The following is a 54,839-nucleotide window of genomic DNA, read 5'->3' as shown; positions in this document are numbered from 1 at the left end:
ACCTGATCGAAATATCGGGTGGCACCTATGAGGCACCTGCGATGACGGGCGCGCGGTCATCGAGCTCTGCGCGGGAGGCGTATTTTCTGGATTTCGCGCAACAGGCTCGGGCGCGGACCAGTGTGCCATTGGCGGTGACCGGCGGGTTCCGGTCGGTGGCCGCGATGGAGGGGGCACTGGCCTCTGGCGCTTTGGATTTTGTCGGGCTGGCGCGGGCGCTGGTGCTGGATCCGGAATTTCCGCTCAACGCCGCGGCAGATGCCGAGTACATCTGTGATGTGGGCCGGCCCAGCACGGGCATCCGTGCGCTGGACAGGATGTTCATGATCCCGATCACCTATTACGAAAGTCAGATCCGGCGGATGGGGCAAGGGCGCGAGCCGGACCCGAAGCTGTCGGCCTGGCGGACGGTGTGGGAGAATGTCTGCGCCCTCGGAGCGGCGTCCTTTCGCAAACGGCGAGCATAGGCACGGCAGATTGGACCGACACTCGGCATTCGTGCCGGTCGGTTGTTTTGCAATCCTTGGAAAGACATCAGGACGGCGGGCCCGCCAAGGTGGCGATGGCTGCATCCTCGTCCGGGGCTTTAATCCGGGCGGGAACGCGTTGAATGCGCGATGGGTAACCATCTCTCCTGAGCGCACCGGACCGGGGGTGTAAGACCCGGTTGGTGCTGGCAGCTGCTGGAATGAGGTTATGAACGAGACAGGTTGCAGATTGGTTGGGGCACCGTGCGGTGGGCAGCGCAACGCGCGCCGGGCATCGCCGGACCCGAGGGTGGCGATCAAACAGGTGTTCAACTGTCCTTTATGAAAGACCTGTCATCTTTCAGATGGTCGGTTCGCTCACGCTGGCAAATCACCAGCCGGTGGGGGCGGTCTGCCGGTGCCCGGCACATGCGGCCCGATCCCGGACCAGCACGGCGAACAGGCCGTTATTGACAGGCCAGGACCGCATCCACCGATGCGCGCCCCGCGAACGGGCCAATTGGCGTTTGCGACAGTTCCTTGCCCAGCGTCACCGACATGATCCTGGACCAACGCGCGTCCACGACCACCAGTTCGGGCCCCTGCCCGCAATCGCGGAGTCCGCCGGTGATGAAATCCTCGCCGATGCGGTGATTGGTCAGGCCCGGCAGCGTGGCGATTTCTACGAAATCATCGGCCTTGTAGCGCCAGATGCGCAGGGTCTTGGCCAGATGGGGGCGGTCGATATAGGCGATCTCGATATGCCCGTCGCCATCCATGTCCGCCGCCCCCACAGGGGCAAGCCAGCGAAAGCGGGTGCCGATGAAGGGCGTGGCCGCAAGCTGGCGCAACTGGCCGGCCTCAAGCCCCCAGATCACCAGCCGCGCGCCTTGGGTCTCATGACTTTCGACCGTCACGACCTCGGGCGCACCGTCGCCCGTGACATCCCAGAACCGGGGTGCGGTGTCTTCGAAGACAAGATCGGCTTCGTAAAAGGCCGAGAGCTGGCGCCCATCGGAGAGCGTCACATCAAGCTGTGCATATTCGATGTCATCGCCCAGAACCGCATGAGGGTAGCGGTCGGTCGGCGCGCCATAGCTGGCCGCCGTGATCGTCTGGGCGGCAGCGCTGCTGGCAAGGCATATCCATGCCAGCGCCAGCGCCCGCATTAGATCTGCTTTTCGGGCATTTGCACCACGAGGCCGTCCAGCGCATCCGTGACCTTGAGCTGGCAGGTCAGGCGCGAACGCGTGGGGTCGGGCTCATAGGCGAAGTCGAGCATGTCTTCTTCCATGTCTTCGCGTGCAGGCAGCTTTTCGACCCAGTCGGGATGCACATAGACATGGCAGGTGGAACAGGCGCAGGCACCACCGCAATCGGCTTCGATGCCCGGGATGTTGTTGTCGCGCGCACCTTCCATCACGGTCAGCCCGTTGGCCACTTCGACCACATGTTCTTTACCGCCATGCTCGATATAGGTGATTTTTGCCATATCGTTCTGTTCCCTCTGTCTCATGTCCTGCCCCGGTTTCCGGGGGGCTGCCTCATATCCGGCATCTGTCTAGCCAAGCCATGTAGGGCGCGCCAGTCCCTTTTGCCAGACTTGAGGGCATGGCTTGCCAATATCCGTAAATGTTCTATTTTTGTTCCCATGCATCCAGATGACCCTTCAGACGTTCATCCCTTCAATCAGGTTCCCCCGGCACCGGGATGGGCGCGCCCGCCCTCATGCGTGCGGGCCTGCGATATGGAGCCTGTGCCGCTGGGCGCGCGGATCTGTGTGGCCGGTCTGGTGATCCTGCGCCAGCGACCGGGCACTGCCAATGGGGTGATCTTTCTGACGCTCGAGGATGAGACCGGCGTGGTGAACATCATCGTGTGGCGCAAGATCTATGAGCAGTTCCGCCGCGCGGTGATTGCCGCGCGCATGCTGCGCGTCACGGGCCGGCTGCAGCGCGCCCATGGGGTGACCCATATCCTTGCCGAACAGATCGAGGATATCTCGGAGATGCTGGATCTGCTGTTGCTCGAGGGTGGCATTGGCGAAGCGTAAGGACAGCACGCAGTCAAAAGCCATCACATCCATTCAATCTCTTGGCACGCAACCTCCAAGAATCCGAGAGGATACACAACTTCGTTGTTGCGAACTCGATGCAAAGACATACCGATGCCCGGAGCAAAAACCTAGTTTTGCCTGGCTGCCTTCACATAGCTATTTGCAGTCGTGCCTACAGTCGACAAAGCTCATCAACAGCATAAAAATGTTGCCGAGGCCAATCGACCGAAAGATCAAGTCAATCAAATTTTGTTTCCACGGATATCTGCAATGGATCGGTGCTCGAGCCATCGGGCCCAAGTCTGAGCACAGATTGCAAATCCGGCCAGGCGTTGCATCACCCAATCTTCAAAGCCCCCTAGGCCGCACGCCGCTATTGCGTTACACTTGCCGCAGCAACCGCCCGTCAGAGGCCCGGACATGAGCAGATCACCCTTTCGATGCGTGGCGATGGCCGCGACACTGGCCGCGCTGGCGGGCTGTGCAGGTGCGCCCCTGCCGGATGTATCCACCATACGCGAGCCCGACCTGGCCTTTCTGACACAGGTGGCCCCGCCCGGTGCGGCTCTGGGGACCTGCTGGGGCAAGACGACAGAACCGGCGATCATCGAGACCGTGACCGAGCAGGTGATGCTGCAACCCGCTCAGGTGATGACCGATGGCACGGTGATCAGCCCGGCGATCTACAAGACCGAAACGCGCCAGGCGATTGTGCGCGAGCGCAAGGAAACCTGGTTCGAAACGCCCTGCGCGGAAGACATGACCGAGGAGTTCATAAAATCGGTGCAGCGCGCGCTCAGCGTGCGGGGGCTGTATTCGGGGTCGGTGTCAGGAGTGATGGATTCGCGCACGCGCGCCGCCGTGCGCCGGTTTCAAAAGCCGCAGGGGCTGGATTCCGGAATCCTGTCGCTGGCGGCTGCGCGCCAGATGGGCCTGTCGCAAATCACGCTGGAGGAATAGCGGACCGGCCAACCGCAGGGTTTGGCACGAAAAAACGCCCCCGGATATCCGGGGGCGTTTTGTATCATGCCCGGCCTGGTCAAGCTGCCGGTTTACTCCAGCCCCAGCGCCACAAAGCGTGGATCACCACCGCGGCGCACCAGAAGCAGCAGCGATTTTCGGCCCGCCTCTTTGGCCTCGGCGATGCGGTCGTCGAGTTCGGACAGCGACATCACCTTCTGCTGACCCGCTTCGGTGATCACATCGCCTGCGCGCAGGCCTTTTTCGAAGGCTTCCGAGGTTTCATCCACATCGACGACAACCAGACCTTCGGTCGCTTCCGGGAGCACCAGTTCCGAGCGCAGCTCATCCGTGATCACCGAGATCGTCAGGCCAAGGACTTCCTGTTGAATCGGTTCCTCGGACTCTTCGGGGTTGTCCATGACGACAGGCACAGCGCGTTCCGCATCTTCGCGACGCCCCAGCGTGATGCGGAAGGTTTGCGTTCCTTCGCCACGATGCACCAGCACACGCACGGTCTTGCCCACATCGGTATTGCCGACCTGGCGCACGAGGCCGCGTGTGTCTTCGACATCGACCCCGTCAAAGGTCAGGATCACATCGCCGGCTTCCAGACCCGCGTCCTTGGCGGGACCGTCCGGCACATCGGTGACCAGAGCACCAGAGGCGGATTCAAGACCCATGGCTTCGGCAACATCCGGTGTGACATCCTGGATGCGCACACCCAGCCAGCCCCGGCGGGTTTCCCCGAATTCACGCAGTTGATCCACCACGCGGGTGACCACGTTGGAAGCCATGGAAAAGCCGATGCCGATCGAGCCGCCATTGGGGCTGAGGATGGCAGTGTTCACGCCGATGACTTCGCCGTCCATGTTGAACAGCGGCCCGCCCGAGTTGCCCCGGTTGATCGCCGCATCGGTCTGGATATAGTCGTCATACGAGCCCGACAGTGCCCGGTTGCGCGCCGACACGATGCCGGCCGAGACCGAAAAGCCCTGACCCAGCGGGTTGCCCATGGCAATCACCCAGTCTCCGACACGCGCGGTGTCGCTGTCGCCGAAGGGCACGAAGGGCAGCGGACCATCGGCCGAGACCTTGAGCAGCGCGATATCGGTATTGGGGTCGGTGCCGACGACTTCGGCTTCGAGTTCGTCACCGTTGAAGAATTCGATCAGGATCTGATCGGCACCCTCGATGACGTGGTTGTTGGTGACGACATAACCGTCTTCGGAAATCACGAATCCCGAACCCAGAGCCGAAGACCGGCGCGGACGGTTTTCACCGTTGCCCCCGTTGCGGTCCTGAAACTCGCGGAAGAAATCCTCGAACGGAGAACCGTCCGGGACGATGCCCTGAGGGCCCGTGCGCCCTTCGACGACCGTGGATGTGGTGATGTTCACCACCGAGGGGCTGATAGCCTCGGCCAGTGGTGCCAGGCTTTCGGGGCGCGCCTGTGCGATCAGTGTCTGAGCGATCACGAACACTGTGGTCAGAAGCCCAAGCCATAGCATACGCATGGCGAAAAGCTGGTGTTGGGTCTGGATGGATTTGGCCATTGCCATGGACCGAGGTTTCATCCTCATTCTCCTTGAAATCACGACGCGCAGGTGAGGCGCGCCACATGTCTGGTACATGGTGCATGTAGGGCGCGATGGGTTCAACATCAAAGAGGGTAGCCTTGTGACCGGTTCAATCCTGCGTGATGGAGGCTTTGGCGGCCCACTGTGGCAAGCATTTGAAACATATCGGGAAACAGCCTCAAAAGCGGGGGTCAGCACCCGGCGGATCAGTGCGAAAATATTTCAGAAAATCAGGTTGGATCGCGGGGGCGAGTCGGACTCGGTTCACGGATCCGCCCGTTTGCGCCAGCGTCACAGGGTGACACGCAGCGCCGATCACCCGGCCAGCCAGAACGCGATCCAGACCAAAATCAGCCCCAACACGATGGAGAGCGCGCCGATCTGGCGACGGGCGGCTTCGGGCAGAAGGCGCAGCATTTCAAGCAGGCGTTCGACAAGCGAAGGGGCCAGCACATAGGCCAGCCCCTCTACTATCAGTACCAGCCCGAGGGCCAGAAACGGTATTGCGATGGGCGAGATCAATCGCCGCTCTGCTGCGTGGTTTGTGCAGGTTGCGAGGACACGGCGCTGCGCCCTGCCCCTTCGGCGGATTTGAGATAGTTGAAGAACTCGGAATCCGGGCTCATGACCATCGACGAGTTTCCACCCTGCAACGCCCGGTTATAGGCGGTCAGCGACCGGTAGAATTCAAAGAATTCCGGGTCACGGCCAAAGGCTTCGGCAAAGATGTTGTTGCGGCGGGCATCGGCTTCACCGCGAATGATCTCGGCCTGGCGCTGCGCGTCCGAGACCAGCTCGACCACGGTCCGGTCGGCCTGGGCCCGCAGCCTTTGGGCGGCTTCGTTACCGCGGGCACGTTCGTCTGTCGCCTCGCGTTCCCGTTCGGCGCGCATCCGCTCGAATGTCGCCTCGAGGTTTTCAACCGGCAGGTCGGTGCGTTTCAGGCGCACGTCGATCAGATCGAGACCCAGTTCGATGGCATCCCCAGAGGCACCGTTGCGGATCCGCTCCATCAGGGCGGCCCGGTCCGAGCTGAGGATGTCGTTCGAGGTGACCGAACCCAGGACTTCGCGTGTTTGCGAGCGCAGGATCGAGTCAAGCCGCTGGCCTGCCACGTCGATGGCAAAGTCGCCGGCTGCACCGGTGGCTTCGCGGAAGCGGTTCACATCGACAATGCGATAGCGCGCAAAGGCGTCGACCACGAGGCGGCGGTCATCCAGCGGGGTGATTTCCAGCGGATCGACATCCCGGCTCAGGATACGGTCATCATAGCGCACGACCTCCTGAATGAGCGGGATCTTGAAGCTGAGCCCCGGCTCTTCCTTGATGGCAACGACGCGACCAAACTGCAGCACCAGCGCCTTTTCACGTTCATCCACGATAAAGATCGAGGACAGCAAGCCCACGATGGTCAGGGCAACGATCGGCAAAAGATAACGCATCAGTTTGTCCCTCCCTGCGGGGTGGTGTTGCGGCGCAGCTCATTGAGCGGCAGATAGGGGACGATCCCCTGCGAGCTGCCGTCGCCATTGTCGTCCAGGATGATCTTGTCGATGCGTCCCAGCACTTCTTCCATGGTCTCGAGGTACAGACGCTTGCGCGTAACCTCGGGGGCTTTGACATATTCCGACAGAACGGCCGTAAAGCGCGAGGCTTCACCTTCGGCCTCGTTCACCACGCGGGCGCGGTAGCCTTCGGCCTCTTCCAGCAGCTGCGCGGCTTCACCGCGTGCTTCGGCGAGAACCCGGTTGGCATAGGCATCCGCCACGTTCTGCAGACGGTCACGTTCCTGTTCGGCAGCCTGAACGTCGCGGAAGGCCGAGATCACCGATTCCGGCGGGTCGGCCTTGTCGAAGTTCACACGCAGAATGCTCACGCCCGAGTCATAGCTGTCCAGTGTCGACTGGATCAGGTCCTGCAAACGGCCCGCGATCAATCCGCGGTCGCGGTTGAGGATCGGTGCGAGTTCGGATTGCGCGATGATCTCACGCATGGCCGATTCCGACACCGCCCGGATCGTGGGGCGCGGTTCGCGCAGGTTGAACAGGAATTGCGCCGGGTCGTTGATGTTCCACACCACCTGGAAGTCGATATCCACGATGTTCTCATCCCCGGTCAGCATCAGACCGGCGTCGGATCCGCGTCCGCCAACACCGATATCTTCGGTCTGTTCGCGGGTCACCGGGACGATCTCGGCACGGACGATGGGCCAGGGTGCAAAGTTCAGGCCGGGATTCCCGATGGCCGAGAATTCACCCAGGAAAAGCTCGACGGACTGTTCTTCGGGACGAACCGTGTAAAAGCTGGCCATCCCCCACAGGACAAGCGCGCCGACCACACCCAGACCGATTGTGCCGCGGGTGAATTTCGGCCCGCCGCCACCGGGTTTACCGCCGCCGCCTTCGCCGGATCCACCACGACCTCCCATAAGGACGCGCAGCTGTTCCTGGCCTTTTTTCATCAGCTCTTCGATTTCGGGAATCTGTGGCCCATCACCCTGTGGGCGTCGGCCACCGCCGCCGCTCCCGTTCTGGCCATTCCGACCATTGTCATCCCCTCCGCCGGAGGAACCGCCGCCCCCCCAGGGGCCGCCGTTGTTTCCTGCCATCTTATCCTCTTTCCCGTTACTAATGGCCGCTGAGCGGCGTGCATCCCTAAACTGTGTGTTTTTTACCGGATATCAAGCGGTCCGCGTCGGGGAACGCATGGTAACCATTTCTTCCGACATGGTCGGATGAACAGCCACGGTCCGGTCAAAATCTTCTTTCGTCGCGCCCATCTTGACCGCAATCCCGGCAAGCTGGATCATTTCGGCGGCACCGGGTGCTACAATATGACATCCCAGAACGCGGCGTGTGGCCCTCGAGACCACGAGTTTCATCATCACCCGGTCCGGCTGGCCTGCAAAGGCCGTGCGCATGGGGCGAAACGATGTGCAATAGATCTCGACCGGTTCCTGCGCGCGGGCATCCTCTTCGCTCAGCCCCACCGTGCCCATCTCGGGCTGGGTGAAGACCGCGCTTGGAATCAGGTCATGATCGACAGGCGTGGGGTTGCCCTTGAAGACGGTTTCGACAAAGGCCATGCCCTCGCGGATCGCCACGGGGGTGAGGTTCACACGATTGGTCACATCTCCGATAGCATAGATCGAAGGCACGGCGGTCTGGCTGTATTCATCTACCCGGATTTCTCCGCGCCGGCCCAGCTCGATCCCGATCTCTTCCAGCCCGAGGTTCCTGCTGTTGGGGTCGCGCCCGGTGGCAAAGAGAACCGTCTCGAAGACTTGCTGGGATCCGTTGCTGGCCTTGACCCAGACCGGACCTTCATGATGGTCGCTTGTTGCAAGCAGATCGCCGCTGGCGCGCACGCTGGCCCCCATGGCCGCCCCCGGGACCAGACCGTCGACACTGAGGTGATGATCACCAGCAGCGGGGGCCATTTCCAGAATATTGGTGCCAAGATGCAGATCGATGCCCTTTTCGCGCATGTGATCGGCAATCATTCCGCGCGCTTGGTCGTCAAAACCGCGCAGGATCTGCGCGCCGCGATAGTATTGCGTCACCTCAACACCAAGGCCGTTGAGAATACAGGCGAATTCACAGGCGATATAGCCGCCGCCGATGATCAGCACCGATTTCGGCAGTTTGGGCAGGTGGAAGATATCGTCCGACACGATCCCGAGATGGGCATTGGGGATATCGGGGCGCACCGGGTGCCCCCCGGTGGCGATGAGAATATGTTTGGCCGTAAAGCTTTCTCCGCTGGAAAGCTGCACGGTATGGGCGTCCCGGATCGTGGCGCGCGCGTCAAAGGTATCCACGCCCGAGTTTTTCAGCAGGCTGCGATAGACGCCTTCAAGGCGGTCAAGTTCGGCATTCAGATGGCCCGAGAATCTGGTCCAGTCGAAATCGCCCAGCGACATGTCCCAGCCATAGGCGGCGGCCTCACCGGGCAGGGTCGCGAATTCCGAGGCAAAGACCATGAGCTTCTTTGGCACGCAGCCACGGATCACGCAGGTGCCGCCATAGCGGTCCTCTTCGGCCAGCGCGACCTTGGCACCGGCCTCGCCTGCCGCCACCCGCGCTGCACGTACTCCGCCGGAGCCGCCGCCGATAACGAAAAGGTCGTAATCAAAATTCATGATCGCCCCCTGATCTGGTCCGTGCGTTCTATTTCATAAGGCGACGCGGATTGCCAGACGGGTCGGGCGGATGATGCGGATCAGGCTGCGGGCACAGCTGCGCCGATACCCTCTAGCGGTCTGGCACATCCGGGCCAAGGGACATGGGTGCCGTGGGGTTTCCCGGTGCCACGACGGATTCAGCCACGGGGCGCGGCTCGATCCGCGAGCGCCCGGAGCTTTTGAGTTCACGATACCCGAGGTAGAGCCCGCTGGCGATGATCAGCACCATGCCGACCAGCGTGTTCACACCGGGCACCTCGTCCCAGATCAGATAGGCCATGATCGTGGCCATCGGCAGGTAGGCATAGTCAAACGGGGCCACGAGGCTAGCGCTGGTGATCTGATAGGCCCGCGACAGCAGCGCAAACCCGATCAGCCCGACGCTTCCCAGAAGCGCAAGCCAGAGGCCGTCGCTGAAGGACACCGCCGGCCAATTCCATTGCAGGTGAGAGAATTCGGGACCAAAGGGCACAAGCTGGTTCACGATCCATCCCGCAGGAACGATCAGGATTCCGGCAAGAACCACCGTGTAAAGGGCCGTGGTCAGCGTGGTATCCCGGTCTCCGATCTTGCGTGCCAGGATTTGCGAGACCGCATAGGTGGCCGCACATACCAGCGGCAGCACAGCGACCCATTGGAACGTTTCGCCCCCCGGGTTCATGGCGATGATCACCCCTGCAAAGCCGACCACCAGAGCCGCGATCCTGTGCGGCCCGATCTTTTCTCCCAGCCAGAACGACGCCAGCAAGGCGATCATCAAGGGGGCCGAAAAGAAGATCGTCGAGACCTCGGCCAGCCCCATGAAGGGAAAGGCGGTGTAAAACAGGGTGAAGCCGGATGCGAACAGGGCAGCCCGCGCCAGATGCAGCGGCCAGAGCGGTGACAGCAGACGATGCGGCCGGCCCAGATAGAGAATGGCAGGCATCAGGACCAGCACCGTCACGACACCGCGCACAAAGATCAGCATCCAGATGGGATAGAGAAGCAGGAGGGATTTCATCAACCCGTCCTGAGCCACGAAAAACGCCATCCCCAGGAGCACGCAGCCGATCCCCTCGAGGGCTCGGGACTGCAGTGACAAAAGCTGCGACGATTGGTCCGCCATTCCTGACCCCGAGTTACATTGTTCGGGCACCCATTGCCCGTTCGACCCTGGGCACAGGAAATCGTCGATTGCGACCACTGTCGCGCCGGTTTGCGACCCCGGTCAATCTTGTGTTCAGTGCCGAGTTTTGCCCGTCGCGCGCCAAAGAGACATCCCCCTGAGGATGCGGGGGGTACAAGGTTTTGCGGGATTGCACGGGCCGATGGGGCAGGATGCGTGCCGGAGCCCTATTCGGCGAGGTCGGTGAACAGGTTGTCGTTTTCGACAAAGTCCAGACGGTCGGTTTCGATCGTGCCTTCGTTGATATCGCGGATTTCCACGCGGCCATCGCCATAGCCGATCACCACCGTGTCGCAGATGTCGATGAACAGCCCGTTTTCGACCACGCCAGGCATCTGGTTGATCACCAGTGCCAGCTGGCGCGGATTGCCGATGCGGTTGAGGTGGAGATCAAGAATATGGTTGCCCTCGTCGGTCATGAAGGGCGCATCGCCATTCATGCGCAGGCTCGCCTGACGGCCCATCACATCCATCGAGATCAGGGTTTCTTCGATCAGCGCCTGGGTGGTTTGCCAGCCAAAGGGAATGACCTCGACCGGGAGGGGAAAGGCACCGAGGGTTTCGACCTCTTTGCCGACATCCGCGATCACCACCATGCGGTCCGAAGCGGTCGCCACGATCTTTTCCTGCAACAACGCGCCGCCGCCGCCCTTGATCAGGTTCAGGTCTCCGTCAAATTCATCCGCGCCGTCGATGGTGATATCGAGCCAGCGCGCCTCGTCCAGCGAGATCACCTCGATGCCCACATCCCGCGCCAGTTCGGCGGTGCGGGTCGAGGTGGGAATGCCCTTGAACTTCAGCCCCTCGTCGCGCACCAGCTCGCCCAGACAACGCACCAGCCATGCGGCGGTGGAGCCGGTGCCAAGTCCGACGCGCATGCCGTCTTCGACGAAATCAGCAGCGCGTTTGGCGGCCACGAATTTGGCCTTGTCGATTGGGGAAAGTTCTCCGGTCATGTGGCAGCCTCCAGATGGTCAGGTATGTTATAGGACGGTTGGACTGGGCTGGCGAGGGTCGAAATGGCTTGAATGCCCATGGACCTGTGCGACGCGGCCCTGAACCGGGCAGGGATCGCGCTGCTTTGCCGTGCAAGGCCCCAAGGTCTGATCCGCTTTGTACCGACAAAACCGCAATTGTGCGCGCAAGGTCGCTTTTGACCTCTGCGCGGGGCCGCAAAAGCCGGTAGATCAGCGATATGAGCTATGTTCTGCACTATGCCCCTGACAATGCCTCGCTGATCATCCGGTTGGCGCTGGAAGAGATGGGCGTGCCCTATCGCACCGCCCTGGTGGACCGACGCCGGGACGCGCAGCGCGCGCCGGAATATCTGGCGCTCAACCCGAACGGTCTGATTCCGGTGCTGGAGACCGAGCATGGCGCGATCTTCGAGACCGGCGCGATCCTGCTGTGGCTGGCGGACCGCCATGGACAGATGGCGCCTGCGCCGGATCACCCGGACCGGGGGGCGCTGCTGAAATGGCTGTTCTTTGTGTCCAACACCCTGCATGCGGATCTGCGGATGACCTTCTACCCGCATCTTTACGCAGGCACCGACACCGCCCGTCAGGACGCCATGCGCGGCGTGCTTCGGGGGCGCATTACCGGACATCTGGCCATTCTGGACGAGCTTTTCGCCAGCCAGCCTGCATGGCTTGGCGGGGCGGTGCCTTCGATCCTTGAGGTTTATCTGGCCTGCTGCCTGCGCTGGCTGGCGCTTTATCCGACGGAGACGGACCGCAGCTGGTTTTCGCTGGCCGGAACACCACATCTACAGGCATGTCTGTTGCGTCTGGAGCAGCGTCCTGCGGTGCAGGCTGCAAGAGAGGCGGAAGGATTGGGCGTGACCCCTTTCACTGCTCCGCGCCATCCGCACCCACCCGAAGGGAGTGCCACCTGAGATGTTTCTGTCTGTATTTGAGATGTTCAAAGTGGGCATTGGCCCGTCCTCGTCACATACCATGGGGCCGATGGTGGCGGCGGGACGGTTTCTGGACATGATGCGCGCCTCGCCGTTTCACTTTTCCGGAGTGCGTGCATCGCTGCATGGCTCACTGGCCTTTACCGGGGTCGGCCATGCCACGGATCGCGCCACCATCCTGGGGCTGGCCGGGTTCCTGCCCGACACCTATGACGTCGAGGCGGCCGAGCGCGCCCTAGAGGGGATTCATGCCTCGAAAACGGTGTCGCCCGAGGGTTTGGGCGATCTGGCGTTTGATCCGAAAACCGATCTCATCTTTGACTATGACCACCCCCTGCCCGGTCATGCCAACGGCATGATCCTGATGGCCACGGATGCGCAGGGCGATGTCACGCTGCGCCAGGTGTTTTACTCCATCGGCGGTGGCTTTGTCATGACCGAGGAAGAACTGGCCGCGGGCAAGGATACCGATGAGGGCGCGCCTGTGCCCTATCCGTTCAAATCGGCAGCCGAGATGCTGGAGATGGCGCGCAGTTCGGGCAAATCGGTGGCAGCCATGAAGCGCGCCAACGAGATCGCGCGCGGCGGATCCGAGAACCTTGCCAAAGGCACCGCGCGGCTTTGGGAAGTGATGAACGACTGTATCGACCGGGGGCTGAGCACGGACGGCGTCCTGCCCGGTGGGCTCAAGGTGAAGCGCCGCGCCAAGGGCATCCACGATGCCTTGCAGGCAGAGCGCGGCATGAACCTGACCGCCCCGCATACGATCAATGACTGGATGAGCGTCTATGCCATGGCGGTGAACGAGGAGAACGCCGCAGGTGGGCAGGTGGTCACCGCGCCGACCAATGGCGCGGCGGGCGTGGTGCCTGCGGTGCTGCGCTATTATCTGGATCATGTGCCGGGCGCGTCGCGGGCCCATGTCGAGGATTTCCTGCTGACCGCGGCGGCCATTGGCGGGCTGGTCAAGTACAACGCCTCGATATCGGGGGCCGAGGCGGGGTGCCAGGCCGAAGTCGGCTCGGCGGCGGCGATGGCGGCGGCGGGGCTCTGTGCGGTTCTGGGCGGCACGCCCGAACAGGTCGAGAACGCGGCCGAGATCGCGCTCGAGCATCATCTGGGCATGACCTGCGATCCGGTGGCCGGACTGGTGCAGGTGCCCTGCATCGAGCGCAACGGGCTGGGCGCGATCAAGGCGGTTTCCGCAGCCAGCCTGTCGATGCGCGGTGATGGCACGCATCTTGTGCCGCTGGACGCCTGTATCGAAACCATGCGCCAGACCGGCGTGGACATGAGTGAGAAATACAAGGAAACCTCGCTTGGGGGGTTGGCGGTCAATGTACCGAACTGCTGAAACCGAAACCTGACTCTGGTTGGCGTCAGGCTTTGCACAATCCCGATCAAAACAATTGGAAACCGCATTTGAACGTTGATCACTGCAAGATCGCGTCCTAGCGTTCGCCCCATGACATTGGATCGCCCCTTGCTCGGTATCATGTTGATGCTGGGATTTTGCATCATCGCGCCGATAGGGGACGCGATCGCGAAGGTATTGGGAGATGAGATCCCGATTGCTCAGCTTTTGGTGGTGCGCTTTGGGGTGCAGGCTCTGGTGCTTTTGCCGGTGGTCTGGATCGCCGGTATCCATTGGCGGATGCGCGGGCGGGTGCTGCGGCTGACGATCCTGCGCACGGCGCTGCATATCATCGGGATCGGCGCGATGTTCACAGCCTTGCAATATCTGCCCCTGGCGGATGCCATTGCGATTGCCTTTGTCATGCCGTTCATCATGCTGCTTTTGGGTAAATACGTGCTGGGCGAAGAAGTCGGTGCGCGCCGCCTGATCGCCTGCGCGGTTGGATTTGCAGGCACGCTGATGGTGATCCAGCCCAGCTTTGCAGAAGTCGGCTGGCCTGCGCTGTTGCCGCTGGTGGTGGCGGTGAACTTTGCGCTGTTCATGCTGACCACGCGCCAGATCGCAAAAGAGACGGACCCGATTGGCCTGCAGGCGGTCTCGGGAGTGATGGCGACGGTGATACTGGTACCCGCGATCCTTCTGTTTGGAAACAGTGGGATCCAGGCGATGGGGCTGGTGACGCCGTCTACCCTCGATTGGTGGCTTTTGTTGTCGATCGGATTGCTTGGAACGATCGCCCATCTGATGATGACCTGGTCGCTGCGGTTTGCGCCATCGGCCACGCTGGCCCCGATGCAATATCTTGAGATCCCGTTCGCAACGGTGGTCGGCTACCTCGTGTTTTCCGATCTGCCCAACGGGCTGGCCGCGATCGGCATCACCATCACGGTTGCCTCGGGACTGTATATCATTCTGCGCGAGCGGGCCATTGCGACCCAGCCGCGCTCAGGGCAGGCAGCACCGCATCAAGTGCCGGACCCGGCAGGATAACCAGCATCCCCGGCTGGTCACAGATCAGCCGCACGCGCGCGCTGCTGGCACGGTTGGATGTGCCCACCATCTGCCCCGGTGCCAGCGGCACACCGTCCAGCGGCCATTCCAGCCCTTCAGAGGATGCCGCCACCTGCGACAACGGAAACACCGAGACAAGATCGCCCGGCGTGGCCTCAAAGCTCAGCTCGGGCGGGCACAGAAAGACCAGCTGATGCGCCCCGATCAGGATGCAGCGACGATCCGCACAACGCATCAGGCTGTGAAAGGCCGCAAGCTGGTGATCGGTGCGCGGGCCCATGAAGCCCAGACCCAGCACCAGTGGCGCGCGAATTCGGGTGAGGCATTTTTCGAAATCGGTGCTATCCTGCTCTGCGATGCGATGCAGACGGTCGGTCGGGATCTGCGCGCGCGCGTCGTCGCTTATGGAATCGAGGTCTCCGATCACGGCATCGGGCCGCCAGCCTGCTCTGAGCGCATGATTGGCCCCGCCATCCGCAGCGACCAGCGTTGGCGCAAGGCTTCGGATTGTTTCCAGAAGCGGGCTTGACACTTCACCCCCTCCGACGAGGGTTACGATTTGTTTGCTTTGAACAATTAGGTCTTTCATGGCGCATTGATGCCTGTTTCGGAAACAGATCACAATCTGGCCATGAAATGATACGGTTGATTACACAGATTCGGGCCGATTTTGTCCATGAAGGCTTGGTAAACAGTTTGTCACAAATAAATGAGGACGAGCATCCCATGGTACAAAGCAACAAAATCCTGACCGTGTCCTATGGCACGTTCTCGTGCACGCTGGAGGGCTTTGACGACGCCTTTGGCACCATGAAAGCCATTGCAGAATACTTTCGTGACCTGGCCGCAGAAGATCGTTACTTCGGGGCGGAACCGCCGCAACCCGATGCGGAGATGCTGGCCCATATCGCGCAGAAAGAGATTTCTCGCCGGGTAGAAGCGCATCGCGACGAGACTGGCTATGTGCTGCGTGCCGAGGCCGCCGCGCCGCTGGGTGTTGCTGCCGCTGCTGCCACTCAAGCCGCGCCAGAGGTCGAGGCCGCGCCAGAGGTCGAGGTCGAAGACGTCTCGGACGCCATTGCCCGCGAGATCAGCGCTGCCGCCGACACGATGAGCGACGACACGGTCGCCGAGGGTGCCGCGCAAGCGGAAGATGGAGCGGACGAGGTCGCGTCCCAGGAGGATACGGCTGCGTTCTTTGCCCAGTCCCAGGCTGTTGTCGAGGAAAGTGACGCGCAAGCCCCCGAGGTCGTTGCCGAACCGGTTGCGCCTGTGAAAAACGCCGGGATCACGGCTGCGGCGGACAGCATTGCCGCCAAGCTCCAGCGCATTCGCGCGGTTGTGTCTCGCTCGGAAGCCGAGGACGTGCCTCAGGACTTCTCCGAGGACGAACATGCCGAAGCGATCACCAGCGCGGCCCCTGCGCCCAGCGTTGCCAGCAACATCTCGGATATCCTTGCCCAAACGCAGTTGGATGACGTCGCCGAGGACGAGGTTCTTGAAGATGACGACATGGACGAGCTGAACGCCCGTCTTGACGCGCTGGACCCGGCCGAGGACGAGGCAGAGCAGGAGATGGTCGAGGTGGACGCGGTTCTGCCTGAGCCTGAGCCGGAGCCTGAACCCGAAATCGTGGCCGAGGACGAGGCCGATGTTGCGGACCCGCTGGCGGATTTCCTGAACGCCTCGGATCGTCGGATCGCGGATGAGGAGCAGGACTCGCTCAGCGCATTCCTGGAAGATACGCGCCCGGATGCGCCTTATGCGCCGCTCCTGAAGGATATCGTTGCAGAAGAGAGCGTGCTGGAAGACGACGCGCTGGAAGACGACGCGCTGGACGAGGCCCAGCCTCTCCAAGCGCGGGTGGTCAAGGTCACCAAGGAACAGTTCGACGCCCTTCTGGCCGCTGATCGCGGAGAGCACCTGCCGGTGGTCGATCTGTCCGAAGACGGCGCAGAGTCGACCACGCTGACGGCGGAAGAAGACGCCGACCTGATGCGGGAACTGGCCGCCATCGAAGCCGAGATGGCTGACGATGACGCCGAGATCGATGCATATGACGACGAGGCGGACGCGGACGCTCTGGAAGAGGATGAGATCGGGTCGATTTTCGCGGACACGGACGATGAGGACGAAGACGAGGATGATTTCGTTCCCGAGCGCGCCATTCTGAGCGATGATGCTGACCAGGATCCGGCTGTCGCGCGCCTTCTGGAAGAAGCAGACGACAAGCTGAGCGACTCCGAAACCAGCAATCGCCGGTCCGAGTTTGCCCATCTGCGCGCCGCCATGGCCGCAGGCAAGGCAGAAGAGGCCGCAGGTGGCACCATGTCGGAAGCGGCCAGCGACGGGGTCTACCGCGAGGATCTGGCGCGCGTCGTGCGCCCGCGCCGCCCCGAAGCAAGCGCAACCAGCGAGCGCAGCCGCCGTCCCGACGAGGACAAGCCTGCACCTTTGAAACTGGTTGCGGCCCAGCGGGTGGATGCCGATATCGCCCCTGTGCAGCCACGCCGCGTCATGTCCTCGCCGGCAGATGAGGTGATGGAAGATGGTGCCGAAGGCCAGATGAAGTTCGCCGATTACTGTGACAGCGTCGGGGCGACGGAATTGCCCGATCTGCTGGAAGCGGCAGCGGCCTACCTGTCCTTCGTCGAAGGCCAGGAGCAATTCTCGCGCCCGCAGCTGATGACCAAGGTGCGTATGGTCGAGAAAGAGGAGTTCAGCCGCGAAGATGGTCTGCGCTCTTTCGGGCTGCTGTTGCGGGATGGCAAGATCGAGAAAACCCAGGCCGGACGGTTTACCGTTTCAGACCGGATCGGATTCCGCCCCGAGGATATGCGCGCCGCAGGCTAAAATCTGCAAGACGCATGCCAAGAAGCGCACCCCCGTCCTGCTCGCCTGGGGGTGCGCTTTTTGCATTTTACGACCATCAAATGTGATCATTTACCGATCTATACCGCCATTTTCGCATGTCATGGCCCGTTCTCCGGGCTGCAGATGCCGCGAAATCACCTTGGTGACATGCCATGTCTGACCCGCATGGGCGGGAACATCAGGGCGAACATGCGCAAAATACTGGGCATGTCGGTTGGCTGTTGAAGGCGGGCCTTGATCGGCAACGCGGCGCAGGGATGCTGCGGGCGCACCGCGCCTATTTGGCATCCGGGTCGGCCTGGCCAATCCCGCGAAAGATGAACTTGAAGGGCAAGACCCACAGGATGCCCAGACCGACATAGATCATCAGTTCGACCAGAATGGACGGGCGGTCAAACCAGTTCACCACGCTGACGGCGGCCATGATGTAAAGCGGCAGGCCCACCAGCAGGATCACCAGAGACCAGCGACGACGCGCCTTGTAGCTGAGGGCCTTCTTGGATTCGCTCATCAGGGCACTGCCGCCTTTCTGTCCTAGTCTGCGAATGGGTCGGTTACCAGAATGGTGTCTTCCCGTTCAGGAGAGGTGGAAAGTAGGGCGACCGGACATTCGATCAACTCTTCCACGCGGCGCACATATTTGATCGCGTTGGCGGGCAGATCGGCCCAGCTGCGCGCGCCTTCGGTGGATTCCGCCCAACCGGGCATTTCCTCGTAGATCGGTGTGCAGCGTGCCTGCTGATCGGCGGCGGTGGGCAGATAATCAAGGCGCACACCGTCCAGTTCATAGCCGGTGCAGATTTTCAGCGTCTCGAACCCGTCCAGCACATCCAGTTTCGTTAGCGAGATCCCATTGACCCCGGACGTGGCGCAGGTCTGGCGCACCAGAACCGCATCAAACCACCCGCAGCGCCGTTTGCGCCCGGTCGTGGTGCCGAATTCATGGCCGCGCTCGCCCAGGCGCTCGCCGTCTGCGTCAAACAGTTCGGTCGGGAACGGTCCTTCGCCCACCCGGGTGGTATAGGCCTTGACGATACCCAGGACAAAATCGATCGAGCCGGGGCCGATGCCCGTGCCCGTCGCCGCCTGCCCTGCGATCACATTCGACGAGGTCACGTAAGGATAGGTGCCAAAGTCGATATCCAGCAGCGCGCCTTGTGCCCCCTCAAAGAGGATGCGCTTGCCGGCCTTGCGCTGTTCGTTCAGCACCTTCCAGACCGGACCGGCATATTTGAGAATCTCTGGCGCGATGGCCTGCAGATCGCGCAACAGCGCGTCGCGGTCGATGGGATCAAGCCCGAGACCACGGCGCAGCGCATCGTGATGCACCATCGCGCGATCGATCCGGGTGGCCAGGGTTGCCGCATCGGCCAGGTCGGCGACGCGGATGACCCGGCGGCCCACCTTGTCTTCATAGGCCGGGCCAATGCCCCGCCCGGTGGTGCCGATCTTGGCCACCGAGTTCTGGCTTTCGCGGGCGCGATCCAGCTCTCCGTGGAAGGGCAGGATAAGCGGCGTGTTTTCCGCAATCATCAGGGTTTCAGGCGTGATTTCAACGCCTTGCGCGCGAATGGTGTCTATCTCTTTCAGCAGGTGCCAGGGGTCTAGCACCACACCATTGCCGATGACCGAAAGCTTGCCCCCGCGCACCACGCCAGAGGGCAGCGCGTGCAGCTTGTAGACCGTGCCGTCGATAACCAGCGTATGGCCGGCGTTATGCCCGCCTTGAAAGCGCGCGATGATATCCGCGCGTTCGCTCAGCCAGTCGACAATCTTGCCCTTGCCTTCGTCGCCCCACTGAGCGCCGACAACCACCACATTGGCCATATCCGGTCCTTCTTGAGATGTGTGAGTTCCAAACCCGCGTCCGTATACCGGCGCAGAGGCAACAGGGAAACCTCAATTTGACACCAGTCTTGCCCGGGACTGGACACGGGCCCCCTCTTTGGGCATTTCAATGGGCAAAAAGGTAAAGGGTATGGGCATTTTCCTCAGGTGGTTGTTTGCCTTTTTGTTATTGGCTGCAACCTATAATCCGACGCAGTGGAGCTATGTGCGCTGGTCCATGGCGCATTATGAGACACATTTGTCCCTGGTGGTGTTCCTGGGTTTGGTGCTGGCGATCGGCTATATCATTTATCTGCGCGCGACGCTGCGCTCGATCGGCGGGTTCGGGATGATCCTGATCCTCGCGCTGGTGGGCACGTTGATGTGGGTGCTTTACGATTTTGGCCTGCTGAGCCTGGACAGTCAGCAGTTGAACACCTGGCTGGGGATTTTTGCGTTGTCCGTGGTGCTTGGAATCGGGCTGAGCTGGTCTATTGTCAGACGGGCCCTGTCCGGGCAGGCAGATGTGGATGATATCGACGAATGAAACGCACGCGCGAGCAGGATTTCACCAGGTTCTATTACGAAAAGGTCGCCACCGGCGAAGGCTGCGGCTGTGCCGAGCGGGTGATCGACGTGCATGAGGCCGAGCGTCTTGCAGGCAAACCTGTGCTGCATGTGCCGCTGCGCCTGCCACGCCGGGGGGATTTTCGCCGGTTTCTGGCAAAAGCGGGCCTGACCTCACGACCCAAGTCAAGATAAGCGACTGCAGGTCATCGCCCGCTTGATGCGCTGTGCTCAGTCGTGCAGGTGCACAGGTGCGCCATGGGGCGTAGTGAGATAGGCCTGTTCCCAGGCCGCTTTCATCAGATCGGCCTCGTCGCGACCCGCCTGCCCGGAGTCCGCCAGCATCCCCTCAAGCGTTTCAAGCCAGGCGGTAAAGTAATCGTCGCCACCGTCCAGCTCCTTTTGAACACCATGGGCCTTGAGCGTGGCCGCAAAGCGCGCCGCCCAGTCAGGCCAGCTGAAATGTCCGTCCTCGTTAAGCTTGACGGTCAGCGCAAACAGCTGCGCGTGCCAGGGCTCGCTGAAGACCGGTTCGGGCGCGCCTGCAGGATGGTCATCCATCATGCGGGCTCCAGATAGGATTGCCAGAGATCAAGGACCACTTCATCGCGCGGATGTTCGGGATCGGCCCAGAGTTCGCAGGCAGCAAAGACCACGGCATAGAGCGGCTCGGGGGATTCCCCCAAGCCATGGGCATTGGCATCCGGCAGGATATGCGTGCCGTGCAGGCGCAGGATATGGCCCCGCGCTCCGGCGGCATAGGCGGGAAGACGGGTATGACCGCCCGGCACAAGGGTGTTTGCGGCAGGGCGACGGGTGCGCACGCTTTGGCCGGCCACGAAAAGCGGCGCGACATCCGAGGGGCGATCGGCGGGGCCGCCCTTGGCCAGCGCCGCTGCGACAGCCTGCGGTGTCAGCACGCGGTCAGCCAGAGGGTGGCGAGCGCCCTCGCCCGGCTCATCAAGACCCTGTTCACCGAGATCGCGCTCACTGAGCACGCCGGTTTCAACCAGCAGATCCGCAAGCGCGGAAATCCATTTCTCGTAATAGGAAAACCGCGCGTAATCCGTGGGGCTGAGCCGTTCGCGCGCATGGCGGGAAGTATCGAGGTTCCATTGCCCCAGCGCGCCCGCAGCCAGCGTGACCGCCAGCGCCCGTGCGTGCCAGTCTTCATGAAAGACCGGCGTTTCGGCTTCGGGCATCACCGGCCCGTCGCCAAATCGCCCGCCCATATCATGCACACGGGTCACGGGGCCACGGCCCTGGGCAAACCGGTGCCGATCATGCTGTCGCGCGTGACCAGTCCGGCAAGCGCGTCCGCATCCAGGCCGTCGGTTCCTTCGGGGCGGCGCGGGATCACCAGATAGCGCATCTCGGCGGTGCTGTCCCAGACGCGCACGGCGGTGTCTTCGGGCAGGCAGACGCCGAACTCGGCCAGCACCTTGCGGGGTTCGCGCACGGCCCGCGCACGGTAGGCGTCGGATTTGTACCAGCCCGGCGGAATCCCCAGAAGCGGCCACGGATAACACGAGCACAGCGTACAGACGACCATGTTATGTGTCGTCCCGGTATTGGCCACGGCGGTGATATGTTCACCCTGACGGCCATAAAACCCCATCTCGGCGATCACGGCGGTCGCGTCCTCCATCAGGGCGGCGTGAAAGCCCGGATCGGACCAGGCGCGGGCCACGACCTGGGCTCCGTTCTTGGGGCCGATGCGGTTTTGATAGACGTCGATGATCTCATCCAGAGCGGCCGGATCGATCAGCCCCTTGCGGGTCAGGATCGTCTCGAGAGCCTTGACTCGCAAGGCCGGCTCGGGCGGAAGATGGGAATGCGGGTGATTGTGATCGTGATGGTCATGAGGCATATGCAAGGTTGGCGCGACAGATCGGCCAAGTCCAGAGCCAAAGTCACGCCTTGCCCCTGTCGGCATTTGTGCCTACATAGCGCCCGTCACGAAAGGCACTGCAGGTCCATATGGAAAACGTCGTTCTCATCATCCACCTTCTTCTGGCCCTGGGGCTGATCGCTGTCGTTCTGATGCAGCGCTCTGAAGGGGGTGGCCTTGGCATGGGCGGCGGCGGTGGCGGTGCCACGGCGGGCCGGTCTTCGGCCACGGCCCTTGGCAAGGTGACATGGATCCTGGCCATCGCCTTTATCTGTACCTCGATGACGCTGACCATCTTTGCCGCACAGAACGCGTCCGGCACTTCGGTGATCGATCGTCTGGGCGTGACAGCGCCCGCGCCAAGCGAGAGCGTGCCCAGCCCAACCGTACCCGGCCTGACTGGTGGCTTGTTGCCACCGGCCGAAGGGGACAATGCCCCGTTGGTCCCCAGCGCGGACTGACCCACAAGGTTTTGACGTAGTGTATCGCCGCGCAACAGCATGTTGCGGGCAGGGTTGCAATGGGACCGGAAATCTCTTATTCCGTAAGTCCCGTGATGTTGCGGTTTTTCACCGCCGAATCGCATGGATTATTGGGGTATCTGCCAGCGGCACGTACCCAGGAACACACGGGAGACATCCAAGTCTATGGCACGCTTTGTTTTTATCACCGGCGGCGTGGTGTCTTCGCTCGGCAAAGGTCTGGCTTCGGCTGCATTGGGAGCGTTGCTGCAGGCGCGCGGATTTTCGGTGCGGTTACGCAAGCTTGATCCCTATCTGAACGTCGATCCCGGAACGATGAGCCCCTTCGAGCATGGCGAAGTCTTTGTCACCGACGACGGGGCCGAGACCGATCTGGATCTGGGACATTACGAACGCTTCACCGGGGTGGCGGCGCGAAAGACGGATTCGGTCTCATCGGGGCGGATCTATTCCAACGTGCTGGAAAAGGAACGCCGGGGCGATTACCTGGGCAAGACCATTCAGGTGATCCCGCATGTCACCAATGAAATCAAGGACTTCATCTCGATTGGCGAGGATGAGGTGGATTTCATGCTCTGCGAGATCGGCGGCACGGTAGGCGATATCGAAGGCCTGCCCTTCTTTGAAGCGATCCGCCAGTTCAGCCAGGACAAGCCGCGCGGGCAATGTCTGTTCATGCATCTGACGCTGCTGCCCTTCATTGCGGCCAGTGGCGAGTTGAAGACCAAGCCGACGCAGCATTCGGTCAAGGAATTGCGCTCGATCGGGATCGCGCCGGATATTCTTGTGTGTCGCTCGGAAGGGCCGATCCCTGCCAAGGAACGCGAAAAACTTGCCCTGTTCTGCAACGTGCGCCCCGACAGCGTGATCGCCGCGCAGGATCTGAGCACGATCTATGACGCACCACTGGCCTATCATCGCGAAGGGCTGGACCAGGCGGTTCTGGATGCGTTCCAGATCAGCCCTGCGCCCAAACCGGATCTGAGCAAATGGGAAGACGTGAGCGACCGTATTCACAATGCCGAAGGCGAGGTGAAGGTGGCGATCGTGGGCAAATACACCCAGTTGGAGGATGCCTATAAATCCATCGCCGAGGCGCTGACTCATGGCGGCATGGCCAATCGCGTGCGCGTCAAGGTGGATTGGGTAGATGCGGAAATCTTTGAACGCGAAGACCCTGCCCCGCATCTGGAAGGCTTTCATGCTATCCTGGTTCCCGGTGGCTTTGGCGAGCGCGGAACCGAAGGCAAGATCAAGGCCGCGCAATTCGCGCGCGAGCGCAAGGTGCCCTATCTGGGCATCTGTCTGGGCATGCAGATGGCCGTGATCGAAGCGGCGCGCAACACCGCGAATCTGTCGGATGCGGGGTCGGAAGAGTTCGACCACGAGGCCGGCAAGAAGCGGTTCACCCCGGTGGTCTATCATCTCAAGGAATGGGTGCAGGGCAACTACAAGGTCTCGCGCAAGGTCGATGACGACAAGGGCGGGACCATGCGTCTTGGAGCCTATGACGCGGTGCTGAGCCCGGGCTCGAAAGTGGCCGAAATCTATGGCACGACCGCGATCGACGAGCGTCACCGCCATCGCTATGAGGTCGACATCAAGTATCGCGACAAGCTGGAAGCCGCAGGTCTGCGCTTTTCGGGGATGTCACCGGACGGGCGCTTGCCCGAAATCGTCGAGTGGCCCGATCATCCCTGGTTCATCGGAGTGCAGTTCCATCCCGAACTGAAGTCGAAACCGTTTGAGCCCCATCCGCTTTTTGCGGATTTCATCCGCGCTGCTCGGGATGTCAGCCGGTTGGTGTGACCGCGATCCCTCGCCCTGCAAGATTTGCCGGGACACCGGTGTCGACTCGGCGCGTTTTTGATAAACTCGCCTGAATACTGCCGCAAAAGGGGATGACCGATGAGTTTGCTGGGCCGCATTCTGAGCGGATTCCGTGACACACATGCCGAGCCTCTGCCTGCTCCGGACGCGAAACTGGCTCTTGGGGCGCTGCTGGTGCGGGTGGCAAAGTCAGACAAGGTCTATACGGTCTCGGAAATCAGTCTGATCGACCGTATCTTGGCACAGCATTTCGGACTGAAACCCATCCAGGCCGCCAAGATGCGCGCCACCTGCGAAAAGCTGCAGAAGGCGGCACCTGATTCGGGCAAGTTTGCCGAGTTGATCCGCAACGAGCTGAGCCATGACGAGCGTATGCAGGCGCTGTGCGACCTGTGGCAGGTGGTGCTGGCGGATGGGTCGGAAGATGCCTGCGAGGTGGAGATCGTCGAGGCTCTGCGCGAGGCTTTGGGTCTGGATCCGGACGAAAGCGCCGAGGCGCGTCAACGGGCGCTCGGGGCGCTTTAGGGCGGCCGTTTCTGGGGGCGCTGCCCCCTTGCCCCCCGGGTATTTTCAACCAGAAAGAAGCAGGGCTTGGCGTTGGAGGCCGCGCGGCCTATATGCGAAAACATGTTTGGTGATTTCCTGCGGCGACTGACCGCCCCGTCCTCCGAGCCGCTGCCTGACGCAGACGCGCGTCTTGCCTTGACGGCCTTGCTGGTGCGCATTGCGCGATCCGATGGCGAATATGCCTCGGCGGAGGTCGCGCAGATCCGCACGGTTGTCGCCGGGCGCTATGGGCTTGGCACAGCCGAGGCGGAGGCGCTGTTGCGCGATGCCGAAACGCTGGAGAGCGAGGCCCCCGACACGGTGCGCTTCACCCGCGCGATCAAGGATGTGGTGCCCTATGAAGAGCGCCTTGGCGTGGTCGAGGCCCTGTGGACCGTGGCGCTGGCCGATGGCGCGCGCGATGATGCGGAAGACGCCATATTGCGGTTGTCGGCCAAGCTGCTGGGCGTGAATGACCGCGACAGCGCCCTGGCACGGCAGCGGGCGCAACGCGCATGATCGCATCTCTGGGCATGTATGATCTTGCCCCGCTGCAAGATGCCAACGATCGGTTCTGGGCGTTGATCCGCGACGCCCTGGGGCACGGCCCCGAGAAGCTGACCCGGGACATGGATTTCTGGGAGATCTGGCAAAGTCCGGATCTGGTGTTCTCACAGACATGTGGCATGCCCTATCGCACGGCCCTGCATGGCAAGGTGGCGCTGGTGGGCACACCGGATTACGGGGTGAGCGGCTGTGGCCCTGGGTACTATAACTCGGTGCTGATCGCGCGCCGCGATGATCCGCGCGAGAGCGAGGTCGCCTTTGCGGGTGCGCGCTTTGCCTATAACGAGCCTGTCTCGCAATCGGGATGGGCGGCACCGATGGTGCATCTGCGCGCGCGTGCCGTGCAGATGGGAGATCTGCTGCAGACCGGCGCGCATGTCGCCTCGGCCCATGCGGTGGCCGAAGGGCGGGCCGATCTGGCCGGGATCGACGCGCTGACCTGGGCCTTGATGCTGGAACATGATCCTGTCACGGATGCGTTGCGCGAAATCGCGCGCACCGAGCCAACGCCGGGCCTGCCCTATATCACGGCCGCCGGACGGGACGGGCACGAGATGGCGCTGGCGGTTGAGCAGGCGATCCGAGCGTTGTCGAATCACGATCGCGCGCTGCTGCATCTCAGGGGTCTCGTACGGATCCCGGCCGGGGACTATCTGGCTGTTGCGACACCTCCGCCACCTGCCTCATAAGTGCGCAAATCCGACTTGACCTTTGGTCAAAGCATCATGTTTCAAGCTGTTTTGAGCGAATTCAGCGTTGCAATGGAACTGGTTTTCATTCCTATTACGTCGGATCGATGAACCAACCGCGAGCTTTTCTTGACTGACTCTCCTGCTGCCAGGTCTGCTGTGATCGAAATCAAGAACCTGCACAAAGCCTATGGTGCGTTGGAGGTTCTGAAGGGTGTTTCTGTTACGGCCCATCGCGGAGATGTGGTGTCGCTGATCGGATCGTCAGGCTCCGGGAAATCAACATTGCTGCGCTGCGCCAACCTGCTGGAGGACAGCCAGCAGGGCGACATCCTGTTCAAGGGCGAGCCGGTGCAATGGAAAGGCAGCGGTCTGGGGCGTCATCCGGCAGATAACAAGCAGGTCACGCGCATTCGCACCAACCTGAGCATGGTGTTTCAGCAATTCAACCTGTGGGCCCATATGACGATCCTGCAGAACGTCATGGAAGCGCCCTGCACGGTGCTGGGCCGCGAGCGGGGCGAAGTGGATGCAGCTGCGCGCAGATATCTCGACAAGGTCGGGATCGGAGACAAATGCGATGCCTATCCTGCCCAACTGTCGGGCGGACAGCAGCAGCGTGCGGCGATTGCGCGGGCGCTGTGCATGGAGCCGGAGGCGCTGTTGTTTGACGAGCCGACCAGCGCGCTGGATCCGGAACTGGAACAGGAGGTTGTCCGGGTCATCAAGGATCTGGCAAATGAAGGGCGCACGATGCTGATCGTGACCCATGACATGAAGCTGGCTGCCGATGTGAGTGACCATGTGGTCTTTCTTCATCAGGGGCTGGTGGAAGAGGAAGGGGCTCCCGAACAGCTGTTCGGTGCGCCCAAATCAGAACGATTGCGCGGCTTTCTGTCAGCCACACGCGCAGCGTAACCAAAAATCCAAACCGGGAGTTTCATCATGAAAAAACTGATACTGGGCACAGCTGCCCTTGCACTGACGGCGGGGCTTGCCTTTGCCGATGGCCACGGAAAAACCATCCGTATGGGCACGGAAGGTGCCTATGCGCCATATAACTTCATCAACGACGCCGGCAATCTGGACGGCTTCGAGATCGAGCTGGGCAATGAGCTGTGCGCGCGCGCCGAGCTGACCTGTGAATGGGTCAAGAACGACTGGGATTCCATCATCCCCAACCTTGTTTCGGCCAACTATGACACCATCATGGCCGGCATGTCGATCACGGCTGAGCGCGATGAGGTGATTGATTTCACTCAGGATTACTTCCCACCCACCGCATCTGCATACGTGGGTGCCGCGGATGGCGCGGATTGGGAAACCGGCATTATCGCCGCTCAGACCGCCACCATCCAGGCCGGCCATATCGCCGAGAGCGGTGCCACGCTGGTTGAATTCGCAACCCCCGAAGAAACCGTGGCTGCCGTGCGCAACGGTGAAGCGGATGCGGTCTTTGCCGACCGTGACTATCTTGCGCCGCTGGTCGAGGAATCCGGTGGAGCACTTGTCTTTATCGGCCCCGAAGTGCCTCTGGGTGGCGGTGTCGGCATGGGCCTGCGCGAGAGCGATGGTGAGCTGCGCGACAAGTTCAATGCAGCCATCACCGACATGAAGGCGGACGGCACGCTGAACGCGCTTTTGATCAAGTGGTTCGGTGAAGGCACCGTCACCTACTGATAGAACCGGCGGGGCTCTGCCCCGTCACATCGCGGGGGCCGGGTGACGGCCCCCGCACTGGGGCATAATGTTTTCTTTTTGCACAGACCCATCCGCGCTTGATACGTTGCGCTGGTTTTCGTGTTACCTCACGAATGGGGTGCATATGCAGTTCTACATCTCCTTTGTGAAGGTGTTGTTGCTGCTGGCGATCACCGCGCCCGTCGCGCTGGCCTTCGGGTTTGCAGGTGCCATGGCGGCGCGGTCGCGATTTGCGCCGCTGTCGTGGTTCGGCAAGATCTATATCGCCGTCGTGCGCGGTGTGCCCGATATCGCGTTCTTCCTGTTTTTCGTGATCGCACTGGATCAGATGTTCGAATATGTGCGCCACCGGGTTCTGTGCCCCGATTGGACCGATCCGATCCGGCAGGGCAGCGATTTCCTGGTCTGTCAGCAGGCCAAGCTGCCTTTGGGCTCATCCCCGGAATGGGTGCATGAGAGCTATGGCTTTTTCCTTGCGGTGATTACCTTTGCAATCGTGTTTGGCGCCTTTGCGGCCAATGTTCTCTATGGCGGCATGCAGGCTGTGCCGCGCGCGCAGTTGGAAACGGCAGAGGCCTATGGCATGAACCACCGTCAGACCTTCTGGCGGATTCTGGTGCCGCAGATGTGGGTCTATGCCTTGCCCGGATTGTCGAACCTCTGGCTGGTGCTGATCAAGGCGACGCCGCTGTTGTTCCTGCTGGGGATCGAAGACATTGTCTATTGGGCGCGCGAACTGGGCAGCACCAAGACCGCGCGGTTCTCGGATTATCCCCATGGCGACTGGCGGATGTGGTATTTTCTTGGGTTGCTGGTGTTTTACCTGCTGCTGACCCGTGTCTCGGAGATCTGGCTGGAGCGGTTGATGCAACGTCTGACCCACGGTCAGGCCACCACCGGCGGCGAAGCACAGCGCAGGGCCACCGCATGAGCGGGGCCATGTCCAACCCTGGCAACATGCGCGCCGCGCACCGGCTTGCCGGTACGCCCTGCCATGTGGAAGGGCCAAGCTGATGTCGTGCTGGCAGACGATCCAGGACTATGGGCTGCGCAGCCTGGGCTATGGTGAGCGCCTGTTGCCGCGCACCGATTTCACCCTGTGCGAGCATTTCGTGCTGATCGGTTCGGGCATGATCTGGAACATCTATTTCGGCGTTGTGGCCCTGGGTTTGGGGTTCTTCTTCGCGACCGCCCTGGCCCTGGGCAAGATGTCCGCGAACCGGCTGATCCGCAAACCTGCCGAATGGTTCATCTTTCTGTTTCGCGGCTCGCCGCTGTTCATCCAGTTCTTCTTTGCCTATTTCCTCTTCCTCAGCCTCAAGGGGTCCTACGCGTTCTTTGACCCCTTCACGGCGGCCTGGCTGGGGGCGCTGATCGTGCTGTTTCTCAATACCTCCGCCTATTCGGCCGAGATATTCTATGGCGCGCTGCGCTCGATCCCCAAGGGCGATGTCGAGGCTGCGGATGCCTATGGCATGTCCGGCTGGCCAAGATTTCGGCGCATCGTCTGGCCGACCATGCTGCGTCTGGCCTGGCCTGCATACACCAATGAGGCGATCTTTCTGTTTCACGCCACGGCGCTTGTGTTTTTCTCAAGCTTCCCCGCCTGGCAGCAGCGGGGCGATGCGCTGTATTACGCCAACTATTTCGCAGATAAGACGTTCAACCCGTTTGTGCCCTACCCGATCCTGGCGATGTATTTCATCATCTTCACGCTTGTGATCGTCGCCATTTTCGGAGCGATCAACCGCCGTTTGAACAGTCACCTGCCACAGAACGAAAAAGCAAAGCTGCGCATCCGCCCCAACCTGATCCGGTAAAGACAGACAATGGACAGCGCGATATGCCCCGCGCTATCGCTTGTCCAAACAAGTGTGAGTAACCCCGATGGACCTGTATCAATTCCCGACAATTCGTGTGGGTGCCTGCGATCTGAACGGCCAGATGCGCGGCAAACGCCTGCCCGGCAGCTATGGAGCAAAGCTGGAGAGCGGCTCTGTGCGCATGCCGCTGTCCAGCCTGAACGTCGATCTTTGGGGGGCCGATATCGAAGGCAGCCCGCTGGTCTTTGAAACCGGCGATGCGGATGGGGTGTTGCTACCCACCGATCGGGGTGCGGTGCCCATGCCGTGGCTGGCTTCGGCCAGCGCGCTGGTGCCGATGTGGATGCAGCATGAGAACGGCACACCCTTCGCGGGCGATCCACGCCATGCGCTGGCCGCCGTCAATGCACGCTACGAGGCCAAGGGCTGGCAAGTGATGGCCGGGACCGAGCTTGAATTCACGCTGGTGGATGACCGCGGCACTGCGCTGGCCCATCCGCCTCACCCTCTGAACGGGCGGGCCCTGGCGGGCGAAGCGATCCTGTCGGTGCGCCACATCGATGCGTTCGATGCGTTCTTTACCGATCTTTATGCCGGGGCCGAGGCGATGGGCATTCCCGCACAGGCCGCCATCTCGGAATCCGGGATCGGCCAGTTCGAGATCGACCTCATCCATCAGCCGCTGATGCGAGCCGCCGATGACGCCTGGCTTTTCAAAACGCTTGTCAAGGGCATCGCGCGCAAGCACGGGTTGGCGGCCACATTCATGGCCAAACCCTTCGACGATGATGCGGGCAACGGGTTTCACGTGCATGTCTCGGTTGTGGATGGGGACGGCAACAACGTGTTCAACGATGGCGGGCCGGACGGCACCGACACGCTGCGCCATGCGATCGGAGGCTGCCTTGCGGCGATGCCGGCAAGCACGCTGATCTTTGCGCCCCATCTGAACTCCTTCACCCGTCTGGTGCCGGGTGCCCATGCACCCACCAGTGCCGCATGGGCCTATGAGAACCGCACCGCAGCGATCCGCGTGCCGGGCGGCGCGCCAGTCGCGCGGCGCTTTGAACACCGGACCTCGGGTGGTGACGTCAATCCCTATCTGATGCTCGCCATCATCGCCGGTGCGGCTCTGGAAGGGATCGAAGCGCAGATGACGCCCAGCCCGCCCATCACCGGCAATGCCTATGAGACCGAAGGCCTGCCGCACCTGGCCGCCACCTTGAGCGAGGCGATCAAACTCTTTGAGGCGGATCCGCTGATCGCGCGCATCCTGCCGGCGCAGTTGATCGACAACATGTGTCAGACCAAACGGCAGGAAATGGCCCGATTCGAGAGCATTCCCCCTGAGATCCATTGGCAAACCTATCTGGAAGCCGTCTGACCCTCTTGCCCGAATGGCCTGTTACGCTTATCTGTAATTTGATCAAATTATTGGTGACCTATGAGAATCGGGATACTGCAGACCGGTCACGCGCCCGAAGAGTTGATGGCGCGACTGGGCGATTACTCGGATATCTTCCAGCGCATGCTGGCCGGAAACGGCTTTGACTTTGCCACCTGGAATGTTGTGGACATGGAATTTCCGGACGGGCCCGAGGATGCGGACGGGTGGCTGATCACCGGGTCCAAGCACGGGACCTATGAGGATTTGCCCTGGATCCCGCCTCTGGAAGAGCTGATCCGGGACATTCATGCCAGCAAACGCCCCATGGTGGGCATCTGCTTTGGCCATCAGATCATTGCACAGGCACTTGGCGGCAAGGTGGTGAAATTCCCGCAAGGATGGTCCGTGGGGCGCACCGATTACACTCTGGACGAGCGGTCCGTAACGCTGAACGCCTGGCATCAGGATCAGGTGATCGAACGGCCCCCAGAGGCGCGGGTTCTGGGATCAAACGCGTTTTGCGAGAACGCCTTCCTAGGCTATGGCGATCATATCTGGACAGTTCAGCCTCATCCGGAATTCAACGCCGAATTTGTCGACGGGCTGATCAAGGGGCGCGGCAAGGGTGTGGTGCCAGACCACCAGCTTGAGGCGGCGGCCGCCAATCTGAACGGACCAACCAACAACGCAGAAATGGCCGCCCATGTTGCGGCGTTTTTCAAACAAGCGAGGGCGTAATGGCCGAAGACTGGATCAAGAACCTGCCCGAAGCCGCCCAGGCTTTCCTGGAAGGGCGCCGCCTGGATGAGGTGGAATGCATCATCTCGGACCTGCCCGGCATTGCGCGCGGCAAGGCCGTGCCGGCCAGCAAATTCGCGCGGCAGGACTACTTTCACCTGCCGGATTCGATCTTTTACCAGACGATCACCGGTGACTGGGGTGAAGCAGCCGGAGATGAAGGGTTCATCGAACGTGATATGATCCTGAAGCCCGACATGAGCACCGCCAGTGCGGCCCCCTGGACGGGCGACTGGACACTTCAGGTGATCCATGACGCCTTTGACCGTGGCGGGGATCCCATCGAATTCGCACCGCGCAACGTGCTCAAGCGCGTGGTCTCGCTTTATGAAGCAAAGGGCTGGACGCCCGTCGTGGCACCGGAGATGGAATTCTTTCTTGTCGCGCGCAATCTGGATCCGGCCAAGGAGATCGAACCGATGATGGGCCGCTCGGGACGTCCGGCAGCGGCGCGTCAGGCCTATTCGATGACTGCCGTCGATGAATTCGGACCTGTGATCGACGACATCTATGATTTCGCCGAAGCGCAGGGTTTCGAGATCGACGGCATCACCCAGGAGGGCGGGGCCGGTCAACTTGAGATCAACCTGCTGCACGGGGATCCGGTCAAGCTGGCGGATGAAGTGTTCTACTTCAAACGCCTGATCCGTGAAGCCGCCCTGCGCCATGATTGCTTTGCCACCTTCATGGCCAAACCCATTGCGGATGAGCCGGGTTCGGCCATGCATATCCACCATTCGGTGCTGGACAAGGAAACCGGCAAGAACATCTTTTCCGGTCCCCAGGGCGGCGAGACGGACGCGTTCTTCTACTTTATCGGTGGCTTGCAGAAATACCTGCCCGCGGCCGTGGCCGTGCTGGCGCCCTATGTGAACAGCTATCGCCGTTTCGTGCGCGATCATGCCGCTCCGATCAATCTGGAATGGGGCCGCGACAACCGCACGACAGGCATTCGCGTGCCGCTCTCCAGCCCTGCCTCGCGCCGGGTCGAAAACCGGATCGCGGGTATGGATTGCAACCCCTATCTGGGGATCGCCGCGAGCCTTGCCTGCGGTTACCTGGGTCTGATCCAGGAAGAACGCCCCGACAAGAGCTTCAAGGGCGATGCCTATGAGGACAGCGAAGGCGACCTGCCGCGCGTGATGGGCGATGCGCTTGACCTGTTCGACGAAGCCCCGGATCTGCATGCGGTCCTGGGCGAGGAATTCGCCCGGGTCTATTCCATCGTCAAACGCACCGAGTATGAGGAATTCCTGCAAGTGATCTCTCCGTGGGAACGTGAGCACCTGCTGCTGAATGTCTGACCCTTTGGGTCGCGTTGCATTCGGGTATTTTTGACCAGAAAGAAGCAGGGGGACTGCTTTGAACCTTCTTTATGCCAATGACCAGCGCGGAGAATATCCGGCAAGCTGGTATGCCGCGACCGCAAATCCAACGAGGCCGCGCGCGCCTTTGCGCGGTGAGGTCAAGGCGGATGTCTGCGTGGTCGGTGCGGGCTATACCGGCCTGTCCGCTGCGCTGCATCTGGCCGAGGCCGGGTTGCGCGTGGTTGTTCTGGAGGCCCATCGCGCGGGCTTTGGTGCATCCGGGCGCAACGGCGGTCAGCTTGGGTCGGGCCAGCGGGTTCACCAGGAAGCGCTGGAGGCGCTGGTGGGGCGGGCGGATGCAGGCAAGCTCTGGGATCTGGGAGAAGAGGCCAAGGATCTGGTCAGGGATCTGATCGCGCGCCACGGTATTGACTGCGATCTCAAACCCGGTGTCGCCGCCTGCGGCTTTACTGCTGGCGAGATGCGCGAGTTGCATGACCATGCCGCGCATATGCGGGCCGAATACGGCTATGATCAGATCGAGGTGCTGGACAGGGACGCCTTTGGCGCGCTCTGCCCGTCTCCGGCCTATCACGGCGGCATTCTGGATATGGGGGCTGCGCATCTGCACCCGCTGAACTTTGCACTGGGCCTGGCAGGTGCAGTGGAAGCGGCAGGCGGGCAGATTTTCGAGAATACCGAAGTACTCGACATCCGCGAAGCAAAACCGGTCGTGCTGCGCAGCGATGGCGGCAGCGTCACGGCAGATCACGTGGTCCTGGCCTGCAACGGCTATCTTGGCGGGCTGAACCGCAAGGTCGCCGCGCGGGTGATGCCGATCAACAATTTCATCGCCGCCACGGAACCACTGGGCGATGAGGCTGCGCGGGTCCTGGCGCGCGATGTGGCCGTTGCCGACAGCAAGTTCGTGGTGAACTATTTCCGCCTGAGCCGCGACAAGCGGTTGCTGTTTGGCGGAGGTGAGACCTATGGCTATCGCTTTCCGTCAGATATTGCCGCCCTGGTGCGCAAACCGATGACCCAGATTTTTCCGCATCTGAAGAATGTGCGGATCGATTATGCCTGGGGTGGCACGCTGGCGATTACCATGAAACGCCTGCCATATCTGGCGCGGGTGGCCCCCAACATCCTGACGGCCTCGGGCTATTCCGGGCACGGCGTCGGCACCGCCACCCATGCCGGCATGCTGATGGCGCGCGCCATTCAGGGACAGGCCGAGGGCTTTGACATCATGGCGCGCATCCCGTCCATGCCCTTTCCCGGAGGCGCGCGCCTGCGCTCGCCCCTGCTGGTGCTGGCGATGACCTGGTATGCGATGCGCGACCGTCTGGGCGCATAAGGGCCAAAGCGACAGTTTTGTGAAATTCTGCCCTTGCTGCAACACAAGGCTGGCATGGCGCGCTCAGGTGTTTTATATTTCTGAAAACCTTAATTAAGGAAAATGAAATATGAAGCGCGCACCCGACGTTCACCAAGCCGAACCCATCCCAGTTGCCGCCCGCGACGCCATCGACGCGCTTTTGCAATCGGGAGATCTGTTTCGCTATACCGCGCCCGAGCATGCGCCTGTGTCGCTGCTGGAGGCCGAATTCGCCGAGATGATCGGTGCGAAATACGCGCTGGCGGTCTCGTCCTGTTCGGCTGCGCTGTTTTTGTCGCTCAAGGCCCTGGGTCTGCCGCGCGATGCTCGGGTGCTGATCCCGGGCTTTACCTTTGCGGCGGTTCCCTCCTCGGTCATCCATGCCGATTGTGTTCCGGTGCTGTGTGAAGTGGGTGAGGACTACCGCGTCGACCTCGCCGATTTCGCAGCCAAGCTGGACAGTGTCCAGGCCGTGATCATCAGCCATATGCGCGGCCATACCAGCGATATGGATGCGATCATGCAGCTGTGTGAGGCCCGCGACATACCCGTGATCGAAGATGCGGCGCATTCGCTGGGCACGACATGGGCCGGGCGCAACATCGGCACAATCGGCCGGGTGGGTTGCTTTTCGTTCCAGTCCTACAAGATGATCAATGCCGGTGAGGGCGGGATCCTGATCACCGATGATGCTGATCTTGTGGCGCGTGCCATCATCATGTCCGGTGCCTATGAGCACAACTGGAAGAAACACCCGGTGTTGCAGGATGCCTTCGGGCGCTGGCAGAATCGGCTGCCGCTGTACAATCTGCGGATGTCCAACCTGTCGGCCGTCGTCATTCGCCCGCAACTGCCCGAGCTGGCGCGCCGGGTGCGCGACGGGCGGGCCAATCACGACCATGTGGCGGCACGGCTTGAAACCTCGCCCTTTATCCGCGTGCCTGCCCCGCTGGCTCCCGAACAGCGCGCGCCCGATTCCATTCAGTTCAACCTGGTGGGCCTGGACGAGGCCACAACCCGCGCCTTTGCAGCCACTGCCAAGGAACTTGGTGTCTCGGTGCAGGTCTTTGGCCTGAGCGCGGATAATGCGCGCGCCTTCTGGAACTGGCAGTTTCTTGGCGAGATCCCCGAATTGCCGTTGACGCGGGCGATGCTGATGCGGGCCTGCGATGTGCGTTTGCCCGTGCGACTGACCCGCGAGGAGCTGGATACGGTCGCTGACATCCTGCTGCAGGCCATGGACCAGGTCACCACATCCGAGCGCGCCTACGGCACCTGACATCTTGCGCGCATGGAACCGAGCGCGCAAAACTGGATCATGGATGATCTATCAAACGGAGCGGCCTGGATCGACGGGACCATCCTGCCGATCAGCGAGGCCAGGATCAACGTCACCGACTGGGGCGTGACCCATAGCGATATGGCCTATGACGTGGTGCCCGTCTGGCAAGGCGCGTTCTTTCGTCTGCCCGATTACCTGCAGCGCTTTACCGCCTCGCTCAGCGCCCTTCGCATGGATATCGCGATGGGCCCGGATCAGATCCAAGCCGCGCTGCACCGGATGGTTGGTGCCTCGGGCCTGCACTCGGCCTATGTGGCGATGGTGGCGGCACGCGGGCGAAACCCGGTTCCCGGCAGCCGCGATCCGCGCGATTGTCAGAACCATTTCTATGCCTGGTGCGTGCCATATGTGCATATCGTCAAACCAGAGATCGCAGAGGCCGGCACCTCGGTCTGGATCGCCAAATCCGTGCGCCGCATCCCCCAGGACAGCGTCAACCCACGGGTCAAGAACTATCACTGGGGCGATTTCACATCCGGCCTGTTCGAAGCCAAGGACAAGGGCTTTGAAACCACCCTGCTGCTGGATCATCAGGACAATGTGACCGAGGGGCCGGGCTTTAACGTCTTTGCCCTGTTTGGCGACCGGCTGGTGACTTCGCAACATGGGGTGCTGCACGGTATCACACGCCAGACCGTGTTGGAGATGGCCCGGGAGATGGGTCTGACGGTCGAGACGCGCCCCCTGCCCCTTGAGGAATTCTGGCGCGCGGATGAGGTCTTTCTCTCCTCTTCCGGAGGGGGCGTGATCCCCGTCACCCGCGTGGATGAGCGGCATTTCTCGAACGGTGCGCCCGGCCCTTGCGCACGCCAGCTGCGCAAGACCTACTTCGAATGGCTGATGAAGGACGCGCTGCGCACGCCCCTGCACCAGGTTTAACGCAGCTTGGACAGCTTGTTCTGCAGATCGGCAAGCTGCTTCTTGATCGCTTCCAGATCCTCGCCCTTGTCCGCTTCGGGCTCAGGCTCGGGCTCGGGTGCCGATGCCCCCCACTGGGCATTCAGTCCAAGCGTCATCGCCTTGATAAAGGCTTCCTGCTGGGCCTTGATGGCCTCGAACCCGGGCATTTTCGCAATCGGGTTCATGGCATTCATGTTTTCCACCATCTTGCTCTGGCTTTCGCGCAGCATGTCGAAGGAGCCCTGCAGGAATTGCGGCATGACCCCCCCGCCGGGGATCATGTAGCTGCGCACCAGATCATTGAGCACATTCACCGGCAGCACGTTCTCGCCCCGGCTTTCATGTTCGGCAATAATCTGCAGCAGGTACTGGCGCGTCAGGTCATCTCCGGATTTCAGATCAACGATCTGCACCTCACGGCCTTCCCGGATAAACCCCGCAATATCTTCAAGTGTGACGTAATCGCTGGTCTCGGTATTATAGAGCCGCCGGCTGGCATAGCGTTTGATCAGCAGGGGTTTTTCTTCTTCGGCCATGTCTTACCCTCCCCGGACATGATGCAGTGCAGCAAGCCTAGGGCAGCATTATACAAAAGGAAAGAGTTGCCAGAAAACCAGCGCGGCCTCCATCAGCGCCCGACGGCAGGTCCTGCTTCTTTCTGGTCTGAAATACCCGGGGAGCGCGAGGGGTGAAACCCCTCGCAGATTGCAGCCACGTGCAAGGCCCCGCACGCCATCCGGGCACAAAAAAAGGACAGGTCCAAAGACCTGTCCTTCTCGCATTCACACCCAATTGGGAGGAGAGGGGTGTAAATCTGCGTCCGAATTTACTTCGCAGTGGCTTTCTTGGCCGCTGCAGTCACCTCGGTGGTGGCTTTTTTCATCGCAGATGCGGCGTCTTCGGACATGTCCTTGCCAGCCGCCATCATCAGCTCAACCGTGTCCATTTGGACTTTTTTGGCGATCTCGGCGAAAGCGGCCATGTTCTCGGCTGCAACTTCTGCCGTGGCCGATGCGAAATCGGTCATCGCTTTTGCATAGTCGGCAGGCTCTGCCTTGGCTTTCGCCATATCGCCCAGCTTGGCGATGGTGTCTTTTGTCCACTTGCTCGAGATCTCTGCGGATTTCTCGGCAGCTTCCAGAGCAACGCTCGAAAGTTTCTCGTTCAGGGTTGCCGTGGTCTTGAATGCGTCTTCCATCGCGCCGGTGTCGACGGGGAATGCGCCCATCATGTCTTTCATGACGGTGGTGAAATCTTGCGTCTTGGCCATTGGTCAAATCCTTTGTTCGTGCCCGGCGGGCCAGTCCCGCGCTCTGCAGCTGCAAACAATATGCATTCTGCGACGCAGCATTTCAAGGATTTTCTTGCTGCATCGCAGCATATTGAGTAAAAGCGTTTAAAATCAGCCTCTTGCCTTGATCGCGACATAGGTGCCGGGCGCGTCCGCCAGCACCGGATGCGTCGAATCACCCACATCCCGCGCGCCAATCTTCTTGCCCGAGCGCCGCTTGAGCCATTCGGACCAGCGTGGCCACCACGAGCCCTTGTGGTACTCGGCGCCCTCCATCCACTCATGCGAGGACAGGCCGAGATCGTCGTTGATGTAATGGCCGTACTTGTTCTTGCTGGGCGGGTTCACGATCCCGGCGATATGGCCGGATTCACTGACCACAAAGGTCTTGTTCTTCGACCCCATCTGCTGGACGCCGCGATAACAATCCTTCCAGGCCGCGATGTGATCGGTTTCGCAGGTGATGGCATAGACCGGCACATCCACATCGCTGACATGCAAGGTCTCTCCCATCATCAAGATCCCGCCATCGGCGAACTCGTTGCGCTGACACAGCCCGCGCAGATAATCCATCGCCATCTTGGCCGGCAGGTTCGCCCCGTCCCCGTTCCAGAACAGCAGGTCAAAGGCGGGGGGCGTCTCGCCCATCATATAGCTGCGGATGGCGGGCGTATAAATCAGATCGTTCGAGCGCAGATACGAGAAGGTGCGCGCCATGATGTAGGATTGCAGGAAGCCCTTTTCGGCCACCTCTGCTTCGATACCGTCGATGAAATCATCCTGCAGGAAGGGTGTGAACTCTCCCTGATCGGAAAAATCGGTGAGCGCCGTGAAGAACGTGGCGGATTTCACCGAGGTATCACCACGCTTTTTCATCAAGGCCAGCGTCATCGACAGCGTGGTGCCCGCGATGCAATAGCCCACCGCATTAACCTGTTTGACCCCGGCGATCGCCTTGACCTCGCGGATCGCCGTCAGGAAGCCATCGTTGATGTAATCTTCCATGCCGACATCGGCATAGGTCGCATCCGGGTTGATCCAGCTGACCACGAACAGGGTATAACCCTGCTCGGTCACCCATTTGATCAGGCTGTTCTCGGCCTTGAGGTCCAGAATATAGTATTTGTTGATCCAAGGGGGAAACAGCACGATGGGCGTTTCATAGACCTTTTCGGTGACCGGCTCGTACTGGATCAGTTCCATCATCCGGTTGCGATAAATCACCTTGCCCGGTGTGGTGGCGATGTTTTCACCCAGCACGAAGGCGGATTCATCGGCCAGCCTGACCACAAGTTCCCCGTTGTTGGCCTCGAGGTCCGAAATCAGGTTCTCAAGCCCTTTCACCAGGCTTTCGCCATCCGTGGCAACCGCCCGTTCCAAAGCATCCGGATTCGTTGCCAGGAAGTTGGTCGGCGACATCATGTCCACGATCTGCTTGGTGAAATAGGTCAGCTTGAGCCGGTCCTTTGCGTCCAGTTCTTCCAGCTCGCTGACGGCATCTTCCAGGGCGCGCGCGTTGATCAGGTATTGCTGCTTGATGAAGTTGAAATAGGGGTGCGTGTCCCAAAGCGGGTTGGAAAAGCGGCGATCGCAGGGGCCGGGATCTTCGGGGGCCTGCAGCTTGCCCTTTGCCAGAGCTTGCTGCGCTTCGACGAAATGCAGCACGGATTTTGACCAGAAATCAATCTGGTGCTCGATGATCTTGGCGGGGTTCTGCATCGCCTCGGTCCAATAGGCCGTGGCCGCCTTGGCATAGAGTTCCTGATCGGGGGCATCCAGCGCAGTATTGTGCCCAGTCTTCTTGGACACGGCCTCTATCAATCGTTTCGAGAGCGCCTCGACCTTCTGCAGATTCTCGGTCAGCTGTTCAAAGTGTTCACCTGAAAGCTCACCTGCAGTGTCATCTCTAGTTGTCATCTTAACGAATTCCCCCTACTCTCTCTGCAGTGCAGAATACTGTCGCAGGGCTTGGGAGGCAAAGCGACGAATAGTCCGACCTTTTCATCAGGGTCGTCTTTTTAGGAGTTCCCGATGCGTTACATGGTGACATATGATCTCATGGAAACGGCCCGCAATACTAACCAGTGGCTGGGCGCGACCGCAACAGCCATGGCGTCCTATCCGGTCTTTTCTATGTTTCCCAATCCCGGCCTGCAATGGATGGCCGCCTGGGGTGCCGTGACCGAGCGTACGTTCAAGCGCATGACGGTCAAGCCGGACTGGGGCATTCGCACCTTTACCTGCGAAGATGGTCGCGACCATCTGGTCAATATCGAAACCGTGGTTGAACGCCCGTTCGGCGATCTGATCCATTTCAATGTGACAGGCCGCACCCCCAATCCACGCAAGGTGCTGCTGGTGGCTCCGATGTCGGGTCACTATGCGACGCTTCTGCGCTCGACCGTGAAATCGCTGCTGGTGGATTGCGAAGTCTATATCACCGACTGGCACAACGCGCGCGACATCCCGGTCAGCGCAGGTAAGTTCGATGTCGAGGATTACACGCTCTATCTGGTCGATTTCATGCGCGAACTGGGACCAGACACCCATGTGATCGCGGTCTGCCAGCCTGCCCCTCTGACACTGGCCGCAACCGCCTATCTGGCCGAGCAGGACCCGGACGCGCAACCGCTTACGCTGACCCTGATCGGCGGCCCGATTGACCCGGACGCAACCCCGACCGAAGTCACCGATTTCGGCCGTCGCGTCACCATGGGCCAGCTGGAAGAAACCATGATCCAGCGCGTCGGCTTCAAGTATCCCGGCGTGGGCCGCATGGTCTATCCCGGCCTGCTGCAACTGGCCTCGTTCATGTCGATGAACGGCGAACGTCACACGCAGGCTTTCATGGACCAGATCACCCGGGCCTCCAAAGGCGAGGCCACGGATCATGATGCCCATAACCGCTTTTATGATGAGTATCTGGCGGTCATGGACATGACGGCAGAGTTCTATCTCTCGACGGTCGAACGGGTGTTCAAGAACCGTGAAATCGCCAAGAACGAATTCGTGGTGGATGGCCACAAGGTCGATATCGGCAAGATCACCTCGGTTGCGGTGAAAACCGTCGAAGGGGCGAATGACGATATTTCGGCTCCGGGCCAATGTGTCGCCGCGCTTGATCTGTGTACAGGCCTGCCGGCGTCCAAAAAAGCCAGCCACCTTGAACCGGGTGCGGGCCATTACGGCATCTTCGCAGGCCGCAGCTGGCGCGACAACATCCGCCCCCTGGTTCTGGCCTTCATCGACGCCAATAGCGGTGCGCCGGCCAAATCCACGTCGAAGACCAAGAAACCAGCGAATAAAAATGCCGCCGCATGAGCGTGGCGGGAACCGGGCAAGACACGCGGTTCTCGTGCAATTGCGGCCGGTTTTCCGGTCATGTCGCCGCTTTGTCACCACAGAGCGGCGTTCACCTTCAGTGCTTTTGTGCCGATTGTCGCGCCGCGGACGTCTATCTTGGCCAACCGGACCCCGAAACCTCGGGGCTTCATATAGTGCAGGTCAGCCCCTCGGATATCTCGATAGACACCGGGGCCGAGCATCTGGCGCTGTTGCGCCTCTACCCCACCGGCCTGCTGCGCTGGTATGCGGGATGCTGTCAGACACCGATGTTCAACACGGTCGCCACGCCACGTCTGAGCATGGTCGGCCTGCGCGTCGAACGGCTCGACAGCCCTCGACAGGCAGGTCCGGTGCGTGTCAAAGCCTTTGTCCCCAAACCGGGCGGCAAACGCGGTCATCGGCATGCAATGCGCATGGTCTGGCCGATCGCCGTGCGCTCGCTCTCGGGCCTGATCAGCGGAGACTGGCGCGATACCCCGTTCTTTGATCCACAGACGCGCCTGCCCGTGCGCACACCCAAAGTGCTGAGCCAGAGCGAGCGTCGGGAACTGGGTCTGGGCCCCAGGACAGCCCCGGGCTGACGTCCCGCCTCAGCCAAGAACCAGGGGCAGTGCCAGCCAATCCGCCAGGGTTTCTGTCATGGCTTCGGGGGTCTCGAGAACCGGAAACCGCGCGGCCCCTTCAATCAGGCGCAACGTCGCGCGTGGGATCAGATCGGCCATGAACTGCTGGCGTTTGGCGGGGATCGCACGATCCTCGAGCCCTCCAATCACCATTGTCGGAACCTTGATGCGCCGCAACTCGCCCTGATAGTCGCGCCTGCGCTGCAGGGCACGGGCCTGGCGCAGGAACAGATCCGGGCCCAGCTCGGTCGCCATCCGGCGCAAGCAGCCCTGGATCTCCATGCGCTGCAGGCCCTGCGCCACGGGGTCAGGCCCCCAAAGCTGCAATGCCACCTCCTCCAGACGCCCCGCCCGGGCGCGGGCAATCAAAAGCTCACGCTCGGCGGCCTTGGCCGGGATCTCGGCCTGGGGATCAACGCTGATCAGAGCCAGGCGGCTCACCCGTTCAGGCGCACGTCGAAACACTTCCAGGGCCACCGTCGCCCCAAGGCCCAAGCCCGCCAGGGCAAAGCGGCGCGGCACCCCGTCCAGAATGGCCGAGGCCATCTCTTCGATGCGCTCTCCTGAAACCGGGGCGGCAATCGTCACCGCGCATTCGGAAGACAAGGCATTGATTTGATGTTCGAAAATACGGGCATCGCACATCAGATCAGGGATCAGAACCACCGCTTCTGCCATCTGCCTGCCCTCTCCCGTTCAAGGCCGCTCAGTTTTGCAAGTGATGCTGGAAACGCGCTCTCCGGGCAAGGTGCAAATGCAGCATTCAGCCCGGACCGTGGCTCTGAAAGCGCGGGAAATCGCCATAGCGCGCCTGACGCACAGCCAGAGACTCGCCCGGCTCGGCCCCGGCTTTCAAAAGCGTGCCCCTTGGCGCGATATAGCTGTCGATGCGCCGTTTGGGCCGGGGCCGCCAGACCAGATTGAACGCACAAAGCTTCGGGAAAAACCAGATCTCGGAATAGGCCAGATGATCATGCATCCACCACGCCAGATCACGCCAGTCGCGGCCCTGATCATATTGATCGGCAAACCACGGGATCACGATCGAGGCCCCCGCCACCGCATCCTCTCCCGAGGCCCGGTCCCAGATATGGCATTCCAGCGGATTGTCATTGCGCGCGCAGTTCAGCTTGTGCTGATTGCCAAAGGCATTGAGCCGGCGCGAGCGATAACCCGAACGCAGCGCGACCCGTCCGAACGTGTCTTCCAGCGGATCAAGCAATGTCCGGCACAGCGCGCGACCAGTTTCGATCGCAAGATCGGGGTCATCGGGGATGTTCTGGATCTGGTGGAAATTCCCGATCTCGGAATACAGGAACTCGCGCATGTAGAAATGGCGCGACAGGCGCACCCGGCCCAATGCCTCAAGGCTCCACATCGAGGCGGGGCGGCGCATGCTCATGACCTCACAGGTGGCTCAACTCGGCCACCGCGGCTTCGATCAGCCCCAGACAGGGGCCATCCGAGAACCGGTGATCCGCGTCCTTGACCAGCGTCAGGCGCATATCCGGACAGTCCGCATGTTCCAGCAACCGCAACGCCGTCTCGGTACTGACCGCCGTATCGACTGTTCCTTGCAGACAGCGCACCGGAAACGGCAGCGACAGGTGAGCGCGCAGGACCAGATGTGCGCGGCCATCCTCGATCATGCGTCTGGTGATGATATAGGGCTCCATGTAATCGGACGGCCGTTCCACATGTCCCACGCGCTCCAATGCCTCTTTCTCGGCCTGCGAAAAACTGGCCCAATAGCCATCCTCGGTGAAATCCGGCGCGGCGGCGATGGTGACCATCCCGGCGATCCGATCGGGCCGCGCGCGCGCCAGCAACAGCGCCTGCCAGCCCCCCATCGACGACCCCACGACAATCAGCGGCCCATCGGTCAGCGCGTCGATCATGGCCAGCGTATCGTGATGCCAGTCGCCGATGCAGCCGTCCTCGAACCGGCCCGAACTCTCTCCATGACCCGAATAGTCAAACCGCAGGAAGGCCTGCCCGCGCGCGCGCGCCCAGTCCTGCAGATAGATGGCCTTGGTGCCCTCCATGTCGGATTTCAGCCCGCCCAGAAACACCACGGTCGGCCCCGCGCCATCGCTCTTGTGATAGGCCAGGCTGCGGCCCTGCGAGGTCTGCAGATGCGGCGTCATCTGCGCCCCGCAAAGGGCACGCCGCCTGTGCCCGCTCCGCGCAGATCCTGCACATCGGCCCAGGTCTCGGGATCGGTGATCAGATCGGCCAGCGCCTGAGACCCGATTTCCAAAAGCGCCTCGCCTTTGGCGGGCGTCGATTTCTCGGGCATCCCCAGCACGCCGTTGGGCGTGGCATGGGCCAGGGGCCGCCAACGGTACGCCGCCTTGCCTGCCGCCAGAAAATCCGGACCATTGCCAAAGGGCACGTTATGCGCCGCCAGATCGCTGTCATCCACCGTCTCGGGCGCGCAGACCATCATCATCGAGGTTTCCGCCTCGCAGGCATGCATGATGTTGGGCTGATCCTCCAGCGGTGCACCGAATGCCTCGCCCGCCTCGGTGGCATAGGTGGCAAAGACAACGACGCCGTCCAGCCCGGGCGAAATCTCGTCCAGGATCTGCTTGCAGGGGATGATGTTGCCGCCATGCGAATTCGAGATCAGGATATGCCGGAACCCTGCCCTCCGGATCGCCGCGATCAGGTCGATGATCACCGCCCGGAAGGTGGCGGGCGTCACTGTCAGCGTGCCACCGAAATCCATGTGATGCTCGCTCAGCCCCGCCCACATCACCGGCGTCCAGATCGTGGGCCGCTTGGCCCAGGCCTTTTCCGCCGCCCGCCGCGCCATCTCTTCGCCGATCCGGGTGTCGGTCATCACCGGCAGATGCGGCCCGTGCTGCTCGATCGACGCCACGGGCAGAATCACCACCGCATCCTGTGCCGCCAGATCCCGCAGCTCATGCGCTTTCAGCCGTGCCCAACTGGTTTCCATCACCTTCTCCTCCCGAATTTTTCCCCATTGTGCACAAGGGGTTGAGCGGGGCAACAGTGCCATTACAAGTTACCATATTGTCACGTGACCTTTAAGTAACCTATATTCATCGCCATGGACGATCTTTTCAAAGCCCTCAACGACCCCGCCCGGCGCGCGCTGCTTGACAGTTTGCGCCGCAAGGACGGGCAAAGCCTATCCGATCTGGAGGGGCAACTGGACATGACCCGTTTCGGGGTCATGAAGCACCTCAAGATTCTCGAGGACGCCCATCTCATCGTCACACGCAAACAGGGGCGGTTCAAATATCACTATCTGAACGCCTTTCCCCTGCAGGAGATACTCGACCGTTGGATCGCACCCTTTCTGCGACCCCAGACGCAGGCCCTGAGTGATCTCAAAGCCCAGTTAGAAAGAAGGACCGATATGGCAAAACCCGATTTCATGATGCAAACCTTCATCCGCTGCACGCAGGATGCCCTTTGGGACGCCCTGACCAAAGCCGACCAGATGGCCGCCTATCACTTCATGTGCAACCAGGTGCGCGGCGATGCGCGCCCCGACAACGTGACCGAATTCATCAAACCGGATGGCGAAGCGATGCTGCGCCAGGTCACCACGGAAATGGACCCGAAAACCCGCATCGCCATGACCTTCGAGCCGCTGTTCATGGGGCCCGACGCACCGGCAAGCCACATGGTCTATCTGATCGAACCGCAGGGCGAAACCTGCATGCTGACCATCGAGCATTACGACATGGCTCCCGGCCAGGAAGGCTTTGCAGAAGGCTGGGCCCGTCTGGCGGCCTCCCTCAAATCCTACCTGGAAACCGGCACAGCTCTGAAGGCGGCAATGTAATGCAACAGATCCCCACCGAACTCGGTATTCTCACCTGTCTGATGATCCTCGCCGCCTCCCTCTGGATCCCCTATATCGTCGGCGTCAACTCCGATCCTGCTGATCCGGATAGCTTCCCCCGCCCGGGTGATCTGACCCAGCTCAGACCCTGGGTCCACCGCGCCCACCGCGCGCATCTGAACCTGCTGGAACAGGCCATCCCCTTTGCCATTCTGGTGCTGCTGGTCGACCGGCTGGATGGCTTCACCACCCTCACCTACTGGACGGCCATCGCCTTTTTCTGGCTGCGCGTGATCCACGCGGCAGGCATGATCTCGGGCTACGCCAGAATGCCGATCCGGCCGATCATCTTCTCCCTTGGCTGGCTGTGCTGCCTGCTCATGGCATATGCGGTGTTTGCCGCGCGCTGATGGATCCGACCAGCCCCTCCTTCTTCTTGCCGAAAATACGGCGGGGAGTGTGAGGGGCTGGCCCCTCACCCGCGCCCTGAGTCCTATCGGCAACGTCCGTCGCGCAATGCCATGCTGTCTCTTGACGCCTCAGCCTCCCCCTGCCACACCGCTTCCCACACATATACCCGCAACCGGGCGTTCCGTGGGCGCCAAACTGACGAGGAGGCTGAAATGGCCCAAATCTCACTCACCTTTCCCGATGGCAATGCACGCGATTTCAAGGCGGGGATCACCCCGGCCGAAGTGGCTGCGGACATCTCGACCTCGCTGGCCAAGAAGGCGATCAGCGCGACCGTGAACGGTCAGCACTGGGATCTGGCTTGGCCGATCGCAGGCGACGCCGAAATCGCCATCCACACCATGAAAGACGAAGAGCAGGCCAATGAACTGGTCCGCCACGATCTGGCGCATATCATGGCCCGCGCCGTGCAGGAAATCTGGCCCGCCACCAAGGTCACCATCGGCCCCGTCATCGACAATGGCTGGTATTACGACTTTGACCGCTCCGAGCCGTTTACCCCCGAAGATCTGGGCCTGATCGAAGCCAAGATGAAGGAAATCATCAACAAGCGCGATCCCGTCACCACCGAGATCTGGGAGCGTGAGCGCGCGATCGAATTCTACAAGGCCAATAACGAGCCCTACAAGGTCGAGCTGATCGAAGCGATCCCCGGCGATGAGCCGCTGCGCATGTATTGGCACGGCCATTGGCAGGATCTCTGCCGCGGCCCGCACCTGCAACACACCGGGCAGGTGCCGGGCGATGCATTCAAGCTGATGTCCATCGCGGGTGCCTATTGGCGCGGAGATTCCAAACGCGCGATGCTGCAGCGCATCTATGGCGTTGCCTTCACCGGCAAGGAAAAGCTCAAGGCCCATCTGACGATGCTGGAAGAGGCCGCAAAACGCGATCACCGCAAGCTGGGTCGCGAGATGGATCTCTATCACATGCAGGAAGAAGCCCCGGGGCAGGTCTTCTGGCATCCCAACGGCTGGATGATCTATACCACGCTTCAGGACTACATGCGCCGCAAGCAGCGCGCGGGCGGGTATGTCGAGGTCAACACCCCCCAGGTCGTGGACCGCAAGCTCTGGGAAGCCTCGGGGCATTGGGACAAGTATCAAGAGCATATGTTCATCGTCGAAGTGGACGAGGAGCACGCCCGCGAAAAGGCGGTGAATGCGCTCAAACCGATGAACTGCCCCTGTCACGTACAGGTCTTCAACCAGGGACTGAAATCATACCGTGACCTTCCGTTGCGCATGGCCGAATTCGGCTCCTGCAACAGATACGAACCAAGCGGTGCCTTGCACGGAATCATGCGTGTGCGCGGCTTCACGCAGGACGATGCCCATATCTTCTGTGAAGAGTCCCAGATCGAGCATGAAACAAAACGCTTCATCGAATTCCTCAGCGACATCTACCGCGACCTCGGCTTTGAAAGCTTCAAGGTCAAATTCTCGGACCGCCCCGATCTGCGCTCGGGATCGGACGAGGTCTGGGACAAATCCGAAGCTGCCCTCAAGGCAGCGACGCGTGCCGCAGGTTGCGAGTTCGAGCTGAACCCCGGCGAAGGCGCCTTTTATGGTCCGAAACTGGAATTCGTGCTGACCGATGCCATCGGACGTGATTGGCAATGCGGCACGCTGCAGGTGGATTTCGTTCTGCCCGAACGGCTGGATGCCAGCTATATCGGCTCGGACGGCGGCAAACACCGGCCCGTCATGCTGCACCGCGCGGTTCTGGGCAGCTTCGAACGCTTCATCGGCATCCTGATCGAGGAACATGCCGGCAAGCTGCCCTTCTGGCTGGCCCCGCGCCAGGTTGTGGTCGCCTCAATCGTCTCCGAGGCCGATGACTATGTGAACGAGGTCGTCGCGGCCCTGCAGGCCGTGGGCGTGCGCGCCGAAGCCGACACCCGCAACGAAAAGATCAACTACAAGGTCCGCGAGCATTCCGTGGGCAAAGTCCCGGTAATTCTTGCTATCGGCCACCGCGAGGTCGAAGACCGCACCGTCACCATCCGCCGCCTTGGCGAAAAAGAGACCCGCGTGCAAACCCTTGCGGATGTAACAAAGTCGCTGGCAACCGCCGCAACAGCGCCCGATCAGTTGTAACAATTGCTGACGCGACGCCAAGAACCGGACCCGTCCAGGTGGGTCCGGTTGAAACATTCCAATCACGTTTGTTTCTTTTCAATGCCTTACAGGGAATGTCCGTCTCACACAGCCTGACGCAAGCGTGAGACACAGGCTCGTGAGTTTCCATGTGATGCCTTTAGCCTGTAGGCTGATCCTGTCGATGAAAGACACTGATAAAGAAACCAAGGGGATTATGAAAATGTCCAACGCTTTCAAAACCATCGCCGTCGCAGGTGCTGTCGCAGCCGCACTGGCCTCGCAGGTCGGCACCGCAAACGCGCAAGCCAAGGAAAAATGCTATGGTGTAAGCCTTGCAGGCCAGAACGATTGCGCCGCAGGCCCCGGCACCACCTGCGCAGGTACATCCACAGTGGACTATCAGGGCAACGCATGGACGCTGGTCGATGCCGGCACCTGTACGTCGATGGAACTGCCTGCGATGGCAGATGGCACAGCGCGCGAAGGCTCGCTCGAAGCCCAGGAACGTGACCTGCCAAGCTAAATCCGCACCATCTCGTGCGATCCGATCCCTCGGTCGGATCGCACGGTTTGATACGCCTCTGGCCGGGCAAGATCGGCCTCGGAACCATCCTGCGGACTGAGATCCATGCTCGACGCCACCCCGAAACATGACCGGCTGCCCTCTGCCCCCGGTGTGGGTTACAAGCCCCAGCATTTCACCGAGATCATGGCCGATCCCGGCCCGGTGCAATGGCTAGAGGTTCATGCCGAGAACTATATGGGGGATGGCGGGCGCCCGCTGGCACAGATGCGCGCCCTGTCCGAACGCTTTGCGATATCCGTCCACGGCGTCGGCCTGTCCATCGGTGGTGCAGACCCGCTGGATCGCGACCACCTTGCCCGTCTGAAAAAGCTGATGGGCTGGCTGCAACCGGCCAGCTTTTCCGAGCATCTCGCCTGGTCCACCCATGGCGCAGAGTTTCTCAACGATCTGCTGCCCTTGCCCTATACCAACGACACGCTCAGCCGCATCACCGCGCATATCGATCAGGTGCAGGACGTGCTGGGCCGCCGGATGCTTCTGGAAAACCCCTCAAGCTATCTCGCCTTTGCCGAAAGCACCTGGAGCGAAACCGATTTCCTGGCCGAACTCAGCCGCCGCACCGGCTGCGGATTGCTGTTGGATGTGAACAACGTTTTTGTTTCGGCCACCAACCTGGGATATGCCCCACAGGCCTATATCGACGCCTACCCGCTGGACAAGGTGGGGGAAATCCATCTGGGCGGCCATGACGAAGACCAGGACGATCACGGCGCGCCGCTTCTCATAGACAGCCATGGCGCGGCCATCGTCGACCCAGTCTGGGCGCTGCTTGATTACACGCTTCAACGCTCCGGCCCCCGCCCCACCCTGGTGGAATGGGACACCGACGTGCCCGATTGGCCGGTTCTGGCCGCCGAGGCCAGCCGCGCCGCAACCGCCCTGTCGCGGCGCGTGGCATGAGCGTCTCTCAGGATATCTTTCGCGCCGCATTGCTGGATGCAGCCCAGCCGATACCGGACGGGCTGATTGACGGTCAGGACCGCCCCGCGGGACGGCGCTATAATGTCTATCGCAACAACGTCGCCGTCTCTCTGACCGAGGCACTGCGCCAAGGCTTTCCGGTCATCACCAAGCTTCTGGGCCAGCAAAACATGGACGGGCTTGCGGGGCTTTACCTGCGCGCCCACCCGCCCGGCTCGGCGCTGATGATGCACTATGGCGCAGAGTTTCCGGATTTCGTCGCCAGCCTTCCCCAGCTTGCTCACCTGGGTTATCTGCCCGATGTCGCCCGTCTGGAACTGGCCCTGCGCAGATCCTATCACGCGGCGGACGCAACACCGATTGATCCGGGCGATCTTGGCGCTCGGTCCCCTGAGGCCTTGCTGAACACGCGCCTCATCCTCGCGCCAGCGCTTGAGCTGATCCGCTCGCCCTGGCCGATCCACGCGATCTGGCTGTTCAACACCGAAGACAACGCCCCCAAACCTGCCCCCGTGGCACAGGACGTCGTGATCCTGCGCCCCGAGTTCGATCCGCTGCCCCATGCCCTGCCGCCCGGCGGCGGTGCCTTCATCGCTGCCTTGAACGCGGGACAGACGCTGGGCAGCGCCCATGATGCCGCTCTGGCCGAAGCCCCGGATTTCGACCTTGCTGCCAGTCTGGCGCTGTTGATTTCGGGCGGTGCAATCACCTCCCTCAACTAGAAAGACCGTGTCCCATGTCAGCCCTTGTTTCCCTTCACAACGCCATCTTTTCCCGGCTGGATCGCGCCGGCGACTGGCTGTTGCCCACGCTGGCACGGTATGTCTTTGCCTCGACCCTGCTGTTGTATTTCTGGGCATCCGGCATGACCAAAGTCGGAGACGGTCTGTTCGGCCTCTTGCAACCCTCAGTCGGGGCCTATGTCCAGATTTTCCCCAAAGCCATGGAAGCGGTCAGCTTTGATGTCTCGCAACTGGGTCTCTTCCATTGGGCGGTGGTGACGGCGGGCACGCTTGCCGAATTCATTCTGCCCCTGCTGATCGTCATCGGCCTGTTCACGCGGTTGGCCAGCATCGGCATGATCGGATTTGTCATCGTGCAATCCCTGACCGACCTTTATGGCCATGGCGGGATTGCGCACAGCGAAACACTGGGGGGCCATGTTCGACCGCATCCCTGACGGGGTGCTCCTCGATCAGCGCATGTTCTGGGTTTTCGTGCTGATCGTTCTGGTGATCAAGGGGGCCGGCCCCCTGTCGGTCGACCGAATCTTGTCGCGCGGCACCTGAGCGGCCTGTGCCTGACCCGTGCGACCGATCCATGACAAAGCCGCCCATCAGGGGCGGCTTTTCAGTCAGGCCGAACGGATATCAGAAATGCGCCTTGGGCTCATCCGGCTGCCCCGCCGCGATGGCCATCACACCGCCAACCCCGACAAAGCAAATCGGGAACATGGTAAAGACGTTGAAGCCGAACGCGTAATACATCCCCGCCGCCGACATCAGCATCAAGGCCCCGCCCCACAGCGCCCGAACCTTTGCCATCGCTGCACCTGCAATCGCCAGCATGGGTGCCAGGATCGACATGATGCGCACCAGCTGCACATTGCTCACCTGCTCGGCCAGTCCGTCGATCTCTCCGAACTGATCCACCGCCGCCGTATAGCCAAAGCTGAAAAACCCGACCAGCATTCCGATCAACCCGCCGATGATCCCGAGGGTCAGTGCTGCATTGCGCATGAAGACTATCCTTTATTCTCTGCGTCCTCTGTGACAGGTAAGGCCGCGCTCAGCTCACGCCAAGGGCTGCCCGTACCTGCGCTGTCCATCCCAGATGCATCGCGCCTGCATCCTCGACGATCAAGGGGCGCTTCATCAGGGTCGGATGATCAACCAGCAGCGCCGCCGGAGCGCGCGCGCGCTCGGCCTCTGGCAAGCCGCGCCATGTGGTCGAACGCGTGTTGACCAGCGCCTCGCCAAACTGCGCCAGAGCGGCCTCCAGCACATCCGCAGGCATCCCATCTGCGCGCACATCCACGAACTCGGCCCCATCCAGAAGTTTCAGCGCCTTGCGGCATGTGTCACAGCTCTTCAAACCGTAAAGTTTCATCGTTTATCCCATTTATTCAGCGGAAATCCGTCATTCATACACGATTCCGGGCGTTTTTCTTGATTTTTGGTTCTGCCGTGCAATCTTGAAAAGAGGAAGCTCAAAACTCGGCCCATACCTTGCCCAAACCAAGGTCAGGTCCTTGTTGGTGAGCGTTCCGGATTGGGTTGCGGGATGCAGTCACATGCCACCGCGAAGTGAGTTGAAGTGAGTTAAGGCAGAAGGAGACACGGGACATGCCGACAGGCACCGTGAAATGGTTCAACAGTACTAAAGGTTACGGCTTCATTGCTCCGGACGGTGGGGGGAATGATGTATTTGTGCATATTTCTGCAGTCGAGAGGTCAGGCATGCAAGGCCTTACCGACAACCAGAAAGTGACATACGAACTGCAGGACGGCCGCGATGGCCGACCTATGGCTTCGGACATAAAGGCAATCTGACACCAGATCGGGGCGCGCACCCCGGTCACGGATGCGCGCTCCCTCTTGTGTTCAGTTGCAGCCCTTGGTTCCCGGAGGACAGTCGTACTGCCGGGTTGAAACCCGTTTGGGCGTGGGGTGCGCCATCATCGACTGATAGCTGTGCGACTGATTTGGCGTGCCGCAGCAGATCGCACCCGAAATTGTCACAGGTTGCAGACCGGCCGGGCAGAAATTGTGTTTGGCGTGATACGGATAGACTTTCGCGTCCATCGCAAGCCCCGGCAGGGCGGTCAGCAGTGTCGCGGCCACAGCGGCCGAAAGAACTCTTTGAAAATGCATCCGACTTTCCCTCATTACGATAGGTGCAGCATGCAAATTGCAGGCGGCGCAAGTCCAGCACTTTTTAACTGTAATCCAAGCTGTGCGGCGCGCGGATCACATCACGCCCATGCGCTCTGCCCAGTCAGGCAGGGTCCGGCGGGGTGACGGGCGTCCATTCCTCCCCCATGGCCACGATGCAGGAAGTGCCCGAGGCATAGGTCACCACCATCGTCCAATCGCCCTGCTTGTCGGTCCAGACTTCCATGATCTGCTCGCGCCCGCGTAACCCCGTGGCCGCCCGGGTCTCACCGAACTGACGGGTCAGCTTTTGATGCATTACCTCGGTCGGCTCGCAGATCACATGCGCAATCGGACTTGTCGCCAAGGCAGGCGAGGCCATGCAGGCCAGAATGAGAAACACGCGCGTCATGACGCTTTTGTAACAGATTGATGACGCCCTGGGGAGTGGTTTTGAAGCCTGTCCCGCATCGCCCCCCGGGGGGTAGGGGTGGACCCCCAGCCTACACACCGCCACAAGCTGCGGGTCTAGCCCAGCATGGCCGACCGCATCATCCGCGTGAACGACCCCCGCCATCCCGGCAGCCGCGCCTCACCCCTCGACAATCTCCATGAACTCGCGCCACTCGCGCGCGGACAACCCCGATGTCTCTTGTGTCACGGTTTCACCCTTCAGCATCCGGCGCGTGACATCCACCATCTGCGCGGACAGCGACACCGCCCCCAGGCGGTAATCATCAAATGCCTTGTAGGCGAAGGGCACCCAGTCCGCCACGATCTTGCAGAGCTCTTCGGCATAGATTCGGATCTCGTACTGGGCATGGGCATCCGCGCGCAGGCGCAGGAAATGGAACAGGTTGTGCAGATCCACCTTCCAGTACCATTGCGTATAGATATTGGCCGGCAGGTTCATCCGCGCCAGTTCGCGCGCCAGACCCTCCTGCCCGTCCTGGCTGATCATCGCTTCGTAATTGTCATAGGCGCGCGCGGAATCCGACTTGAGGATCTCCAGAACCCGCGCCGCCTCGGCCCCTTCCAGAACCCCGCCGCGACCCTGGTTGTTGACCACGGATTGCGCGTTCACATGTTCGGGCGCGGGGATATAGAACTCGCGGTCCAGGATCGAATAGCGCGCCGAATACTCGTTCACATTCGCCGTGCGATGGCGGATCCACTGGCGCGCCACGAACACGGGCAGTTTCACATGCAGTTTGATCTCGCACATCTCGAAGGGTGTGGAATGCCAGTGTCGCATCAGATAGCGGATCAGCCCTTCGTCATTCTGCACCGATTTGGTGCCCTTGCCGTAAGACACCCGCGCTGCCTGACAGATCGCCGCATCATCGCCCATATAGTCGATCACCCGGACAAAACCGTGATCCAGAACCGGCTTGGCATGATACAGATGCGCTTCCATACCCGGTGCCACGACCCGCAGGGTCTGCTGGGGGTTCGAGCGCTGTTCCTCGATTTCTGCGATTTGATCGGGCGACAGGGGCATATGCGGCTCTCCTTTGGGCGACAGAATCTGTTGAGAGCCTTAACTATATATTGCGGATTTCGCGTCGAAAACCACTATATAGTGGTCACACAGAAGCCACGATTTATCCACAGCCCCTCCAAATACATTGACTTTTGCCTGCAACACACGGATCCTCATGGGAAAATAAGAAAATAGTCCTGAGGTTGAGGCAGATGAAGCATGTTTGGCTTGCCACATTTGTGGTGTCGCTGCTTGCCGCGTGTGGTGGCGGCAATCCCTTTGTCGTAGCAACCCCACCGGCTGGCGGCACCCCGACAGCGCCGACAACGGCCATCCCCGCCGCCATCCAGAGCGACCTGGGTTCGTTTACCTATGATCCCACGACACAAACACTCACGGTAACCGGCCTGACGCTGGATGCCGATCCGATCACGGCGACCTATACCCGCAGACCAGCGTTGGATCGGGTCGGCTATGAAGCCTACTCGACACAGGAAAGCCCGCTGGATCGACACGCGACCGCCTAATGCGTCCCGCCGAAAACCTGAATCGTAAGGATTCCCTTGAAGCCTGATCTGTGATTCATCCTGTTTGGGAGGATGGATCATGTCAGCACCTTTGCCGGAAGCGCTACGGGCGCGATTTCAGAAGTTGG

General features: G+C 61.3%; 61 protein-coding genes and 1 pseudogene (1 of these 62 running past the window's edge). 35 read left to right on the top strand and 27 right to left on the bottom strand.

Annotation, left to right across the window (positions count from 1 at the left end):
• A protein-coding gene (locus WAO69_RS01145; protein WP_422175883.1) for an NADH:flavin oxidoreductase/NADH oxidase family protein crosses the window boundary here: on the top strand, positions 1–467 show its end. The gene continues 769 nt to the left of window position 1, outside the view; only the last 467 of its 1,236 coding nucleotides appear in the window; its start codon lies beyond the left edge, outside the window; it ends in the stop codon at positions 465–467.
• A 467-nt stretch (positions 468–934) separates the two neighbouring features.
• Here the strand turns inward: WAO69_RS01145 and WAO69_RS01140 are convergent, their stop codons facing one another.
• Entirely contained in the window at positions 935–1,636 is a 702-nt protein-coding gene (locus WAO69_RS01140) for an FG-GAP repeat domain-containing protein (protein WP_422175881.1), read from the bottom strand.
• On the bottom strand, positions 1,636–1,959 hold the full coding sequence (locus WAO69_RS01135; RefSeq protein ID WP_422175913.1) for a 2Fe-2S iron-sulfur cluster-binding protein: 324 nt from the start codon (positions 1,957–1,959) through the stop codon (positions 1,636–1,638). Before WAO69_RS01135 ends, WAO69_RS01140 begins: the two co-directional genes overlap by 1 nt.
• Positions 1,960–2,118: 159 nt before the next feature.
• Between WAO69_RS01135 and WAO69_RS01130 the strand changes: the two genes are divergently transcribed.
• Complete coding sequence (locus WAO69_RS01130) at positions 2,119–2,520, top strand: OB-fold nucleic acid binding domain-containing protein (protein ID WP_422175879.1); 402 nt, start codon at positions 2,119–2,121, stop codon at positions 2,518–2,520.
• A gap of 423 nt (positions 2,521–2,943) precedes the next feature.
• Positions 2,944–3,483 (top strand): peptidoglycan-binding domain-containing protein, encoded by a 540-nt coding sequence (locus WAO69_RS01125; RefSeq protein WP_422175877.1) that lies wholly within the window; start codon positions 2,944–2,946, stop codon positions 3,481–3,483.
• A 92-nt stretch (positions 3,484–3,575) separates the two neighbouring features.
• On the opposite strand, the gene WAO69_RS01120 is transcribed toward WAO69_RS01125, so the two are convergent.
• The 7 genes from WAO69_RS01120 to rpiA form a co-directional block, all read right to left on the bottom strand.
• Positions 3,576–5,060 carry a Do family serine endopeptidase gene (locus WAO69_RS01120; RefSeq protein WP_422175875.1) on the bottom strand — a complete coding sequence of 495 codons (1,485 nt, stop codon included), beginning with the start codon at positions 5,058–5,060 and terminating at the stop codon, positions 3,576–3,578.
• A 318-nt stretch (positions 5,061–5,378) separates the two neighbouring features.
• The gene (locus WAO69_RS01115; protein ID WP_422175873.1) at positions 5,379–5,585 is read right to left on the bottom strand and encodes a DUF2065 domain-containing protein; all 207 of its coding nucleotides are present in this window, start codon (positions 5,583–5,585) and stop codon (positions 5,379–5,381) included.
• Positions 5,582–6,505, bottom strand: coding sequence for a protease modulator HflC (gene hflC / locus WAO69_RS01110; RefSeq protein WP_422175871.1), 924 nt, complete (start codon positions 6,503–6,505; stop codon positions 5,582–5,584). The genes WAO69_RS01115 and hflC overlap by 4 nt, the downstream gene beginning before the upstream one ends.
• Positions 6,505–7,671 carry an FtsH protease activity modulator HflK gene (gene hflK / locus WAO69_RS01105; RefSeq protein WP_422175869.1) on the bottom strand — a complete coding sequence of 389 codons (1,167 nt, stop codon included), beginning with the start codon at positions 7,669–7,671 and terminating at the stop codon, positions 6,505–6,507. Before hflK ends, hflC begins: the two co-directional genes overlap by 1 nt.
• A gap of 72 nt (positions 7,672–7,743) precedes the next feature.
• Positions 7,744–9,207, bottom strand: coding sequence for an FAD-dependent oxidoreductase (locus WAO69_RS01100; RefSeq protein ID WP_422175911.1), 1,464 nt, complete (start codon positions 9,205–9,207; stop codon positions 7,744–7,746).
• Between the two features lie 109 nt (positions 9,208–9,316).
• Complete coding sequence (locus WAO69_RS01095; protein WP_422175867.1) at positions 9,317–10,351, bottom strand: DMT family transporter; 1,035 nt, start codon at positions 10,349–10,351, stop codon at positions 9,317–9,319.
• Between the two features lie 227 nt (positions 10,352–10,578).
• Positions 10,579–11,367 carry a ribose-5-phosphate isomerase RpiA gene (gene rpiA / locus WAO69_RS01090; protein WP_422175865.1) on the bottom strand — a complete coding sequence of 263 codons (789 nt, stop codon included), beginning with the start codon at positions 11,365–11,367 and terminating at the stop codon, positions 10,579–10,581.
• Positions 11,368–11,606: 239 nt separating this feature from the next.
• On the opposite strand from rpiA, the gene WAO69_RS01085 reads away from it, so the two are divergent.
• From WAO69_RS01085 to WAO69_RS01075, 3 genes are all read left to right on the top strand, one after another.
• Positions 11,607–12,308, top strand: coding sequence for a glutathione S-transferase family protein (locus tag WAO69_RS01085; RefSeq protein WP_422175863.1), 702 nt, complete (start codon positions 11,607–11,609; stop codon positions 12,306–12,308).
• 1 nt (position 12,309) lies between these two features.
• Positions 12,310–13,683, top strand: a complete 1,374-nt coding sequence (locus WAO69_RS01080) for an L-serine ammonia-lyase (protein ID WP_422175861.1) — start codon at positions 12,310–12,312, stop codon at positions 13,681–13,683.
• Between the two features lie 111 nt (positions 13,684–13,794).
• Complete coding sequence (locus tag WAO69_RS01075) at positions 13,795–14,736, top strand: DMT family transporter (protein WP_422175859.1); 942 nt, start codon at positions 13,795–13,797, stop codon at positions 14,734–14,736.
• Here WAO69_RS01075 and WAO69_RS01070 read toward each other — a convergent pair.
• Entirely contained in the window at positions 14,654–15,346 is a 693-nt protein-coding gene (locus tag WAO69_RS01070; RefSeq protein WP_422175857.1) for a thiamine diphosphokinase, read from the bottom strand. The two genes, WAO69_RS01075 and WAO69_RS01070, sit on opposite strands and share 83 nt — an antisense overlap.
• Positions 15,347–15,483: 137 nt before the next feature.
• On the opposite strand from WAO69_RS01070, the gene WAO69_RS01065 reads away from it, so the two are divergent.
• A complete protein-coding gene (locus tag WAO69_RS01065; RefSeq protein WP_422175855.1) occupies positions 15,484–17,610 on the top strand; it encodes a chemotaxis protein CheA in 2,127 nt (708 codons plus the stop codon).
• A 298-nt stretch (positions 17,611–17,908) separates the two neighbouring features.
• On the opposite strand, the gene WAO69_RS01060 is transcribed toward WAO69_RS01065, so the two are convergent.
• Positions 17,909–18,142: a DUF2842 domain-containing protein gene (locus WAO69_RS01060; protein WP_422175853.1), complete on the bottom strand. Its 234-nt coding sequence runs from the start codon at positions 18,140–18,142 to the stop codon at positions 17,909–17,911.
• Positions 18,143–18,165: 23 nt separating this feature from the next.
• Complete coding sequence (locus WAO69_RS01055) at positions 18,166–19,458, bottom strand: adenylosuccinate synthase (RefSeq protein WP_422175851.1); 1,293 nt, start codon at positions 19,456–19,458, stop codon at positions 18,166–18,168.
• A gap of 151 nt (positions 19,459–19,609) precedes the next feature.
• On the opposite strand from WAO69_RS01055, the gene WAO69_RS01050 reads away from it, so the two are divergent.
• Positions 19,610–20,005, top strand: coding sequence for a DUF6524 family protein (locus tag WAO69_RS01050; protein ID WP_422175849.1), 396 nt, complete (start codon positions 19,610–19,612; stop codon positions 20,003–20,005).
• Positions 20,002–20,220, top strand: coding sequence for a hypothetical protein (locus tag WAO69_RS01045; RefSeq protein WP_422175847.1), 219 nt, complete (start codon positions 20,002–20,004; stop codon positions 20,218–20,220). The genes WAO69_RS01050 and WAO69_RS01045 overlap by 4 nt, the downstream gene beginning before the upstream one ends.
• Before the next feature lie 36 nt (positions 20,221–20,256).
• Here WAO69_RS01045 and WAO69_RS01040 read toward each other — a convergent pair whose 3' ends face one another.
• The 3 genes from WAO69_RS01040 to nthA are packed head-to-tail and all read right to left on the bottom strand — an operon-like array spanning position 20,257 to position 21,895.
• Positions 20,257–20,589 carry a nitrile hydratase accessory protein gene (locus tag WAO69_RS01040; RefSeq protein ID WP_422175845.1) on the bottom strand — a complete coding sequence of 111 codons (333 nt, stop codon included), beginning with the start codon at positions 20,587–20,589 and terminating at the stop codon, positions 20,257–20,259.
• Complete coding sequence (gene nthB / locus WAO69_RS01035) at positions 20,586–21,275, bottom strand: nitrile hydratase subunit beta (RefSeq protein WP_422175843.1); 690 nt, start codon at positions 21,273–21,275, stop codon at positions 20,586–20,588. The genes WAO69_RS01040 and nthB overlap by 4 nt, the downstream gene beginning before the upstream one ends.
• Complete coding sequence (gene nthA / locus WAO69_RS01030; RefSeq protein ID WP_422175841.1) at positions 21,272–21,895, bottom strand: nitrile hydratase subunit alpha; 624 nt, start codon at positions 21,893–21,895, stop codon at positions 21,272–21,274. Before nthA ends, nthB begins: the two co-directional genes overlap by 4 nt.
• A gap of 110 nt (positions 21,896–22,005) precedes the next feature.
• Here nthA and secG point away from each other — a divergent pair, with 110 nt between their 5' ends.
• The 15 genes from secG (at position 22,006) to WAO69_RS00955 (ending at position 36,648) form a co-directional block, all read left to right on the top strand.
• Entirely contained in the window at positions 22,006–22,377 is a 372-nt protein-coding gene (gene secG, locus WAO69_RS01025) for a preprotein translocase subunit SecG (RefSeq protein ID WP_422175839.1), read from the top strand.
• Between the two features lie 186 nt (positions 22,378–22,563).
• Entirely contained in the window at positions 22,564–24,207 is a 1,644-nt protein-coding gene (locus tag WAO69_RS01020) for a CTP synthase (RefSeq protein ID WP_422175837.1), read from the top strand.
• 99 nt (positions 24,208–24,306) lie between these two features.
• A complete protein-coding gene (locus WAO69_RS01015) occupies positions 24,307–24,753 on the top strand; it encodes a TerB family tellurite resistance protein (RefSeq protein WP_422175835.1) in 447 nt (148 codons plus the stop codon).
• Positions 24,754–24,855: 102 nt separating this feature from the next.
• Entirely contained in the window at positions 24,856–25,293 is a 438-nt protein-coding gene (locus WAO69_RS01010; RefSeq protein WP_422175833.1) for a TerB family tellurite resistance protein, read from the top strand.
• Entirely contained in the window at positions 25,290–26,030 is a 741-nt protein-coding gene (locus tag WAO69_RS01005) for a phosphate/phosphite/phosphonate ABC transporter substrate-binding protein (protein ID WP_422175831.1), read from the top strand. Before WAO69_RS01010 ends, WAO69_RS01005 begins: the two co-directional genes overlap by 4 nt.
• A gap of 159 nt (positions 26,031–26,189) precedes the next feature.
• On the top strand, positions 26,190–26,948 hold the full coding sequence (locus WAO69_RS01000) for an ABC transporter ATP-binding protein (RefSeq protein ID WP_422175828.1): 759 nt from the start codon (positions 26,190–26,192) through the stop codon (positions 26,946–26,948).
• A 27-nt stretch (positions 26,949–26,975) separates the two neighbouring features.
• Positions 26,976–27,710 (top strand): transporter substrate-binding domain-containing protein, encoded by a 735-nt coding sequence (locus WAO69_RS00995; RefSeq protein ID WP_422175826.1) that lies wholly within the window; start codon positions 26,976–26,978, stop codon positions 27,708–27,710.
• Between the two features lie 67 nt (positions 27,711–27,777).
• Complete coding sequence (locus tag WAO69_RS00990) at positions 27,778–28,662, top strand: ABC transporter permease (RefSeq protein WP_422175824.1); 885 nt, start codon at positions 27,778–27,780, stop codon at positions 28,660–28,662.
• A gap of 82 nt (positions 28,663–28,744) precedes the next feature.
• A complete protein-coding gene (locus WAO69_RS00985) occupies positions 28,745–29,551 on the top strand; it encodes an ABC transporter permease (protein ID WP_422175822.1) in 807 nt (268 codons plus the stop codon).
• A 67-nt stretch (positions 29,552–29,618) separates the two neighbouring features.
• Entirely contained in the window at positions 29,619–30,938 is a 1,320-nt protein-coding gene (locus WAO69_RS00980; protein WP_422175820.1) for a glutamine synthetase family protein, read from the top strand.
• Between the two features lie 60 nt (positions 30,939–30,998).
• Positions 30,999–31,679, top strand: a complete 681-nt coding sequence (locus WAO69_RS00975) for a type 1 glutamine amidotransferase (RefSeq protein ID WP_422175818.1) — start codon at positions 30,999–31,001, stop codon at positions 31,677–31,679.
• A complete protein-coding gene (locus tag WAO69_RS00970; RefSeq protein ID WP_422175816.1) occupies positions 31,679–33,043 on the top strand; it encodes a glutamine synthetase family protein in 1,365 nt (454 codons plus the stop codon). The genes WAO69_RS00975 and WAO69_RS00970 overlap by 1 nt, the downstream gene beginning before the upstream one ends.
• Positions 33,044–33,101: 58 nt before the next feature.
• Positions 33,102–34,406: an NAD(P)/FAD-dependent oxidoreductase gene (locus WAO69_RS00965; protein WP_422175814.1), complete on the top strand. Its 1,305-nt coding sequence runs from the start codon at positions 33,102–33,104 to the stop codon at positions 34,404–34,406.
• A 109-nt stretch (positions 34,407–34,515) separates the two neighbouring features.
• On the top strand, positions 34,516–35,706 hold the full coding sequence (locus tag WAO69_RS00960; RefSeq protein ID WP_422175812.1) for a DegT/DnrJ/EryC1/StrS family aminotransferase: 1,191 nt from the start codon (positions 34,516–34,518) through the stop codon (positions 35,704–35,706).
• Positions 35,707–35,745: 39 nt separating this feature from the next.
• Positions 35,746–36,648: an aminotransferase class IV gene (locus tag WAO69_RS00955; protein ID WP_422175810.1), complete on the top strand. Its 903-nt coding sequence runs from the start codon at positions 35,746–35,748 to the stop codon at positions 36,646–36,648.
• Here the strand turns inward: WAO69_RS00955 and phaR are convergent.
• From phaR to phaC, 3 genes are all read right to left on the bottom strand, one after another.
• On the bottom strand, positions 36,645–37,205 hold the full coding sequence (gene phaR, locus WAO69_RS00950) for a polyhydroxyalkanoate synthesis repressor PhaR (RefSeq protein WP_422175808.1): 561 nt from the start codon (positions 37,203–37,205) through the stop codon (positions 36,645–36,647). The genes WAO69_RS00955 and phaR overlap by 4 nt on opposite strands.
• A gap of 290 nt (positions 37,206–37,495) precedes the next feature.
• Entirely contained in the window at positions 37,496–37,939 is a 444-nt protein-coding gene (locus WAO69_RS00945) for a phasin family protein (RefSeq protein WP_422175804.1), read from the bottom strand.
• 132 nt (positions 37,940–38,071) lie between these two features.
• A complete protein-coding gene (phaC, locus tag WAO69_RS00940) occupies positions 38,072–39,877 on the bottom strand; it encodes a class I poly(R)-hydroxyalkanoic acid synthase (RefSeq protein ID WP_422175802.1) in 1,806 nt (601 codons plus the stop codon).
• Between the two features lie 114 nt (positions 39,878–39,991).
• Between phaC and phaZ the strand changes: the two genes are divergently transcribed.
• Positions 39,992–41,281: a polyhydroxyalkanoate depolymerase gene (gene phaZ / locus WAO69_RS00935; RefSeq protein ID WP_422175800.1), complete on the top strand. Its 1,290-nt coding sequence runs from the start codon at positions 39,992–39,994 to the stop codon at positions 41,279–41,281.
• A complete protein-coding gene (locus WAO69_RS00930; protein WP_422175798.1) occupies positions 41,278–41,886 on the top strand; it encodes a DUF6151 family protein in 609 nt (202 codons plus the stop codon). Before phaZ ends, WAO69_RS00930 begins: the two co-directional genes overlap by 4 nt.
• Positions 41,887–41,895: 9 nt before the next feature.
• Here WAO69_RS00930 and WAO69_RS00925 read toward each other — a convergent pair whose 3' ends face one another.
• The 4 genes from WAO69_RS00925 to WAO69_RS00910 all read right to left on the bottom strand — a co-directional run bounded on the left by WAO69_RS00925 (position 41,896) and on the right by WAO69_RS00910 (position 44,890).
• The gene (locus WAO69_RS00925) at positions 41,896–42,606 is read right to left on the bottom strand and encodes an alpha/beta fold hydrolase (protein WP_422175796.1); all 711 of its coding nucleotides are present in this window, start codon (positions 42,604–42,606) and stop codon (positions 41,896–41,898) included.
• 85 nt (positions 42,607–42,691) lie between these two features.
• Entirely contained in the window at positions 42,692–43,306 is a 615-nt protein-coding gene (locus WAO69_RS00920; RefSeq protein WP_422175909.1) for a hypothetical protein, read from the bottom strand.
• Between the two features lie 28 nt (positions 43,307–43,334).
• Positions 43,335–44,075, bottom strand: a complete 741-nt coding sequence (locus WAO69_RS00915; protein ID WP_422175794.1) for an alpha/beta fold hydrolase — start codon at positions 44,073–44,075, stop codon at positions 43,335–43,337.
• Positions 44,072–44,890: a creatininase family protein gene (locus WAO69_RS00910; RefSeq protein ID WP_422175792.1), complete on the bottom strand. Its 819-nt coding sequence runs from the start codon at positions 44,888–44,890 to the stop codon at positions 44,072–44,074. The genes WAO69_RS00915 and WAO69_RS00910 overlap by 4 nt, the downstream gene beginning before the upstream one ends.
• Positions 44,891–45,004: 114 nt before the next feature.
• Between WAO69_RS00910 and WAO69_RS00905 the strand changes: the two genes are divergently transcribed.
• The 7 genes and pseudogenes from WAO69_RS00905 to WAO69_RS00875 all read left to right on the top strand — a co-directional run bounded on the left by WAO69_RS00905 (position 45,005) and on the right by WAO69_RS00875 (position 51,117).
• Positions 45,005–45,748 (top strand): ArsR/SmtB family transcription factor, encoded by a 744-nt coding sequence (locus WAO69_RS00905; protein ID WP_422175790.1) that lies wholly within the window; start codon positions 45,005–45,007, stop codon positions 45,746–45,748.
• Positions 45,748–46,158: an MAPEG family protein gene (locus WAO69_RS00900; protein ID WP_422175788.1), complete on the top strand. Its 411-nt coding sequence runs from the start codon at positions 45,748–45,750 to the stop codon at positions 46,156–46,158. Before WAO69_RS00905 ends, WAO69_RS00900 begins: the two co-directional genes overlap by 1 nt.
• A 213-nt stretch (positions 46,159–46,371) precedes the next feature.
• Complete coding sequence (gene thrS / locus WAO69_RS00895) at positions 46,372–48,318, top strand: threonine--tRNA ligase (protein ID WP_422175786.1); 1,947 nt, start codon at positions 46,372–46,374, stop codon at positions 48,316–48,318.
• Between the two features lie 223 nt (positions 48,319–48,541).
• On the top strand, positions 48,542–48,844 hold the full coding sequence (locus WAO69_RS00890; RefSeq protein ID WP_422175784.1) for a DUF2282 domain-containing protein: 303 nt from the start codon (positions 48,542–48,544) through the stop codon (positions 48,842–48,844).
• Positions 48,845–48,949: 105 nt separating this feature from the next.
• Complete coding sequence (locus tag WAO69_RS00885) at positions 48,950–49,807, top strand: DUF692 domain-containing protein (protein ID WP_422175782.1); 858 nt, start codon at positions 48,950–48,952, stop codon at positions 49,805–49,807.
• Positions 49,804–50,550, top strand: a complete 747-nt coding sequence (locus tag WAO69_RS00880; protein WP_422175780.1) for a putative DNA-binding domain-containing protein — start codon at positions 49,804–49,806, stop codon at positions 50,548–50,550. Before WAO69_RS00885 ends, WAO69_RS00880 begins: the two co-directional genes overlap by 4 nt.
• Positions 50,551–50,564: 14 nt before the next feature.
• Positions 50,565–51,117, top strand: a pseudogene (locus WAO69_RS00875) (DoxX family protein).
• A gap of 81 nt (positions 51,118–51,198) precedes the next feature.
• Here the strand turns inward: WAO69_RS00875 and WAO69_RS00870 are convergent.
• Entirely contained in the window at positions 51,199–51,567 is a 369-nt protein-coding gene (locus WAO69_RS00870) for a hypothetical protein (protein ID WP_422175778.1), read from the bottom strand.
• A gap of 49 nt (positions 51,568–51,616) precedes the next feature.
• Entirely contained in the window at positions 51,617–51,937 is a 321-nt protein-coding gene (locus tag WAO69_RS00865; RefSeq protein ID WP_422175776.1) for an arsenate reductase family protein, read from the bottom strand.
• 236 nt (positions 51,938–52,173) lie between these two features.
• On the opposite strand from WAO69_RS00865, the gene WAO69_RS00860 reads away from it, so the two are divergent.
• On the top strand, positions 52,174–52,380 hold the full coding sequence (locus WAO69_RS00860) for a cold-shock protein (protein WP_422175774.1): 207 nt from the start codon (positions 52,174–52,176) through the stop codon (positions 52,378–52,380).
• 51 nt (positions 52,381–52,431) lie between these two features.
• Here the strand turns inward: WAO69_RS00860 and WAO69_RS00855 are convergent, their stop codons facing one another.
• The 3 genes from WAO69_RS00855 to thyX form a co-directional block, all read right to left on the bottom strand.
• The gene (locus WAO69_RS00855; protein WP_422175772.1) at positions 52,432–52,701 is read right to left on the bottom strand and encodes a hypothetical protein; all 270 of its coding nucleotides are present in this window, start codon (positions 52,699–52,701) and stop codon (positions 52,432–52,434) included.
• 124 nt (positions 52,702–52,825) lie between these two features.
• Positions 52,826–53,113, bottom strand: coding sequence for a hypothetical protein (locus WAO69_RS00850; RefSeq protein WP_422175770.1), 288 nt, complete (start codon positions 53,111–53,113; stop codon positions 52,826–52,828).
• A gap of 180 nt (positions 53,114–53,293) precedes the next feature.
• On the bottom strand, positions 53,294–54,202 hold the full coding sequence (gene thyX / locus WAO69_RS00845) for an FAD-dependent thymidylate synthase (RefSeq protein ID WP_422175768.1): 909 nt from the start codon (positions 54,200–54,202) through the stop codon (positions 53,294–53,296).
• A gap of 194 nt (positions 54,203–54,396) precedes the next feature.
• On the opposite strand from thyX, the gene WAO69_RS00840 reads away from it, so the two are divergent.
• A complete protein-coding gene (locus WAO69_RS00840) occupies positions 54,397–54,711 on the top strand; it encodes a hypothetical protein (protein ID WP_422175766.1) in 315 nt (104 codons plus the stop codon).
• Positions 54,712–54,839: the final 128 nt, after the last annotated feature.

This window comes from Aestuariivita sp., assembly GCF_049276915.1.
GTDB lineage: Bacteria > Pseudomonadota > Alphaproteobacteria > Rhodobacterales > Rhodobacteraceae > Aestuariivita.
Note: the sequence above shows the minus strand (reverse complement) of the source record. Positions and strands in the feature narration are given on the sequence as shown.

What these genes read in the sequence shown, in the direction of transcription:
- WAO69_RS00890 (WP_422175784.1), top strand. Translation starts at nt 48,542, where the DNA reads ATGTCCAACGCTTTCAAAACCATCGCCGTCGCAGGTGCTGTCGCAGCC.
- WAO69_RS00990 (WP_422175824.1), top strand. Translation starts at nt 27,778, where the DNA reads ATGTTTTCTTTTTGCACAGACCCATCCGCGCTTGATACGTTGCGCTGG.
- WAO69_RS01040 (WP_422175845.1), bottom strand. Translation starts at nt 20,589, where the DNA reads ATGATGGATGACCATCCTGCAGGCGCGCCCGAACCGGTCTTCAGCGAG.
- WAO69_RS00850 (WP_422175770.1), bottom strand. Translation starts at nt 53,113, where the DNA reads ATGACGCGCGTGTTTCTCATTCTGGCCTGCATGGCCTCGCCTGCCTTG.
- WAO69_RS01015 (WP_422175835.1), top strand. Translation starts at nt 24,307, where the DNA reads ATGAGTTTGCTGGGCCGCATTCTGAGCGGATTCCGTGACACACATGCC.
- WAO69_RS01005 (WP_422175831.1), top strand. Translation starts at nt 25,290, where the DNA reads ATGATCGCATCTCTGGGCATGTATGATCTTGCCCCGCTGCAAGATGCC.
- WAO69_RS01045 (WP_422175847.1), top strand. Translation starts at nt 20,002, where the DNA reads ATGAAACGCACGCGCGAGCAGGATTTCACCAGGTTCTATTACGAAAAG.
- hflC (WP_422175871.1), bottom strand. Translation starts at nt 6,505, where the DNA reads ATGCGTTATCTTTTGCCGATCGTTGCCCTGACCATCGTGGGCTTGCTG.
- WAO69_RS01075 (WP_422175859.1), top strand. Translation starts at nt 13,795, where the DNA reads ATGACATTGGATCGCCCCTTGCTCGGTATCATGTTGATGCTGGGATTT.
- WAO69_RS00915 (WP_422175794.1), bottom strand. Translation starts at nt 44,075, where the DNA reads ATGACGCCGCATCTGCAGACCTCGCAGGGCCGCAGCCTGGCCTATCAC.
- WAO69_RS01140 (WP_422175881.1), bottom strand. Translation starts at nt 1,636, where the DNA reads ATGCGGGCGCTGGCGCTGGCATGGATATGCCTTGCCAGCAGCGCTGCC.
- WAO69_RS00860 (WP_422175774.1), top strand. Translation starts at nt 52,174, where the DNA reads ATGCCGACAGGCACCGTGAAATGGTTCAACAGTACTAAAGGTTACGGC.
- WAO69_RS00855 (WP_422175772.1), bottom strand. Translation starts at nt 52,701, where the DNA reads ATGCATTTTCAAAGAGTTCTTTCGGCCGCTGTGGCCGCGACACTGCTG.
- WAO69_RS01065 (WP_422175855.1), top strand. Translation starts at nt 15,484, where the DNA reads ATGGTACAAAGCAACAAAATCCTGACCGTGTCCTATGGCACGTTCTCG.
- thyX (WP_422175768.1), bottom strand. Translation starts at nt 54,202, where the DNA reads ATGCCCCTGTCGCCCGATCAAATCGCAGAAATCGAGGAACAGCGCTCG.
- WAO69_RS00980 (WP_422175820.1), top strand. Translation starts at nt 29,619, where the DNA reads ATGGACCTGTATCAATTCCCGACAATTCGTGTGGGTGCCTGCGATCTG.
- WAO69_RS01095 (WP_422175867.1), bottom strand. Translation starts at nt 10,351, where the DNA reads ATGGCGGACCAATCGTCGCAGCTTTTGTCACTGCAGTCCCGAGCCCTC.
- phaR (WP_422175808.1), bottom strand. Translation starts at nt 37,205, where the DNA reads ATGGCCGAAGAAGAAAAACCCCTGCTGATCAAACGCTATGCCAGCCGG.
- WAO69_RS00925 (WP_422175796.1), bottom strand. Translation starts at nt 42,606, where the DNA reads ATGGCAGAAGCGGTGGTTCTGATCCCTGATCTGATGTGCGATGCCCGT.
- secG (WP_422175839.1), top strand. Translation starts at nt 22,006, where the DNA reads ATGGAAAACGTCGTTCTCATCATCCACCTTCTTCTGGCCCTGGGGCTG.
- WAO69_RS01130 (WP_422175879.1), top strand. Translation starts at nt 2,119, where the DNA reads ATGCATCCAGATGACCCTTCAGACGTTCATCCCTTCAATCAGGTTCCC.
- WAO69_RS01060 (WP_422175853.1), bottom strand. Translation starts at nt 18,142, where the DNA reads ATGAGCGAATCCAAGAAGGCCCTCAGCTACAAGGCGCGTCGTCGCTGG.
- WAO69_RS01085 (WP_422175863.1), top strand. Translation starts at nt 11,607, where the DNA reads ATGAGCTATGTTCTGCACTATGCCCCTGACAATGCCTCGCTGATCATC.
- WAO69_RS00920 (WP_422175909.1), bottom strand. Translation starts at nt 43,306, where the DNA reads ATGTGGAGCCTTGAGGCATTGGGCCGGGTGCGCCTGTCGCGCCATTTC.
- WAO69_RS01010 (WP_422175833.1), top strand. Translation starts at nt 24,856, where the DNA reads ATGTTTGGTGATTTCCTGCGGCGACTGACCGCCCCGTCCTCCGAGCCG.
- WAO69_RS00930 (WP_422175798.1), top strand. Translation starts at nt 41,278, where the DNA reads ATGAGCGTGGCGGGAACCGGGCAAGACACGCGGTTCTCGTGCAATTGC.
- WAO69_RS01125 (WP_422175877.1), top strand. Translation starts at nt 2,944, where the DNA reads ATGAGCAGATCACCCTTTCGATGCGTGGCGATGGCCGCGACACTGGCC.
- WAO69_RS00905 (WP_422175790.1), top strand. Translation starts at nt 45,005, where the DNA reads ATGGACGATCTTTTCAAAGCCCTCAACGACCCCGCCCGGCGCGCGCTG.
- WAO69_RS01070 (WP_422175857.1), bottom strand. Translation starts at nt 15,346, where the DNA reads ATGAAAGACCTAATTGTTCAAAGCAAACAAATCGTAACCCTCGTCGGA.
- WAO69_RS01080 (WP_422175861.1), top strand. Translation starts at nt 12,310, where the DNA reads ATGTTTCTGTCTGTATTTGAGATGTTCAAAGTGGGCATTGGCCCGTCC.
- phaC (WP_422175802.1), bottom strand. Translation starts at nt 39,877, where the DNA reads ATGACAACTAGAGATGACACTGCAGGTGAGCTTTCAGGTGAACACTTT.
- WAO69_RS01120 (WP_422175875.1), bottom strand. Translation starts at nt 5,060, where the DNA reads ATGAAACCTCGGTCCATGGCAATGGCCAAATCCATCCAGACCCAACAC.
- WAO69_RS00880 (WP_422175780.1), top strand. Translation starts at nt 49,804, where the DNA reads ATGAGCGTCTCTCAGGATATCTTTCGCGCCGCATTGCTGGATGCAGCC.
- rpiA (WP_422175865.1), bottom strand. Translation starts at nt 11,367, where the DNA reads ATGACCGGAGAACTTTCCCCAATCGACAAGGCCAAATTCGTGGCCGCC.
- WAO69_RS01055 (WP_422175851.1), bottom strand. Translation starts at nt 19,458, where the DNA reads ATGGCCAATGTGGTGGTTGTCGGCGCTCAGTGGGGCGACGAAGGCAAG.
- hflK (WP_422175869.1), bottom strand. Translation starts at nt 7,671, where the DNA reads ATGGCAGGAAACAACGGCGGCCCCTGGGGGGGCGGCGGTTCCTCCGGC.
- WAO69_RS00975 (WP_422175818.1), top strand. Translation starts at nt 30,999, where the DNA reads ATGAGAATCGGGATACTGCAGACCGGTCACGCGCCCGAAGAGTTGATG.
- WAO69_RS01020 (WP_422175837.1), top strand. Translation starts at nt 22,564, where the DNA reads ATGGCACGCTTTGTTTTTATCACCGGCGGCGTGGTGTCTTCGCTCGGC.
- thrS (WP_422175786.1), top strand. Translation starts at nt 46,372, where the DNA reads ATGGCCCAAATCTCACTCACCTTTCCCGATGGCAATGCACGCGATTTC.
- WAO69_RS00985 (WP_422175822.1), top strand. Translation starts at nt 28,745, where the DNA reads ATGTCGTGCTGGCAGACGATCCAGGACTATGGGCTGCGCAGCCTGGGC.
- phaZ (WP_422175800.1), top strand. Translation starts at nt 39,992, where the DNA reads ATGCGTTACATGGTGACATATGATCTCATGGAAACGGCCCGCAATACT.
- WAO69_RS00910 (WP_422175792.1), bottom strand. Translation starts at nt 44,890, where the DNA reads ATGGAAACCAGTTGGGCACGGCTGAAAGCGCATGAGCTGCGGGATCTG.
- WAO69_RS00840 (WP_422175766.1), top strand. Translation starts at nt 54,397, where the DNA reads ATGAAGCATGTTTGGCTTGCCACATTTGTGGTGTCGCTGCTTGCCGCG.
- nthA (WP_422175841.1), bottom strand. Translation starts at nt 21,895, where the DNA reads ATGCCTCATGACCATCACGATCACAATCACCCGCATTCCCATCTTCCG.
- WAO69_RS00900 (WP_422175788.1), top strand. Translation starts at nt 45,748, where the DNA reads ATGCAACAGATCCCCACCGAACTCGGTATTCTCACCTGTCTGATGATC.
- WAO69_RS00995 (WP_422175826.1), top strand. Translation starts at nt 26,976, where the DNA reads ATGAAAAAACTGATACTGGGCACAGCTGCCCTTGCACTGACGGCGGGG.
- WAO69_RS00865 (WP_422175776.1), bottom strand. Translation starts at nt 51,937, where the DNA reads ATGAAACTTTACGGTTTGAAGAGCTGTGACACATGCCGCAAGGCGCTG.
- WAO69_RS00945 (WP_422175804.1), bottom strand. Translation starts at nt 37,939, where the DNA reads ATGGCCAAGACGCAAGATTTCACCACCGTCATGAAAGACATGATGGGC.
- WAO69_RS01050 (WP_422175849.1), top strand. Translation starts at nt 19,610, where the DNA reads ATGGGCATTTTCCTCAGGTGGTTGTTTGCCTTTTTGTTATTGGCTGCA.
- WAO69_RS00955 (WP_422175810.1), top strand. Translation starts at nt 35,746, where the DNA reads ATGGATGATCTATCAAACGGAGCGGCCTGGATCGACGGGACCATCCTG.
- WAO69_RS01135 (WP_422175913.1), bottom strand. Translation starts at nt 1,959, where the DNA reads ATGGCAAAAATCACCTATATCGAGCATGGCGGTAAAGAACATGTGGTC.
- WAO69_RS00970 (WP_422175816.1), top strand. Translation starts at nt 31,679, where the DNA reads ATGGCCGAAGACTGGATCAAGAACCTGCCCGAAGCCGCCCAGGCTTTC.
- WAO69_RS00870 (WP_422175778.1), bottom strand. Translation starts at nt 51,567, where the DNA reads ATGCGCAATGCAGCACTGACCCTCGGGATCATCGGCGGGTTGATCGGA.
- WAO69_RS00885 (WP_422175782.1), top strand. Translation starts at nt 48,950, where the DNA reads ATGCTCGACGCCACCCCGAAACATGACCGGCTGCCCTCTGCCCCCGGT.
- WAO69_RS00960 (WP_422175812.1), top strand. Translation starts at nt 34,516, where the DNA reads ATGAAGCGCGCACCCGACGTTCACCAAGCCGAACCCATCCCAGTTGCC.